58 protein-coding genes, 1 tRNA gene and 1 riboswitch (1 of these 60 running past the window's edge) are annotated in these 56045 nt (G+C 72.5%); of the genes, 41 read left to right on the forward strand and 18 right to left on the reverse strand.

Features of this window, described 5'->3' with window-relative positions:
- Positions 1-221 precede the first annotated feature (221 nt).
- Positions 222-590 carry a single-stranded DNA-binding protein gene (locus DAI17_RS18410; RefSeq protein WP_107774792.1) on the forward strand — a complete coding sequence of 123 codons (369 nt, stop codon included), beginning with the start codon at positions 222-224 and terminating at the stop codon, positions 588-590.
- Here the strand turns inward: DAI17_RS18410 and DAI17_RS18415 are convergent.
- Positions 550-1680 carry a DUF1015 family protein gene (locus DAI17_RS18415; protein WP_107774698.1) on the reverse strand — a complete coding sequence of 377 codons (1131 nt, stop codon included), beginning with the start codon at positions 1678-1680 and terminating at the stop codon, positions 550-552. The two genes, DAI17_RS18410 and DAI17_RS18415, sit on opposite strands and share 41 nt — an antisense overlap.
- Before the next feature lie 95 nt (positions 1681-1775).
- On the opposite strand from DAI17_RS18415, the gene DAI17_RS18420 reads away from it, so the two are divergent.
- The 8 genes from DAI17_RS18420 (at position 1776) to DAI17_RS18455 (ending at position 10508) form a co-directional block, all read left to right on the forward strand.
- A complete protein-coding gene (locus tag DAI17_RS18420) occupies positions 1776-2750 on the forward strand; it encodes an HAD-IIA family hydrolase (RefSeq protein WP_107774699.1) in 975 nt (324 codons plus the stop codon).
- A gap of 10 nt (positions 2751-2760) precedes the next feature.
- The gene (locus tag DAI17_RS18425) at positions 2761-3021 is read left to right on the forward strand and encodes a hypothetical protein (RefSeq protein WP_159081635.1); all 261 of its coding nucleotides are present in this window, start codon (positions 2761-2763) and stop codon (positions 3019-3021) included.
- Positions 3022-3027: 6 nt separating this feature from the next.
- Positions 3028-3867, forward strand: coding sequence for a TlyA family RNA methyltransferase (locus DAI17_RS18430; RefSeq protein WP_107774701.1), 840 nt, complete (start codon positions 3028-3030; stop codon positions 3865-3867).
- Positions 3864-4856 carry an NAD kinase gene (locus tag DAI17_RS18435; protein ID WP_234412594.1) on the forward strand — a complete coding sequence of 331 codons (993 nt, stop codon included), beginning with the start codon at positions 3864-3866 and terminating at the stop codon, positions 4854-4856. The genes DAI17_RS18430 and DAI17_RS18435 overlap by 4 nt, the downstream gene beginning before the upstream one ends.
- Positions 4849-6600 (forward strand): DNA repair protein RecN, encoded by a 1752-nt coding sequence (gene recN / locus DAI17_RS18440; RefSeq protein WP_107774702.1) that lies wholly within the window; start codon positions 4849-4851, stop codon positions 6598-6600. Before DAI17_RS18435 ends, recN begins: the two co-directional genes overlap by 8 nt.
- 115 nt (positions 6601-6715) lie before the next feature.
- The gene (gene steA / locus DAI17_RS18445) at positions 6716-7915 is read left to right on the forward strand and encodes a putative cytokinetic ring protein SteA (RefSeq protein ID WP_107774703.1); all 1200 of its coding nucleotides are present in this window, start codon (positions 6716-6718) and stop codon (positions 7913-7915) included.
- Positions 7915-8793 carry a copper transporter gene (locus tag DAI17_RS18450; protein ID WP_107774704.1) on the forward strand — a complete coding sequence of 293 codons (879 nt, stop codon included), beginning with the start codon at positions 7915-7917 and terminating at the stop codon, positions 8791-8793. Before steA ends, DAI17_RS18450 begins: the two co-directional genes overlap by 1 nt.
- 11 nt (positions 8794-8804) lie before the next feature.
- On the forward strand, positions 8805-10508 hold the full coding sequence (locus tag DAI17_RS18455) for a CTP synthase (protein ID WP_107774705.1): 1704 nt from the start codon (positions 8805-8807) through the stop codon (positions 10506-10508).
- 10 nt (positions 10509-10518) lie between these two features.
- Here DAI17_RS18455 and pepN read toward each other — a convergent pair whose 3' ends face one another.
- The gene (pepN, locus tag DAI17_RS18460; RefSeq protein ID WP_159081636.1) at positions 10519-12966 is read right to left on the reverse strand and encodes an aminopeptidase N; all 2448 of its coding nucleotides are present in this window, start codon (positions 12964-12966) and stop codon (positions 10519-10521) included.
- Positions 12967-12991: 25 nt separating this feature from the next.
- Between pepN and DAI17_RS18465 the strand changes: the two genes are divergently transcribed.
- The 4 genes from DAI17_RS18465 (at position 12992) to DAI17_RS18480 (ending at position 18403) form a co-directional block, all read left to right on the forward strand.
- Entirely contained in the window at positions 12992-13621 is a 630-nt protein-coding gene (locus DAI17_RS18465; RefSeq protein ID WP_107774707.1) for an NUDIX domain-containing protein, read from the forward strand.
- Positions 13622-13714: 93 nt separating this feature from the next.
- The gene (ald, locus tag DAI17_RS18470; protein ID WP_107774708.1) at positions 13715-14830 is read left to right on the forward strand and encodes an alanine dehydrogenase; all 1116 of its coding nucleotides are present in this window, start codon (positions 13715-13717) and stop codon (positions 14828-14830) included.
- Between the two features lie 41 nt (positions 14831-14871).
- Positions 14872-15774: a site-specific tyrosine recombinase XerD gene (gene xerD / locus DAI17_RS18475; protein ID WP_107774709.1), complete on the forward strand. Its 903-nt coding sequence runs from the start codon at positions 14872-14874 to the stop codon at positions 15772-15774.
- A 31-nt stretch (positions 15775-15805) separates the two neighbouring features.
- Positions 15806-18403 (forward strand): DEAD/DEAH box helicase, encoded by a 2598-nt coding sequence (locus DAI17_RS18480; protein ID WP_107774710.1) that lies wholly within the window; start codon positions 15806-15808, stop codon positions 18401-18403.
- 13 nt (positions 18404-18416) lie between these two features.
- Here the strand turns inward: DAI17_RS18480 and DAI17_RS18485 are convergent, their stop codons facing one another.
- A complete protein-coding gene (locus DAI17_RS18485; protein WP_107774794.1) occupies positions 18417-18902 on the reverse strand; it encodes a gluconokinase in 486 nt (161 codons plus the stop codon).
- A 69-nt stretch (positions 18903-18971) separates the two neighbouring features.
- Here DAI17_RS18485 and DAI17_RS18490 point away from each other — a divergent pair, with 69 nt between their 5' ends.
- Complete coding sequence (locus DAI17_RS18490) at positions 18972-19658, forward strand: FadR/GntR family transcriptional regulator (RefSeq protein WP_199905210.1); 687 nt, start codon at positions 18972-18974, stop codon at positions 19656-19658.
- Positions 19659-19699: 41 nt separating this feature from the next.
- Here DAI17_RS18490 and DAI17_RS18495 read toward each other — a convergent pair whose 3' ends face one another.
- Complete coding sequence (locus DAI17_RS18495) at positions 19700-21088, reverse strand: GntP family permease (protein WP_107774711.1); 1389 nt, start codon at positions 21086-21088, stop codon at positions 19700-19702.
- Positions 21089-21444: 356 nt separating this feature from the next.
- On the opposite strand from DAI17_RS18495, the gene DAI17_RS18500 reads away from it, so the two are divergent.
- The 12 genes from DAI17_RS18500 to der all read left to right on the forward strand — a co-directional run bounded on the left by DAI17_RS18500 (position 21445) and on the right by der (position 32362).
- A complete protein-coding gene (locus tag DAI17_RS18500) occupies positions 21445-22434 on the forward strand; it encodes a ParA family protein (protein WP_107774712.1) in 990 nt (329 codons plus the stop codon).
- The gene (locus DAI17_RS18505; protein ID WP_107774713.1) at positions 22419-22790 is read left to right on the forward strand and encodes a hypothetical protein; all 372 of its coding nucleotides are present in this window, start codon (positions 22419-22421) and stop codon (positions 22788-22790) included. Before DAI17_RS18500 ends, DAI17_RS18505 begins: the two co-directional genes overlap by 16 nt.
- Positions 22787-23710 carry a segregation and condensation protein A gene (locus DAI17_RS18510; protein WP_107774714.1) on the forward strand — a complete coding sequence of 308 codons (924 nt, stop codon included), beginning with the start codon at positions 22787-22789 and terminating at the stop codon, positions 23708-23710. The genes DAI17_RS18505 and DAI17_RS18510 overlap by 4 nt, the downstream gene beginning before the upstream one ends.
- A complete protein-coding gene (gene scpB / locus DAI17_RS18515; protein WP_107774715.1) occupies positions 23707-24429 on the forward strand; it encodes an SMC-Scp complex subunit ScpB in 723 nt (240 codons plus the stop codon). The genes DAI17_RS18510 and scpB overlap by 4 nt, the downstream gene beginning before the upstream one ends.
- Entirely contained in the window at positions 24426-25226 is an 801-nt protein-coding gene (locus tag DAI17_RS18520; RefSeq protein WP_107774716.1) for a pseudouridine synthase, read from the forward strand. Before scpB ends, DAI17_RS18520 begins: the two co-directional genes overlap by 4 nt.
- 54 nt (positions 25227-25280) lie before the next feature.
- Entirely contained in the window at positions 25281-25712 is a 432-nt protein-coding gene (locus DAI17_RS18525) for a Fur family transcriptional regulator (RefSeq protein WP_107774717.1), read from the forward strand.
- Between the two features lie 22 nt (positions 25713-25734).
- Positions 25735-28005 (forward strand): catalase/peroxidase HPI, encoded by a 2271-nt coding sequence (gene katG / locus DAI17_RS18530; RefSeq protein WP_107774718.1) that lies wholly within the window; start codon positions 25735-25737, stop codon positions 28003-28005.
- Between the two features lie 105 nt (positions 28006-28110).
- Positions 28111-28497 (forward strand): chorismate mutase, encoded by a 387-nt coding sequence (gene aroH, locus DAI17_RS18535; RefSeq protein WP_107774719.1) that lies wholly within the window; start codon positions 28111-28113, stop codon positions 28495-28497.
- The gene (locus DAI17_RS18540) at positions 28487-29560 is read left to right on the forward strand and encodes a prephenate dehydrogenase (RefSeq protein WP_107774720.1); all 1074 of its coding nucleotides are present in this window, start codon (positions 28487-28489) and stop codon (positions 29558-29560) included. Before aroH ends, DAI17_RS18540 begins: the two co-directional genes overlap by 11 nt.
- Before the next feature lie 11 nt (positions 29561-29571).
- Complete coding sequence (gene cmk, locus DAI17_RS18545) at positions 29572-30261, forward strand: (d)CMP kinase (RefSeq protein WP_234412595.1); 690 nt, start codon at positions 29572-29574, stop codon at positions 30259-30261.
- Positions 30258-31004: a lysophospholipid acyltransferase family protein gene (locus DAI17_RS18550; RefSeq protein WP_234412596.1), complete on the forward strand. Its 747-nt coding sequence runs from the start codon at positions 30258-30260 to the stop codon at positions 31002-31004. The genes cmk and DAI17_RS18550 overlap by 4 nt, the downstream gene beginning before the upstream one ends.
- A complete protein-coding gene (gene der, locus DAI17_RS18555) occupies positions 31001-32362 on the forward strand; it encodes a ribosome biogenesis GTPase Der (protein ID WP_107774722.1) in 1362 nt (453 codons plus the stop codon). Before DAI17_RS18550 ends, der begins: the two co-directional genes overlap by 4 nt.
- Before the next feature lie 24 nt (positions 32363-32386).
- On the opposite strand, the gene DAI17_RS18560 is transcribed toward der, so the two are convergent.
- Together DAI17_RS18560 and DAI17_RS18565 are read right to left on the reverse strand one after the other, a co-directional pair.
- Positions 32387-33112 (reverse strand): M23 family metallopeptidase, encoded by a 726-nt coding sequence (locus DAI17_RS18560; protein ID WP_107774723.1) that lies wholly within the window; start codon positions 33110-33112, stop codon positions 32387-32389.
- A gap of 115 nt (positions 33113-33227) precedes the next feature.
- Positions 33228-33443: a hypothetical protein gene (locus DAI17_RS18565; protein ID WP_107774724.1), complete on the reverse strand. Its 216-nt coding sequence runs from the start codon at positions 33441-33443 to the stop codon at positions 33228-33230.
- Between the two features lie 130 nt (positions 33444-33573).
- On the opposite strand from DAI17_RS18565, the gene DAI17_RS18570 reads away from it, so the two are divergent.
- Positions 33574-34401, forward strand: coding sequence for a universal stress protein (locus DAI17_RS18570; protein WP_107774725.1), 828 nt, complete (start codon positions 33574-33576; stop codon positions 34399-34401).
- 22 nt (positions 34402-34423) lie between these two features.
- Here the strand turns inward: DAI17_RS18570 and DAI17_RS18575 are convergent, their stop codons facing one another.
- The 3 genes from DAI17_RS18575 to DAI17_RS18585 all read right to left on the reverse strand — a co-directional run bounded on the left by DAI17_RS18575 (position 34424) and on the right by DAI17_RS18585 (position 35246).
- Positions 34424-34645, reverse strand: a complete 222-nt coding sequence (locus DAI17_RS18575; RefSeq protein WP_107774726.1) for an AbgT family transporter — start codon at positions 34643-34645, stop codon at positions 34424-34426.
- On the reverse strand, positions 34638-34838 hold the full coding sequence (locus DAI17_RS18580) for a hypothetical protein (protein ID WP_107774727.1): 201 nt from the start codon (positions 34836-34838) through the stop codon (positions 34638-34640). Before DAI17_RS18580 ends, DAI17_RS18575 begins: the two co-directional genes overlap by 8 nt.
- Before the next feature lie 90 nt (positions 34839-34928).
- A complete protein-coding gene (locus DAI17_RS18585) occupies positions 34929-35246 on the reverse strand; it encodes an STAS domain-containing protein (protein ID WP_107774728.1) in 318 nt (105 codons plus the stop codon).
- 259 nt (positions 35247-35505) lie between these two features.
- Here DAI17_RS18585 and DAI17_RS18590 point away from each other — a divergent pair, with 259 nt between their 5' ends.
- The gene (locus DAI17_RS18590; protein ID WP_159081637.1) at positions 35506-35886 is read left to right on the forward strand and encodes an ATP-binding protein; all 381 of its coding nucleotides are present in this window, start codon (positions 35506-35508) and stop codon (positions 35884-35886) included.
- A 175-nt stretch (positions 35887-36061) separates the two neighbouring features.
- Positions 36062-37198 (forward strand): site-2 protease family protein, encoded by a 1137-nt coding sequence (locus DAI17_RS18595; RefSeq protein ID WP_107774730.1) that lies wholly within the window; start codon positions 36062-36064, stop codon positions 37196-37198.
- Positions 37199-37210: 12 nt separating this feature from the next.
- Here DAI17_RS18595 and DAI17_RS18600 read toward each other — a convergent pair whose 3' ends face one another.
- The 8 genes from DAI17_RS18600 to DAI17_RS18630 form a co-directional block, all read right to left on the reverse strand.
- A complete protein-coding gene (locus DAI17_RS18600; RefSeq protein WP_107774731.1) occupies positions 37211-37471 on the reverse strand; it encodes a phosphopantetheine-binding protein in 261 nt (86 codons plus the stop codon).
- Positions 37468-38769 carry a 2-oxo acid dehydrogenase subunit E2 gene (locus tag DAI17_RS18605; RefSeq protein ID WP_107774732.1) on the reverse strand — a complete coding sequence of 434 codons (1302 nt, stop codon included), beginning with the start codon at positions 38767-38769 and terminating at the stop codon, positions 37468-37470. Before DAI17_RS18605 ends, DAI17_RS18600 begins: the two co-directional genes overlap by 4 nt.
- Before the next feature lie 3 nt (positions 38770-38772).
- Entirely contained in the window at positions 38773-39756 is a 984-nt protein-coding gene (locus DAI17_RS18610) for an alpha-ketoacid dehydrogenase subunit beta (protein ID WP_107774733.1), read from the reverse strand.
- Complete coding sequence (pdhA, locus tag DAI17_RS18615) at positions 39753-40757, reverse strand: pyruvate dehydrogenase (acetyl-transferring) E1 component subunit alpha (protein WP_107774734.1); 1005 nt, start codon at positions 40755-40757, stop codon at positions 39753-39755. The genes DAI17_RS18610 and pdhA overlap by 4 nt, the downstream gene beginning before the upstream one ends.
- Positions 40754-41710: an AMP-binding protein gene (locus tag DAI17_RS21685; protein WP_267894738.1), complete on the reverse strand. Its 957-nt coding sequence runs from the start codon at positions 41708-41710 to the stop codon at positions 40754-40756. Before DAI17_RS21685 ends, pdhA begins: the two co-directional genes overlap by 4 nt.
- The gene (locus DAI17_RS21690; protein WP_199905212.1) at positions 41695-42501 is read right to left on the reverse strand and encodes an AMP-binding protein; all 807 of its coding nucleotides are present in this window, start codon (positions 42499-42501) and stop codon (positions 41695-41697) included. The genes DAI17_RS21685 and DAI17_RS21690 overlap by 16 nt, the downstream gene beginning before the upstream one ends.
- 254 nt (positions 42502-42755) lie before the next feature.
- Positions 42756-42829: transfer RNA gene (locus DAI17_RS18625), tRNA-Pro, on the reverse strand.
- A gap of 102 nt (positions 42830-42931) precedes the next feature.
- Positions 42932-44419 (reverse strand): sulfatase family protein, encoded by a 1488-nt coding sequence (locus DAI17_RS18630; protein WP_159081638.1) that lies wholly within the window; start codon positions 44417-44419, stop codon positions 42932-42934.
- Between the two features lie 237 nt (positions 44420-44656).
- Here DAI17_RS18630 and DAI17_RS18635 point away from each other — a divergent pair, with 237 nt between their 5' ends.
- The 11 genes from DAI17_RS18635 to DAI17_RS18685 all read left to right on the forward strand — a co-directional run bounded on the left by DAI17_RS18635 (position 44657) and on the right by DAI17_RS18685 (position 52955).
- Positions 44657-46108 (forward strand): hemolysin family protein, encoded by a 1452-nt coding sequence (locus DAI17_RS18635; protein ID WP_107774736.1) that lies wholly within the window; start codon positions 44657-44659, stop codon positions 46106-46108.
- The gene (locus DAI17_RS18640; RefSeq protein ID WP_107774737.1) at positions 46101-47168 is read left to right on the forward strand and encodes a hemolysin family protein; all 1068 of its coding nucleotides are present in this window, start codon (positions 46101-46103) and stop codon (positions 47166-47168) included. The genes DAI17_RS18635 and DAI17_RS18640 overlap by 8 nt, the downstream gene beginning before the upstream one ends.
- Positions 47169-47223: 55 nt before the next feature.
- Positions 47224-47844 (forward strand): CDP-alcohol phosphatidyltransferase family protein, encoded by a 621-nt coding sequence (locus DAI17_RS18645; protein WP_107774738.1) that lies wholly within the window; start codon positions 47224-47226, stop codon positions 47842-47844.
- Positions 47837-48715: a DUF881 domain-containing protein gene (locus DAI17_RS18650; RefSeq protein WP_107774739.1), complete on the forward strand. Its 879-nt coding sequence runs from the start codon at positions 47837-47839 to the stop codon at positions 48713-48715. Before DAI17_RS18645 ends, DAI17_RS18650 begins: the two co-directional genes overlap by 8 nt.
- Positions 48712-49044, forward strand: a complete 333-nt coding sequence (locus DAI17_RS18655) for a small basic family protein (RefSeq protein WP_107774740.1) — start codon at positions 48712-48714, stop codon at positions 49042-49044. The genes DAI17_RS18650 and DAI17_RS18655 overlap by 4 nt, the downstream gene beginning before the upstream one ends.
- The gene (locus DAI17_RS18660; RefSeq protein ID WP_107774741.1) at positions 49037-49807 is read left to right on the forward strand and encodes a DUF881 domain-containing protein; all 771 of its coding nucleotides are present in this window, start codon (positions 49037-49039) and stop codon (positions 49805-49807) included. Before DAI17_RS18655 ends, DAI17_RS18660 begins: the two co-directional genes overlap by 8 nt.
- A 36-nt stretch (positions 49808-49843) precedes the next feature.
- Positions 49844-50230, forward strand: coding sequence for a glycine cleavage system protein GcvH (gcvH, locus tag DAI17_RS18665; RefSeq protein WP_107774742.1), 387 nt, complete (start codon positions 49844-49846; stop codon positions 50228-50230).
- Positions 50231-50401: 171 nt separating this feature from the next.
- Complete coding sequence (locus DAI17_RS18670) at positions 50402-50914, forward strand: FHA domain-containing protein (protein WP_107774743.1); 513 nt, start codon at positions 50402-50404, stop codon at positions 50912-50914.
- A gap of 66 nt (positions 50915-50980) precedes the next feature.
- Positions 50981-51679: a transcriptional regulator FtsR gene (gene ftsR, locus DAI17_RS18675; protein ID WP_107774744.1), complete on the forward strand. Its 699-nt coding sequence runs from the start codon at positions 50981-50983 to the stop codon at positions 51677-51679.
- A gap of 43 nt (positions 51680-51722) precedes the next feature.
- Positions 51723-52190 (forward strand): bifunctional nuclease family protein, encoded by a 468-nt coding sequence (locus tag DAI17_RS18680; protein ID WP_107774745.1) that lies wholly within the window; start codon positions 51723-51725, stop codon positions 52188-52190.
- A 183-nt stretch (positions 52191-52373) separates the two neighbouring features.
- The gene (locus DAI17_RS18685; RefSeq protein WP_107774746.1) at positions 52374-52955 is read left to right on the forward strand and encodes a MerR family transcriptional regulator; all 582 of its coding nucleotides are present in this window, start codon (positions 52374-52376) and stop codon (positions 52953-52955) included.
- 247 nt (positions 52956-53202) lie between these two features.
- Here the strand turns inward: DAI17_RS18685 and DAI17_RS18690 are convergent, their stop codons facing one another.
- A complete protein-coding gene (locus tag DAI17_RS18690; protein WP_107774747.1) occupies positions 53203-54051 on the reverse strand; it encodes a carbohydrate kinase family protein in 849 nt (282 codons plus the stop codon).
- A gap of 96 nt (positions 54052-54147) precedes the next feature.
- Positions 54148-54249, forward strand: a riboswitch (glycine riboswitch).
- A gap of 79 nt (positions 54250-54328) precedes the next feature.
- On the opposite strand from DAI17_RS18690, the gene gcvP reads away from it, so the two are divergent.
- Positions 54329-56045, forward strand: partial view of an aminomethyl-transferring glycine dehydrogenase gene (gcvP, locus tag DAI17_RS18695; protein ID WP_107774748.1) — the 5' portion only. The gene runs 1133 nt beyond the window's last position; 1717 of the gene's 2850 nt are visible here — the first part of the coding sequence; its start codon is at positions 54329-54331; its stop codon lies off the right edge, out of view.

Here is a 56045-nt window from a genome sequence, read left to right on the forward strand (position 1 = left end):
GCAACCGAGAGGCTGTGGGAGAGTAGGACGCCGCCGGACATACATTGGGAGAGGGGCCGCCACCAGGCGGCCCCTCTTTCCCATTTCCCCACCTGTGGCCCGTGATCGTGGACCACGTCGCGTCCACAGGGGTCGTGTGGGGGATTGGCCTCCACAACAGGCGGCCGCGTTCCGCCGTTTGTCGGTGGCTCCCTCCAGCCTGAGTGCTGGAGGTGATGTGCATGTCAGCACGTGCAGTGGCCGACCCCGATCCGGGTCGAGGGGACGACGTCAACGTCGTCCGGTTGGTGGGTCGCCTGTCGGCAGCGCCCATGGAGGTCGAGATGCCGAGCGGGGACGTGCTGTGCACGTTCCGGGTGGTGGTCGGACGTCCTGCTGGACACAGGTCGGCACAGCTGGTGGACGCGCTGGAGTGCTCGACGGCGTCGGCCCGCGTGCGACGCTCGGCGTCGTCGTGGCAGCCTGGCGACGTCGTCGAGGTGGAGGGCGCGATGCGGCGGCGCTTCTTCCGGACGCCCGCCGGAGCCGCGTCCCGGGTGGAGGTGGAGGTCAGCTCCGCTCGGCGGGTGCGGCGTGCAGCGACCGCATGAGCACGCCGAGACTGGGCTTGGGCTGGAACGAGGTGGCCTTCTCGGGGAGCAGCCGCCCTGCGTTCACCACCCGCACCACCTCGTCGAAGTCCGGGGCGGGCAGCAGCACCGCGCAGCTGGTCGGGTCGGCCAGGGTGAGCGCCTCCTCCACGCTGTGGTGGAAGGCGACCTGCGCGCTCTCCAGCACGGGCAGGAGCTCACGGTGCAACCACTCGACCGGCAACGATCCGTGGTCCGGGACGTCGATGGCCGCCCAGGAAGCCCCGTCGGTCGCCGTCAGGGTGCCGGGGGAGAGGGCGCCGAGTGCGGCCTCCGGCCCCAGCGCACGAGTGGGGGCGCCGGCCTCGCGTGCGGCGACCAGCAGGGCGTCCAGCGGCACGGTGCGCAGCGTCCGGTGGATCGCGCCGAGGAAGAGACCCGTGTCGCCCTGGTCCACCAGCATCGCGAGCCCGGTGTCCCACGCCGTGCCGGGATGCTCCTGCTGGAGCCGGAGGTAGGCGGCGTAGCGATGGTGCCCGTCGGCGATCAGCGCCGAGGAGCCGGCCAGGTGGTCGTCGATCATGTCGACGTGACCGGCGTCGGCGATCCGCCACAGTCGGTGCTGCTGCCCGGCCCGGTCGGTGAACTCACGGTCGGGTGGGGTGGTGGCGAGGCGGCGTACGAACGTCCGGACCGGTGCCGGGCCGTCGTGGACCAGGAGGATCGGCGCGGGGTTCATCGCCATCTCGAGCATCCGGTCCGCCAGCTCGTCGACCTGCACGGGGTGGATTCCCTCGTGCGGCCACACCGCGCGGTCCTCGAGGCCGGTCGCGCGGTGGGACAGGTCGAGGGCCCCGACGATGCCGCGGACGGTGAGGCCGCCGGCGGTGTACTCGTGGAGGTACAGGGCAGGTGTCTCGTCGGTCTCCACGTGCCCACGCCGCTGCCACTCGCGAAGACGACCCGCGACCGAGCGATAGGGTCGCGCGAAGGCTCGCGCCGAGGCCGGGTCGCCGACCCGTGCCGGGGAGAGCGTCATCCCGCAGAAGGGGACGAGCCTCAGCGGCTTCGCGGCATACGGCGGCGTGACCACAGTGGCGGCGAAGTCCATCGAAGCATCGTAGGGGCCGAGGACGATCGGCCGGTGGGAGGGTGAGAGTGCTCAAGGCGTGTCCGGGACCCCTGCTGGGGTCATACGACCTGGCGATGTTCGACCTCGACGGGGTGGTCTACGTCAGCGGTGCCGCCATCGACGGCGTCGCCGACCGGCTCCGGAGGGTGCGAGCGGCCGGTGTCCACCTCGCCTTCGTCACCAACAACGCGTCCCGCACGCCCGAGAAGGTCGCCGCCAACCTCGTCCGGTTGGGCATCGACGCCGACGCGGCCGACGTCGTGACCTCGGCGCAGGCCGCCGCCCGGGTGGTGCGCGAGCGCTTCGGGCCCGGTGCCCACGTGCTGCTCCTGGGCGGGCCGGGGCTCGAGTCGGCTCTCGCCGAGGAGGACCTGGTGGCCGTGCTCGAGCCCACGGCCGACGTGGTCGCGGTGGTGAGCGGCTACGGCCCCGACGTCCTGTGGAAGGACATCATGCGCGCGGCCACGCTCGTCCGCGACGGCCTTCCCTACATCGCGAGCAACGGCGACCTGACCATCCCGACCGACTACGGGCTGGCGCCCGGCCACGGGATGCTGGTGAAGGCGATCACCGACTTCGCGGGGGTCGAGCCGGTGGTGGCCGGGAAGCCGGAGCGGCCGCTCCTCGACGAGACCGTCCGCCGCATCGGAGGTGAGCGTCCGCTGATGGTGGGCGACCGCCTCGACACCGACATCGAGGGCGCGAACGCCGTCGGCATGGACTCGCTCCTCGTGATGACCGGGGTCACCCACCTGCGCGAGCTCGTCGCGGCGCCACCCGACCTCCGGCCGACCTTCGTCGCCGCCGACACCGAGGGGCTGTTCGAGGCCCACGAGGTCCCGGGGACGAGCGACGGCACCGTGTCCCTGGGCGGATGGAGCGGACGCGTCGTCGATGGTCGCCTGGCGGTGGAGGGCGCGGGGGAGGCCTCCGACTTCTGGCGGGTGGTGGCGGTCACCGGCTGGACCCACCTCGACCAGACCGGGCTACCGGTCTCGACCGAGGGCGTGTCGGTGCCGGACGCCCACCGCGCCGGCCGGCACGGGTAGCGTGCGCGGCATGGACCAGCAACACTCCGACGAGCCCGGATCGGCAGACCCCGGGCGTCACGACCTGGAGGGTCAGGACCTCGATCGCAGCGACCTCGAGGGCACCGAGGCCGAGGGCGGTCCGGACGAGGTGGCGACCGGGGTGGGCGAGGTCGACGCCGTGCTCGCCACGTTGGACCGCCTCGCCGACCGACCCGTCGCCGAGCACGTCGAGGTCTTCGAGAAGGCCCACGAGCGACTCCGGCGTGCCCTCGACACGCCGGCGGACTAGAGGACGATGCCTCCCCGTCGACTTCGGCTCGACGCCGAGCTCGTCCGACGCGGCCTCGCGCGCTCGCGCGAGCATGCCAGCGAGCTCGTCGCCGAGCGCCGTGTCACCGTCAGCGGCGTGGTCGCGACCAAGCCGGCGACCGGCGTCACCACCGACGTCGCCATCGTCGTGCGCGAGGACCCCGACCGGCCGGAGTACGTGTCGCGTGGCGGGCACAAGCTGGCGGGTGCGCTGGCGGCCTTCGCCGAGCACGGCCTCGTCGTCGAGGGAGCACGCTGTCTCGACGCCGGAGCGTCGACCGGCGGCTTCACCGACGTCCTGCTCCGCAACGGCGCCCGCGAGGTGGTGGCCGTCGACGTCGGGTACGGCCAGCTGGCCTGGTCGTTGCAGAGCGACGACCGCGTCGTCGTGCACGACCGCACGAACATCCGTGAGCTGACGCCCGAGCTCGTGGGCGAGCCCGTCGATCTGGTGGTGGGCGACCTCTCGTTCATCAGCCTCGAGCTCGTGCTGGACCCGTTGATCGGTGTGACCGCGCCCGACGGCGCCCTGGCGTTGATGGTCAAGCCCCAGTTCGAGGTCGGCAAGGAGCGGGTCGGCAAGGGTGGAGTGGTGCGCGACCTCGGACTGCGCGCCGAGGCCGTCACGTCGGTCGCCGCGGCGTCCGAGCGCCGGGGGTGGGGAGCGGTCGCGGTGACGACCAGTCCGCTGCCGGGTCCCTCGGGCAACGTCGAGTTCTTCCTCCTGCTGCGCCGGGGGCCGGCCGCTATCGGAGCAGCGGAGATCGAGGCCGAGGTCCGGCGCTCCGGGTCGCTGGGGGTGCCTGGTGAGAGGGTGGACCCGTGACCGAGCCGACTCCCCCCGACCCGACCCCGGACGGCGTGCGCCGTGTCCTGGTGCTGGCCCACACCGGTCGTGAGGATGCCCGCGAGGTCGCCCGCGCCTGCGCCCGCGCCCTGACCGACCACGGCATCGTGGTGCGGCTGCTCGCCGAGGAGGCGGAGGACCTCGAGCTGTCCACGGGCTCCTTCGATCCGGCCATCGAGCTCGCGGACGCCGCCGACCACGCCGGCCGCGGGTGCGAGCTGGCCCTGGTGATCGGCGGCGACGGGTCGATCCTGCGTGCCGCCGAGACCACGCACGCGAGCGGCACCCCGCTCCTGGGGGTCAACCTCGGGCACGTCGGGTTCCTGGCCGAGGCCGAGCAGGACGACGTCGAGTCCACGATCGAGGCGATCGTGGCCCGGCGCTACGTCACCGAGGAGCGGCTCACGCTCGACGTGAGCGTCTACCGCGACAAGGAGCTCGTCGCCGAGACCTTCGCCCTCAACGAGGCCAGTGTGGAGAAGGCGGCCCGGGAGCGGATGCTCGAGGTCGTCGTGGAGATCGACGGTCGCCCCCTGTCCCGGTGGGGCTGCGACGGCGTGGTGTGCGCGACCCCGACGGGCTCCACGGCCTACAACTTCAGCGCCGGCGGACCGGTCGTCTGGCCGGACGTCGAGGCGCTGCTCATGGTGCCGATCAGCGCCCACGCGCTCTTCGCCCGCCCGATGGTCGTCTCGCCCACGAGCCTCCTGGCCATCGAGGTGCTGGCCAACACCGAGGGCTCCGGCGTGCTCTGGTGCGACGGGCGCCGCACCGTCGACCTGCCACCCGGCGCCCGCATCGAGGTCCGGCGCGGGGCGCGGCCGGTGCGCCTCGTGCGACTGCACGAGGCGCCCTTCACCGGTCGTCTGGTGGCCAAGTTCGACCTGCCCGTCGAGGGCTGGCGCGGCGCCTCCGAGCGCCGTCGCCGGGAGGTGCCCCCGCTCGAGGAGGTGGGCAGCGATGCTTGAGGAGATCCGGATCAGCTCGCTGGGGGTCATCGAGTCCTCCACCCTCGAGCTCGGGCCTGGCCTGACCGTCATCACCGGTGAGACCGGTGCGGGCAAGACGATGGTCGTCACCGCCCTGGGCCTCCTCCTCGGCGGCCGTGCCGACACCGGCGCCGTCCGCTCGGGTTCCCCCCGCGCCCGGGTGGAGGGGGTCGTCGACGCGCGATCGCTCGTGCCGTTCCGCGAGGCCGTCGACGAGCTCGGGGGCGACACCGAGGACGGCCAGGTGGTCATCGCCCGCAACATCGCGGCCGAGGGACGGTCACGGTCATGGGTCGGCGGGGCCGCCGTGCCCGTGTCCCGGTTGGCCGAGGTGACCGGCTCGCTCGTCGCGGTGCACGGCCAGTCCGACCAGCACCGGCTGCTGCAGGCGGGTGCCCAGCGCGAGGCCCTGGACCGGTTCGCCGCCGGCGCGGTCGACGACCTGCTCGCCGAGTGGCAGCGGCTGCACGCCGAGCTGGTCGCGGTCGAGCGAGAGCTCGACGACGTGGTCGGCCACGCACGGGAGCGGGCCCAAGAGGCCGACCTGCTCCGCTTCGGCCTCGAGGAGATCGAGGCCGTCTCCCCGGAGCCGGGGGAGGACACCGCCCTCGCGGCCGAGGAGTCCCGCCTGGGCTACGCCGACACGCTGCGCACCGCGGCCGAGCAGGCCCGCGAGGCGCTCTCCAGCGACCAGGACGCGCCCGACGCGCTGGGCACCACGGCCGCGGCCCGCACCCTGCTCGAGGGCGTCCGCGACCACGACCCCGAGGCGGGCGAGCTGGCCGACCGGCTGGCCGAGCTGACCTACCTGCTGTCCGACCTCGCCGCCGACGTGGCGTCGTACGCCTCGCGCCTGGACACCGACCCCGCCCGGCTCGCCGCCGTCAGCGAGCGGCGGGCGGCGCTTACCGCGCTGACCCGCAAGTACGGCGACACCGTCGAGGACGTGCTGGCCTGGGCCGAGCTGGGATCGCGACGCCTGCTCGACCTCGACGACACCGACGGCCGCATCGAGCAGCTGCGCACCGAGCAGGCACGGGTCCGCGGCGAGCTGGCCGACGTCGGGCTCCGGCTGTCCGCGGCCCGGCAGGCGGCGGCCACCGAGCTGGGGAGCCGTGTGGGCGAGGAGCTCGGCCAGCTCGCCATGCCGCACGCCGTGGTCACCGTCTCGGTGACCCAGCACGAGGTGGCCGAGCCGGCACATCCCACGCCGGGCGTGCTCCGCGTGGCTGACCGCTGGCTGCGGGCGACCTCGAGCGGCCTCGACGAGGTCGAGCTGCTCCTGGCCGCCAACACCGGCAGCGACCCCCGGCCGCTCCACAAGGGCGCGTCCGGCGGCGAGCTCTCCCGGGTCATGCTGGCGATCGAGGTGAGCCTGGCCGACACCAACCCGGTGCCCACGTTCGTCTTCGACGAGGTCGACGCCGGGGTCGGTGGCAAGGCGGCGATCGAGATCGGCCGCCGACTTGCGCAGCTCGCCCACCGGGCGCAGGTGCTGGTGGTCACCCACCTCCCGCAGGTGGCGGCCTTCGCGGACCGCCACGTCGTGGTGCACAAGGAGAGCGACGGCTCGGTCACCACCTCTGGTCTCGTGGTGCTCGACGACGCGGCACGGGAGAGGGAGCTCTCCCGGATGCTGGCCGGTGTGGAGGAGTCCGACGCCGCCCGGGCCCACGCCCGCGAGCTGCTCGAGACCGCCGCGCCGGCGCGGGCAGGTCGCTGACCGACGCCGTCACGGCGGCGCCCGCGCGAACCCGCCCGCGCGGGCCGGCGGCGGCTGACACGCCGCGCCCGGCGTCCCGCGAGCGGCCCCGTCCGGCTGACACCATGAGTCGGTCATGAGGATCTCCACGCGCCAGCGCCCCGCGCCAGCCCTGCCGGGCCTGACCGGCACCGCCCGCGTCGACCGCCGTACCGTCCACCTCCTCTCCCGCGTGCGCCCGGGTGACATCGCGGTCGTGGACCACCAGGACATGGACCGCTCGACCGCGCAGGCGCTCGTCGACGCGGGGGTCGGGGCCGTCCTCAACGTGTCGCCGATGATCTCGGGCCGCTATCCCAACCTCGGTCCGGAGGTGCTCGTCTCCGCCGGGGTCGTCGTGGTCGACATGTGCGGCCCCGAGGCGCTGGCCGCGGTCAAGGACGGCAGCACCGTCCGCCTGCACGAGGGGACCCTCCACGTCGACGACCGCCAGGTCGCCGCGGGACGCGAGGTCGACGCCGCGCTCGTCGAGCAGGAGATGGAGTCGGCCCGGCTGGGGCTGCGCGCCCAGCTGGAGAGCTTCACCCACAACAGCACCGAGTTCCTCCGGCGCGAGCAGGACCTGCTCCTGCACGGCCGGGGCGTCCCGCGCACCGCCACCGACCTCACCGACCGACCGGTCGTCGTGGTCGTGCGCGGTCACGACTGGGAACGCGAGCTGGCCGGCATCAAGCCGTTCATCAAGGAGCAGGGACCGGTCCTCGTCGGTGTCGACGGAGGTGCCGACGCGCTCCGCGAGGCCGGCCACCACCCCGACATCGTGGTGGTCCATGCCGCTGCCGACGAGCTGCCCTCCCTGGCGGTCCTGCGCCGCGCCACCGACGTCGTCGCCCTGGTCGAGCGCGGCGCCACCCGCGCCGCGACCGAGCGGCTCGACCGCTCGGGCATCCGGCCGGTGCGCTTCGAGACGGGCGCCACCGCCGAGGACGCCGCCCTGGTGCTGGCCGACGCCGGCCGCGCCAGCCTGATCGTCGGGGTGGGGATGCACGCCACGCTCGACGAGTTCCTCGACCGGCGGCGCACGGGCCTGGCCAGCACCTACCTGACCCGCCTCAAGGTGGGCCCGCGCCTCGTCGACGCGGCCGCCGTGCCGCAGCTCTACGACGGCGCCGTTCGCCCCCGTCACCTCCTCGCCCTCGCCGTGGCCGGTCTCGTGGCCCTCGGAGCGGCGATCGGGGTGACCCCCGTGGGCCAGGAGTGGGCCGACTCGCTGGCCGCCACCGTGGGGCCCACCACGACCGACCTGATCGACACCCTGCAAGGACTGTTCCGTTGATGACGTTCCGCCAGCACCTGACGACCCTCGTCGCCGTCTTCGTCGCCCTCGCCGTGGGCATCGTCCTCGGCGGCGGGCTGCTCTCCGACGTGACCGACGCCGCGCCCGCCGAGGTGGACGCCGCGGCCGAGGAGGCCGCGCCGCAGGCGGCGTACACCGACAGCTTCACGGGTGCCGTGGCGCCCACGCTGGTCTCCGGCAAGCTCGCCGAGCGATCGGTGGCGCTGGTGACCGCACCGGGAGCGGACGAGCAGGTGGTGACCGCCCTGACCGAGCGGGTCACCGCGGCGGGCGGCGGGGTGACCGCGCGCTACGACCTGACCGAGACGATGGTCGGCCCCGACCAGAAGGCGCTGGTCGACACCCTGGGCAGCCAGCTGATGACCCAGCAGGGCGACGCGATCGCCGCCGAGGCGACGACGTACGACCGGATCGGGCAGCTCCTCGGCCTCGCCGTCGCCACCACCACGCCCGAAGGTGAGGGCACCAACGGCAAGGGCCGGGCGATCCTGGAGAGCCTCTCGGGGGCCGACCTGGTGAGCGCCCCGGCAGGGGTCGAGCGGCGCGCCCCTCTGGTCCTCGTCGTGCTCGGCGACGAGCCGGCCGCCGAGGGCGGCGACGCGATCCTGGCGGGCCTCGTCACGGGGCTGGCGCGTGCCGCCGCGGGCGTCGTGGTCACCGGCGACACGGCCGACGGCGGCGAGGGGCAGCTCGGGCGGCTGCGCGCCGAGCCCGTCTCCGCCGAGGTCGCCACGGTCGACGGGGTGGAGTCCACCGCCGGCCAGGTGACGTCGGTGCTGGCGCTGGCCCGGGCGCTGACGACCAAGGGCGGCGCGTTCGGTGCGTCGGGTGCCGACGGTCCGGTCCCTCTCGGGTAGGCTAGAACCCCGTGAAGAACCCGACGCCGACCAAGCACGTATTCGTCACCGGAGGCGTCGCCTCCTCGCTCGGCAAGGGGCTCACCGCCTCCAGCCTCGGAGCGCTGCTGAAGTCCCGCGGGCTGCGGGTGACCATGCAGAAGCTGGATCCCTACCTGAACGTGGACCCGGGGACGATGAACCCCTTCCAGCACGGCGAGGTCTTCGTGACCGACGACGGCGCGGAGACCGACCTGGACATCGGCCACTACGAGCGCTTCCTGGACACCAACCTCAACCAGATCGCCAACGTGACGACCGGTCAGGTCTACTCGACCGTGATCGCCAAGGAGCGTCGCGGCGACTACCTCGGGGACACCGTCCAGGTGATCCCGCACATCACCAACGAGATCAAGGACCGCATCCTCGCGATGGGCGGCCCGGACATCGACGTGGTGATCACCGAGGTCGGGGGCACGGTCGGTGACATCGAGTCCCTGCCGTTCCTCGAGGCGGCCCGCCAGACCCGGCACGAGATCGGTCGGGACAACTGCTTCTTCATCCACGTCTCGCTGGTGCCCTACATCGGCCCGTCGGGCGAGCTGAAGACCAAGCCCACCCAGCACTCGGTCGCCGCGCTGCGCTCGATCGGCATCCAGCCCGACGCCATCGTGTGCCGCGCCGACCGCGAGCTGCCCGAGGGCATCAAGCGCAAGATCGCTCTCATGTGCGACGTCGACGACGAGGCCGTCGTCACCGCCGCCGACGCCCCCTCCATCTACGACATCCCCAAGGTCCTGCACCGCGAGGGCCTGGACGCCTACGTCGTACGACGCCTCGACCTGCCCTTCCGCGACGTCGACTGGACCGTGTGGGACGACCTGCTCCGCCGCGTGCACCACCCGAAGGAGGAGGTGACGATCGCGCTGGTCGGCAAGTACATCGACCTCCCCGACGCCTACCTCTCAGTCGGCGAGGCCCTGCGGGCGGGCGGCTTCGCCCACGAGGCCAAGGTGCACATCCGCTGGATCGCCTCGGACGAGTGCCAGACCCACGAGGGCGCCCACAAGCACCTGCACGACGTCGACGCCGTCTGCGTGCCCGGCGGCTTCGGCATCCGGGGCCTCGAGGGCAAGCTCGGCGCGCTGACCTACGCCCGCACCAACGGCATCCCGACCCTGGGGCTGTGCCTGGGCCTGCAGTCCATGGTCATCGAGTACGCCCGCAACGTCGCCGGCATCGAGGGCGCCGGGTCGACGGAGTTCGAGCCCGACGCCGCCGCGCCGGTGATCTCCACCATCGAGGAGCAGAAGCAGTACGTCGAGGGCGCCGGCGACCTGGGCGGCACCATGCGCCTGGGCCTCCAGCCCGCCGTGCTGACGCCCGGCAGCGTCGTCGCCGCGACGTACGGCGCCGAACGGGTCGAGGAGCGCCACCGCCACCGCTACGAGTTCAACGGGGCCTACCGCGAGCAGCTCGAGGACGCCGGGCTGGTGTTCTCCGGGACCAACCCCGACAACGGCCTGGTGGAGTTTGTCGAGCTGCCCGCCGCCGTGCACCCCTACTACGTCGCCACGCAGGCGCACCCCGAGCTGCGCTCGCGGCCGACCCGCCCGCACCCGCTCTTCGCGGGGCTGGTCGGGGCGGCCATCGAGCGGCAGAAGGAGCTGCGGTTCCCCATCGACGAGGAGCTGCGCCGGATCGACGCCGACGACGAGGTCGTCGCCACCTCCTAGAGGCCGACTCCTAGAGGCGGCGGGCCTGCAGGATCCGGGCCTGGACGTACGAGTTGGACGCCAGCTGGTTGCGGGCGTAGGCGCTCAGCGACTCGTCGGCGGCCGCCTCCCGCGCGGCGGCGAGGAAGGTCTCGTCGCCGACGCCGAGGGGGTACATCGCGCGGATGACCAACCCCTGGTTGAGCAGGCCGCCCTTGAGGGTGCGCAGCTCCTCGAGGTAGCGCATCGCGAACGGTGCCAGGAGCTCGCTCTGCCCGGGGCGCCAGAAGGTCGAGCCCAGCACCAGCGTCTCGCGGCTGGCCGGGACGCTGTAGTCGACGAAGAACGCGTCCCAGACCTCCTGCTTGGACGCCAGGTCGGGTCGCGCGGCGAGCACGGCGAGCCGACGCGTGTGGGCGTCGGGGTCGGGGTCGGAGTCGAGGAGGCGCTGCACGGCCGCGGCGTCGTACTCGCCGAGCTGGGCGCGGCGGGTGGCGATGCGCCAGGCGAGGTCGGTGTCGGCGGCCTCGGACGCCGCCTGCTCGAGCACCCGCCAGTGCGCGTCGGTCGACGCGGTCGCGGCCAGCGCACGCAGCGCGGGCTGGCGGTGCTCGCCCGCTCCGGCCAGCTCCATCGCGGCGTCGGCGAACGCCTCCTGGAGCGCGGGCGCCTCGTCCTGGGGGGCCCACCGGTCGGCGAACTGCATGCCCATGGCCAGCAGCGCCTCGACCAGCGCCGGGCTGGTCTCGGTCGCCAGCGCCCGCGTCACCGCGCCGGCGGCCTCCCGCGGCGCGAGCTCGCCGAGCAGCAGGAGCTGGGAGGCGGTGCCGACCACGAGGGCCCGGGACAGCGGGTCCGGGAGCTCGGCGATGTGCTCGAACATGAGGCGGCGCGACTGCTCGTCGGGCCGCACCGCGGCGAACGTCAGGTCGCCCGCGTTGACCAGCCGCAGGTCGCCCTCCGGCAGGTCGAGGGCGGTCTCGGAGCCCGTGAGCAGGACCGGGGTGGTGCCGGTCGACTTCAGGCCACCGCCGACCACGGCGTACGACGCCACGTCGACCCGGTGGGGCCGCGGCGGCTCGGCGTCCGGCGACGCCGCCGCCAGGACGCCGTCGCCGAGGGTGAGCACGTCGGTGCCGGCCCGGTCGAGCCAGGCCCGCGTCCAGTCGTCGAGGTCGCGGCCGGCGGCCTCGCCGAAGGCCGTCATCAGGTCGGTGAGCACGGTGTTGCCCCACGAGTGGCGCGAGAAGTAGGTCTGCAGCCCGGCGACGAACGCGTCCTCGCCGATGAAGGCCACCAGCTGGTGGAGCACGCTCTGGCCCTTGATGTAGGTGATGGCGTCGAAGTTGGCCATCGCCTGGGACACGTCGTGGACCTCGCCGCGGATCGGGTGGGAGGCGGGCCCCATGTCCATCTCGTAGGCGGTGCGCTTGAACAGCGCCAGGAAGCTCGCCCAGATCTCGGTGAACTCGCTGGCGTTGGCCAGCCCCCAGTTGGCCGCCCACGAGGCGAAGGCCTCGTTGAGCCACAGGTCGTCCCACCAGCGCATCGTCACCAGGTCGCCGAACCACATGTGCGCCATCTCGTGGAAGACGAACTCCGCGCGCACCTGGCGCTGCTGGTGGGTCGGTGGCGTGCGGAAGAGCTGCGCGTCGCCGTAGGTGACGCAGCCCCAGTTCTCCATCGCGCCGCCGAGGTTGGGCACGAACACCTGGTCGTAGCGCTCCTGCGGGAACGGCACGCCGAACTTCTCGCCGAAGAAGGCGAGCCCCTGACGGGTGAGGGTGACCAGCTCGTCGAGGTCGCGCTCGAGGTGGGGGCGCAGCGACTGGCGGCAGTAGAAGCCGAGGTCGTAGCCGTCGTGCTGCTGCCGGACCTCGTGGAACGGGCCGGCGTTGACGACCACGACGTAGGTCGACAGCGGGGGAGTGTCGGGGAAGCGCCAGACCCGCACGTCGTCCTGCTCGGTCGCCTCGACGGCGTCGGGGCCGGAGTTGGACGTCACGGTCCAGGCGGCCGGGGCGAGGACGGTGAACCGGTGCGGGGCCTTGAGGTCGGGCTGGTCGAAGCAGGCCCAGAGACGGCGGGCCTCGTCGGTCTCCAGGCTGGTCCAGACGTAGACGAGCTTGTCGGTGGGGTCGACCGTGCGCAGGATGCCCTCGCCCGCGGCCGTGTTGGTCGTCTCCGCCTCGACTACGAGCACGTTGTGCCCGGCCAGGTCCGGCAGCGGGAGGCGCCCACCGGCGGCGGCGGTCACGTCGAGGTCGACCCCGTTGAGGGTCGCCGAGAGGACGTCGGCGGCGATGTCGACGAAGGTCGAGGATCCCGGCGTCGTGCAGGTGAAGGTCACGGTGCTCGTGGAGGCGAACCGGTCGCCCTCCAGCAGGCCGGTCATGTCGACGTCGATGTCGTAGCGCTCGACGGAGATCAGCGCGGACCGGGTCGCGGCCTCGTCGCGGGTCAGGCTCAGCAGGGTCATGGACGCGACCGTATAGCGTCGTGGCATGACCTCGGACGAAGCACCGGTCCCCGCGCCCGAGCCGCCGCTCGCCGACCGTCCTGCCTCGTGGCCGGTCCACGAGTCCCGCGACCTGCACCGCGACGAGTGGATCGTGGCGCTGCGCGAGGACGTCGTCGGACGGCCGGGCCGGCCCGACGACCGGTTCCGCAGGCTCTCCCTGGAGCACCCGGGCGCGGTGGTCGTGCTGGCGGTCGACGAGGACGAGCGAGTGCTGTGCCTGCGCCAGTACCGCCACGCCAACCAGCAGGACTTCGTCGAGCTCCCCGCCGGGCTGCGCGACGCCGACGACGAGCCGTCCGTGGAGACCGCCAAGCGCGAGCTGCGCGAGGAGGCCGAGCTCGCCGCGACGTCGTGGCAACGGCTGCTGGCGACGTACGCGAGCGCCGGCATCACCGAGGAGGTCCACGAGATCTTCCTGGCGCGCGGGCTGTCCGAGGCCTCCCGCGGCGACTTCGAGATGCACGCCGAGGAGGCCGAGATGGAGGTTTTCTGGGTGCCGATGGCCGACCTGCTCGACGCCGTCCTCGACGGTCGTGTGCGGCAGGGACCGCTGGTGCAGGCGGTGCTGGCCTACGACGTGCTCAAGCGGCGCGGGGGGTTGGAGGCGTTGTGACCGGGACGGGCGATATCGTTCGTCCGCTGTCACGAACTGTGACCCGCATCACCGTGTGCAGAACCCTGCAGAGACTGGTCGAGGAGTTGTGACGTGAAGGTCGGCGTACCCAAGGAAGTCAAGAACCACGAGTACCGGGTGGCGCTCACGCCGGTCGGCGCCCACGAGCTGGTGGAGCACGGCCACGAGGTCTTCGTCGAGGCCGGTGCCGGCCTCGGGTCCAACATCCCCGACGAGGAGTACGTCGCCGCCGGCGCGCGCATGCTCGACGCCGCGGACGACGTGTGGGGCACCGCCGAGATGGTGCTCAAGGTCAAGGAGCCCGTCGCCGAGGAGTACCACCGCCTCCGTGACGACCTGACCCTGTTCACCTACCTCCACCTCGCCGCCGACAAGCCGCTCACCGACGAGCTGCTGGCGCGCGGCACCACCGCCATCGCCTACGAGACCGTCCAGCTGCCCTCGGGCGGCCTGCCGCTGCTCTACCCGATGTCCGAGGTCGCGGGCTGCCTGGCGCCCCAGGTGGGCGCCCACTCGCTGATGCGCGCCCAGGGCGGACGCGGCGTCCTCATGGGTGGCGTCGGCGGGGTCGCCAACGCCAAGGTCGTCATCATCGGCGCCGGCGTCTCGGGCCAGAACGCCGCCAACATCGCCCTGGGCATGGGCGCCGACGTCACGCTGCTCGACACCGACCTGGACAAGCTGCGGATGTCGTTCTGGCGCTACAACAACCGTGTCCACGGACTCGCGTCGTCGGCGCTCGCGATCCGCCAGCAGGTCATGGAGGCCGACATGGTGATCGGCGCCGTGCTGATCCCCGGCGCCGCCGCCCCCAAGCTCGTCAGCAACGAGCTCGTCTCGCAGATGAAGCCCGGCTCGGTGCTCGTCGACATCGCCGTCGACCAGGGCGGCTGCTTCGAGGACACCCGCCCCACCACCCACGCCGACCCGACGTACACCGTCCACGAGTCGGTCTTCTACTGCGTGGCCAACATGCCCGGCGCCGTCCCCAACACCTCGACCTACGCGCTGACCAACGCGACGATGCCCTACGCCGTGGCGCTGGCCGACAAGGGCTGGGCGCAGGCCTGCCGCGACGACGCCAGCCTGCTCAAGGGCCTCAACACCCACGCCGGCACCCTGACCAACGTGCCGGTCGGTCAGGCCGTCGGGGTCGAGGCCGTCGAGCCGGAGTCGGTGCTGCCCTGAACGCATCCCGGCCCGGCGCGCCCGGGGGGGTGACCCGGGCGATGCGCACCTACCTCGACCACCTCTCGGTCGAGCGAGGGCTGGCCGCCAACACCCTCTCGTCGTACCGGCGCGACCTGCGGCGCTACGCCGCCCACCTGGCGGAGCAGGGCATCGACGACCTCGACCAGGTGAGCGAGGCGACGGTGTCGGGATTCCTCGTCCGGCTGCGGGAGGGTGACGCCGAGCACGCGCCGCTGAGCTCGACCTCGGCGGCGCGCACGGTGGTGGCCGTCCGCGGCTTCCACAAGTTCGCGGTGAGCGACGGGCTCGCGACCGCCGACCCGGCGAGCGCCGTCAAGCCGCCCACCCCGGCCAAGAGGCTGCCCAAGGCGCTGCCGCTCTCGGACGTCGAGGCGATCCTCGAGTCCGCCGGGTCCGCGGGCACGCCGCTGGCCCTGCGCGACCGGGCCCTGCTGGAGGTCCTCTACGGCACCGGGGCGCGGATCTCCGAGGCGGTCGGGCTCGACGTCGACGACCTCGACACGGTGGACGGGACGGTGCTGCTGCGTGGCAAGGGCTCCAAGGAGCGCCTCGTGCCGGTCGGCGGGTACGCCCTCGAGGCGGTGGCCGCCTACCTGACCCGGGCCCGGCCCGAGCTGGTCGCCGCCCGGACCCCCGGCGGCGCGCTCTTCCTCAACTCCCGGGGTGGACGGCTGTCGCGGCAGAGCGCGTGGGCGGTGCTCGTGAAGGCGGCCGACCGCGCCGGCGTGACCCGTGACGTGTCCCCGCACACCCTGCGGCACTCCTTCGCCACGCACCTGCTCGACGGCGGCGCCGACGTGCGGGTCGTGCAGGAGCTGCTGGGGCACGCCTCGGTGACGACCACGCAGGTCTACACGCTGGTCACGGTCGACAACCTCCGCGAGGTCTTCGCCACGGCGCACCCCCGGGCCCGTGACTGACGCGGCACCGGCGTGATGGTTTGATCGGGGCATGCGCCTCGACACCCGCGTGCCGACCGGCGCCGACCCCGACAGCGTGTACGACGCGTTCGCCGGGTGGGTGGGGGAGCAGGGCCTCGAGCTCTACCCCCACCAGGACGAGGCCGTCATCGAGCTGCTGGGCGGCAACCACGTCATCCTGGCCACCCCGACCGGGTCCGGGAAGTCCATGGTCGCCCTCGGCGCCCACGTCGCGGCGCTGGCCCGGGACCAGGTCAGCTTCTACACGGCGCCCATCAAGGCGCTGGTGAGCGAGAAGTTCTTCGCACTCATCGAGGTCTTCGGCGCCGACAACGTCGGGATGCTGACCGGTGACGCGGCGGTCAACCCGGACGCGCCGATCATCTGCTGCACCGCCGAGGTGCTGGCCAACATCGCGCTGCGCGAGGGCCGCACCGCCGACGTCGGCCTGGTGGTGATGGACGAGTTCCACTTCTACGCCGAGCCCGACCGCGGCTGGGCGTGGCAGGTGCCGCTGCTCGAGCTCGTCGACGCCCAGTTCCTGCTGATGTCGGCGACCCTCGGCGACGTCTCCTTCTTCGTCGACGACCTCACGCGTCGTACGGGTCGCGACGTCGCCGTCGTCGACGACGCCGAGCGCCCGGTCCCGCTGCACTTCTCCTGGTCGATGGAGCACCTCGACGAGACGCTGAAGGAGCTGGTCGAGACGGGCCAGGCACCGGTCTACGTCGTGCACTTCACCCAGGCGGCCGCGGTCGAGCACGCCACGTCCCTCCTGAAGGGCACCAAGGTCACGGTCGACAAGGAGGCGATCGCGGCGCGCATCGGGGCGTTCCGCTTCGGCGCCGGGTTCGGCAAGACGCTCTCGAGGCTGGTCCGCAACGGGATCGGCGTCCACCACGCGGGGATGCTGCCCAAGTACCGCCGCCTCGTCGAGCAGCTCGCCCAGTCGGGGCTGCTCACCGTCATCTGCGGCACCGACACCCTCGGGGTCGGCATCAACGTGCCGATCCGCACCGTGCTCTTCACCGGCCTCGCGAAGTTCGACGGCAACCGGCAGCGGGTGCTGCGGACGCGAGAGTTCCAGCAGATCGCCGGGCGCGCCGGACGGGCGGGCTACGACACCGCCGGGTACGTCGTCGTGCAGGCCCCCGAGCACGTCATCGACAACGAGCGCGCCAAGAAGAAGGCGGAGGCCAAGAACGCCGCCCCGGGCGCCAACGCCAAGCGCAAGTCCAAGGCGCAGCTCAAGAAGCCGCCCGAGGGCACCGTGGTGTGGACCGAGCAGACCTACGACAAGCTCGTGGCCGGCGTCCCCGAGCAGCTGTCGTCGCGGATGAAGGTCGACAACGCCATGCTCATCAACGTGGCCTCCCGCGAGGAGGACGCCTTCGCGGTCATGCGGCGGTTGCTCACCGACAACCACGAGGACCGCCGCCAGCAGCTGCGGCTGTGCCGACGGGCCCTGCGCCTGGCCCGCTCCCTGGTCCGCACCGGCGTCCTCACCCGGCTCGACGAGGTCGACGAGCACGGCCGGCGCTACGTGCTCACCGTCGACCTGCCCGCCGACTTCGCCCTCAACCAGCCGCTCGCGCACTTCGCGCTGGCCGCCCTCGACGTGCTCGACCCGGAGTCGGACACCTACACCCTCGACATCGTCTCCGTCGTGGAGTCGGTGCTCGAGGCGCCCCGCCAGATCCTGATGGCCCAGCAGTTCACCGCCCGCGGCGAGGCCGTGGCGGAGATGAAGGCCGACGGCATCGAGTACGAGGAGCGGATGGCGCTCCTGGACGAGGTCACGTGGCCCCAGCCGCTGGCCGAGCTGCTCGGGGCGCTCTACGAGACCTACCGCGAGCGGCACCCGTGGCTCCCCGAGGACGCCCTGGGGCCCAAGGCCGTCGTGCGTGAGCTGTGGGAGCAGGGGATGGGGTTCACCGACTTCGTGGGCCGATACCAGCTGGCGCGCTCCGAGGGTCTGGTGCTGCGCTACCTCACCGACGCCTACCGGACCCTGCGGCAAACCGTCCCGGACGTGCACCGGACGCCCGAGCTGGACGATCTCGTGGAGTGGCTCGGCGAGACCATCCGCCAGACCGACTCCTCGCTGCTCGACGAGTGGGAGGCACTGGCCGACCCCGCGCACGTGCCGGGCCGCGTCGCGGCGCACGAGCCGCCGCCCCCGCCGCGCCCGGTCAGCAAGCAGGCCCGCGCGTTCACCGTGATGGTCCGCAACGCCATGTGGGCCCGCGTCGACCTGGTCTCCCGCGACGACCTGGACGGGCTGGTGCGCCTCGAGCGCGCGGCCGCCGACCGGCTCGACCCGCCGCGCCAGGTGGTGGTCGGCCGCTCCGTGTGGGACGCCGCGATCGAGGCCTACTACGCCGACCACGACTCCGTGGTCGTCGACGCCGACGCCCGGGGGCCCGACCTGCTGGTCATCGGCGACGAGCGCACGGGCGAGCCCGTCGGCGCGGAGGAGGGCACGAGCGCCCGGCTGCGCGACGTACGGCAGACGATCCACGACCCCGCCGGCGACCACGACTGGGTGATCGACGCCGTCGTGGACTGCGACGCCTCGGACGAGGCCGGCGAGCTGGTGCTCGCCACCGTGGCGATGCACCGGCTCTGACCGGCCGGACCGGCTAGGAGCCCCGGACGCCCGACTCCGCGGCACGCACCACCGCGTCCAGTGGCTGGGAGACGTCCACCACGGTGCCGAGCTCGTCCGCACCGAGGGGCTCGAGGGCGTCGAACTGGGACTGGAGCAGCGAGGCGGGCATGAAGTGCTCGCGCGACTCCATGCGCCCGCGCAGCACCTCGAACGGCGCGTCCAGGTGGACGAAGTAGACGGACCCCTCCGGCACGCCGCGACGCAGCACGTCGCGGTAGCGCCGCCTGAGCGCCGAGCAGGTGAGCACCGTCGAGACGCCGTCGGCGTGGTGGAAGGCCTGCAGGGACGCCAGGGCCTCCAGCCACGGACGCCGGTCGTCGTCGTCGAGGGGGATGCCGGCCGACATCTTCTCGATGTTGGCCGGGGGGTGGAGGCTGTCGCCCTCGATGAAGGTCCAGCCGAGGCGGTCGGCCAGCTCGGCGGCCACGGTCGTCTTGCCGGTGCCGGAGACGCCCATCACCACGAGGTGACGAGGGCCTGGCCCGTCACCCGCGGGTCGCCCGGCCTCGCGGCTAGTCTGCTGCTCGTGTCGACCGCCCACAGCTCCGTCCTGGCCGAGGTCGGCCCCCGGATCGTGCGGGGTGACCTGCCCGTGGGCTCCGTCATCACGCTGGAGTGGCTCGGGGAGACGTACGGCGTCTCGCGCACCGTCGCCCGCGAGGTGGTCCAGGTGCTCGTCTCGATGGGCCTCGTGGAGAGTCGTCGCCGGACGGGCATCCGGATCCTGGCCCGCGACCGGTGGGACGACTTCGACCCCGCGGTGATCAGGTGGCGGCTGGAGGGTGAGGACCGGGTCCTGCACCTGCACCAGCTCGCCGAGCTCCGCGCCGCCATCGAGCCGGCGTCCGCCGCCCTCGCGGCCGGTCACGCCGACGACGCCCAGCGCGCGGAGATCGTCCGGATCGCCGAGCAGATGGATGCCTCGGGGGCCGCGGGCGACCTGCGGACCTTCCTCGAGCAGGACGTCGCGTTCCACCGGCTGCTGCTGCGCGCGTCGGGCAACGTCATGTTCGCCGGTCTCGGCGACGTCGTGGAGGAGGTCCTGCGCGGCCGGACCGACCACGACCTGATGCCGCCCGAGCCCAAGCCGGAGGCCCGCCGGCTGCACCAGGTCGTCGCCGAGGCGGTCGCCGGGGGAGAGGCCGAGGTGGCCCGGTTCGCCATGACGGCGATCTGCGCCGAGGTGGTCTCCGACCTCGGCCACCCGCACTGACCCGGGCCCCGCCGGGCCCGGCCCCGCCGACCGCCACGGGGTCACAGCAGTCCCGCCACCGGCCAGAGCAGGACGGCGACCAGGAAGGCACTGACGCCCAGGGTGGTCTCCATGACCGTCCACGTCTTCAGTGTCGTCTTCTCGTCCATCCCGAAGAAGCGGCTCACCAGCCAGAAGCCGGAGTCGTTGACGTGGGAGAGCACGGTGGCCCCGGCCGCGATGGCGACCACGAGGAGGGCGATGCTGAAGTCGTCCAGGCCCGCGGCCTGCGAGGCGATCAGGCCGGCGGTCGTGGTCAGCGCGACGGTGGCCGAGCCCTGGGCGACGCGCAGCGCGGTGGCGATGAGGAAGGCCTGCAGGAGGAGCGGCAGCCCCAGGTCGGAGAGCGAGGAGGTGAGCGCCTCGCCGATGCCGCTGATGCGCAGGACGCCGCCGAACATGCCGCCGGCACCGGTGATGAGGATGATCGAGCAGATCGGGCCGAGGGACTGGTCGAGGATCTGCATGGTCCGCTCGAACGACCCGGTGCGGCGACCGAGGACCAGGATGGCGGCCAGCAGGCTGACCAGCAGGGCCACCGGGGTGTTGCCGAGGAGCTGGAGGAGCTCGACCCAGGTCTGTCCCTCCTCGAGGGTGCCGTTGGTGACCAGCGTGGTGAGCACGGTGTTGAACGAGATGAGCACCAGGGGGATGAGGAGCAGGCCGAGCACGGTGCCGAAGGCCGGGGGAGCGAGGTCGGGACGGTCGTCCCCGCCGTTGACCTCGCCGAAGAGCAGGTCGGGGACCGGGACGTCGAAGCGCTTGCCGAGGACCTTGGAGACGAGGTAGACGCCGACGTACCAGGACACGATGGCGACGGGCAGGCCCACGAGGAGGATCACGCCGATGTCGCCGCCCAGCGCCGTCCCGGCAGCGACCGGACCCGGGTGCGGGGGCACCAGGGCGTGCATCGCCGCGAAGGCACCGGCCGCCGGAAGCGCGTAGAGGAGCACCGAGCCGCCGAAGCGGCGGGCGACGGTGAGGATGATCGGCAGGAAGACGACCAGGCCGGCATCGAAGAAGATCGGGAAGCCGAAGATCAGCGCGGCGATGCCGAGGGCGAGGGGAGCCCGCTTCTCACCGAAGCGGTTGATGAGGCTGTCGGCGAGCACCTGCGCGCCACCGGTCACCTCCAGCAACCGGCCCAGCATCACGCCGAAGCCGACGAGCAGGGCCACCGACCCGAGCGTGGCGCCGAAGCCGGTGAGCAGCGCCGCGGGCACGTCGGCCAGTGGGATGCCGGCCGCGATCGCGGTGAGCAGGCTGACCAGCACCAGCGCGATGAACGCGTGCAGCCGCACCTTGATGATGAGGAAGAGGAGGAGCGCGACCGCGCCGGCCGCGATGAGCAGCAGGACGGACGTGCCGTACGCCGGTTCGAGATTTTCCATGGGGGAGAGCTCCGTTGTGAGGGCGGTCACAGGACGCCGAGCATGGTGCCCGAAAGGTAGTACCTTTGCAACTTGCGATGTGCACAGGTTCGTCCACAGCGCCCGGCGACCTGTGCACGTGACCGGGCGGTCGTGCACAGATTCCGCCCGGGGCTGGGGGTTTACCGACCACGTGTTGTCGTGGCTCCCCGCCGGTCCTAGAGTCGCCCGGAACTCTCGGGGGGATGTCGCCGTGTCGACAAAGTCCGCGGGGGTGCGGCGTGGTCCAATCGAGGTGAGTCGACAAGAGGAGATGTCCAGTGAGTGGTGGCGGTTTCGCAGGTCTCCCCGGCCAGGCCGGCAGCAGTGCGTCCGAGATGCCACCCCTCGTGCGACCTCCCGTTCCAGCACCACACACCGAGGACAGTCATCCCGTGAGCGACCCCCTCCCGTTCGAGCGTCCCGCGTCCCCGCAGGCCGCCCCCCAGACGGCCGCCACCGGCGTCCTCGACCAGGAGCCGCCGGTCGAGCTCGGCCCCACCGGCCGGCCGATGCCGGTGATCCCGGAGCCCCGACCCGTCAGCGGCACCACCCGCGCGCGGGTGGTGTCGATGTGCAACCAGAAGGGCGGCGTCGGCAAGACCACGACGACCATCAACCTGGGGGCCTCGCTCGCGGAGTACGGCCGCAAGGTGCTCCTCGTCGACTTCGACCCGCAGGGGTCGCTCTCGGTCGGCCTGGGCCTCAACCCGCACGAGATGGACCTGAGCATCTACAACCTGCTCATGCAGCGCGACGTCACCCTCGACGAGGTCGTGGTGCCCTCGGGCGTGCCGGGCATGGACCTGCTGCCTTCCAACATCGACCTGTCGGCCGCCGAGGTGCAGCTGGTGCACGAGGTCGCCCGGGAGCAGACCCTGCAGCGGGTGCTGGCGCCGGCCCTCGACCAGTACGACGTCATCCTCATCGACTGCCAGCCCTCGCTGGGCCTGCTCACGGTCAACGCGCTGACCGCCTCCGACGGCGTCATCGTGCCGCTGGAGTGCGAGTACTTCGCGCTGCGCGGCGTGGCCCTGCTCAAGCAGACCATCGACAAGGTCCGTGAGCGGCTCAACCCCAAGCTCGAGGTCGACGGCGTGCTGGGCACGATGTTCGACGGCCGCACCCTCCACAGCCGCGAGGTGATGGAGCGCCTGGTGCAGGCCTGGGGCGACACGGTCTTCCACACCGTGATCCGTCGTACGGTCAAGTTCTCCGACTCGACCGTGGCCGGCGAGCCGATCACGTCCTACGCGTCGTCCTCGGCCGGGGCCGGGTCCTACCGCCAGCTCGCCAAGGAGGTGCTCAGCCGGTGGCCCGCCGAGTGAGCCTCCCGGCCGCCGACGACCTGTTCCGCCCCACCTCGGCGGACGGCGGCCAGGCTGCCGAGCCACAGCAGCGCGCGGTGCGCGCCGTCAGCGACACCCCCGAGCCGGCCGAGGCGCGTCAGGACGCGGGACCCCGCAAGCCGAGCGGTCGGGTGCGTCACGACGAGAAGATGACGGTCTACGTCACCTCCGACGAGCTGCTGGACATCGAGCACGCCCGGCTGATGCTCCGGCGCGGCCACGGCCTGGCGGTGGACCGCGGCCGCGTGGTCCGCGAGGCCGTTGCCCTGGTGCTCGCCGACTTCGAGGCCCACGGGCCCGACAGCGCGCTCGTGCGACGGCTGAGCGAGGAGTGAGCGGGACCGCCGCGAACCCCGAGGTCACCGGTGGCGAGGCGTCGCCGGCGTTCGCGGTCCGGCTCGAGAACTTCGAGGGACCGTTCGACCTCCTGCTGTCCCTGATCGCCAAGCACAAGCTCGACATCACCGAGGTGGCCCTGTCCCGGGTCACCGACGAGTTCATCGCGCACGTGAAGGCCGGCGGCAAGGTCTGGGACCTCGAGCAGACGACGTCGTTCCTGCTGGTCGCCTCCACCCTGCTCGACCTCAAGGCCGCCCGGCTGCTGCCGCAGGGCGACGTGGAGGACGAGGAGGACCTCGCCCTCCTCGAGGCGCGGGACCTGCTCTTCGCCCGACTGGTGCAGTACCGCGCGTTCAAGCAGGTGGCGGGCGTCCTCGAGCAGCGGCTGGCCGCCGAGTCGACGCGCCACCCCCGCCAGGTGGGCCTCGAGGAGCGCTTCGCCACGCTGCTGCCCGAGGTGCTCATCGGCATCGGCCTCGAGCAGTTCGCCCGGCTCGCGGCCCGGGCGCTGGAGCCCAAGCCGGTGCTCGAGGTGTCCCTCCAGCACATCCACGCAGCCAAGGTCAGCGTCCGCGAGCAGGCCGCTCTGGTGGTCGACCGGTTGCGCCGCAGTGGGACGATGACCTTCCGTGCACTGTGCGGTGACTCTCCCGACAAGATCACCACGGTGGCCCGGTTCCTCTCGCTGCTGGAGCTGTTCCGCGAGGGCGCCGTCGGCTTCGACCAGGTGACCCCGCTGGGGGAGCTCACCATCCGGTGGACGGGAGCCGAGGACGGCGAGGTGGAGATCACCGACGAGTTCGACGGCACCGCGCCCGAGGTGGCCGACGTCGGCACCACCGACACCAGCGAGACCAGCGACACCGACTCCGATACCGACGCCAGCGACCAGAACGACCCGCAGGAGACCCCGTGACCGACACCGACCCGTCCCAGGAGGCGCTGGACGTCCCGGTGGCGGCGCTGCACCCGTCGCTCGAGGCGATCCTGATGGTGGCCGACCAGCCGCTGGACACGGTGCAGCTCGCCTCCGTCGTGGGCCACCCCGTCGCCGACGTCGAGGCCGCCCTCGGCGAGCTCGCGGCGTCGTACACCGAGCAGGGCCGCGGCTTCGAGCTGCGCAACGTGGCGGGCGGGTGGCGCTACTACACGCGCGAGGAGTACGCGCCGGTCGTCGAGGGCTTCGTCCTCGAGGGCCAGCAGGCGCGCTTGACGCAGGCCGCGCTCGAGACCCTCGCCGTGGTCGCCTACAAGCAGCCGGTGTCGCGCGCCCGCGTCTCGGCCGTCCGCGGCGTCAACGTCGACGGGGTCATGCGGACACTGCTCACGCGCGGGCTCGTGGAGGAGGCCGGCCAGGACGGGGAGACCGGGGCCAACCTCTACCGGACCACCTCCTACTTCCTGGAGCGGATCGGCATCGGCTCCCTGGACGAGCTGCCCGAGCTCGCGCCGTTCCTGCCCGACATGGAGGACCTCGAGGACGAGCTGGCGAGCGTGGCCGGCACGTCGCGCGAGCCCGAGCCCGAGCCCGAGCCCGCCCCTGAACCTGCCGCGCCGGCGCCCGCACCTGCTCGCCACCACTCACCGCACAGCGGTGACGGCACCGAGCCCGACGGGGGGACCGAGCCCGCATGAAGCCGCACGACGAGAAGGACACCCACCCCGCCTCCCAACGGCCGGAGACCGACGAGGACGGGCTGATCAGGCTGCAGAAGCTGCTCGCCCAGTCGGGCGTGGCCAGCCGCCGCAAGTGCGAGGAGCTGATGCTCGAGGGCGCGGTGGAGGTCGACGGCGAGGTCGTCACCCGGCTGGGCACCAAGGTGGACCCGCGCACCGCCGTGATCCGGGTGGAGGGACGCCGGCTGCCGCCGATCTCGCCCCACGTCCACCTCGTCCTCAACAAGCCGCGCGGCGTGGTGTCGACCATGTCGGACCCCGAGGGTCGGCGCTGCCTGGGCGACCTGGTCGCGGACCGGCCCGAGCGGCTCTTCCACGTCGGCCGGCTCGACACCGACACGTCCGGCCTGATCATCCTCACCAACGACGGCGACTTCGCCCAGCGCCTCGCGCACCCGTCGTACGAGATCGAGAAGACCTACGTCGCGGAGGTCGAGGGCCAGCTGCACCGGGGGATCATCAAGCAGCTCCTGGCCGGCGTGACGCTCGACGACGGTCCCGTCGCCGTGTCGCGGGCCCGCATCGTCGAGGGCAGCCACGGGCGCACCTCCCGCGACCGCACGATCGTGGAGCTGGTCATCCACGAGGGGCGCAACCGCATCGTCCGGCGCCTCCTCGAGCACGTCGGGCATCCGGTGACCCGCCTGACCCGGACGTCGATCGGACCGGTGCAGCTCGGCACCCTGGGCTCGGGCCAGATGCGCGAGCTCAGCGTCTCCGAGCTCGGCGAGCTGATGGACAGCGCGCAGCTGTAGGGATTCCCGGCGAGTCAATCTTGACTCGCTCCAGATCAGTGGCAGACTCGGGACATGCCCGTCGACCACGACCTCACCGCGCTCCTGCGCGGGGCCCGGCTGCGGGTCACCCGACCCCGGCTCGCGGTCCTCGAGGCCGTGCACACCCACCCGCACGCCGACACCGACGCGATCATCCGCGCCGCACGCGGCGCCCTGCCGGACGTCTCGCACCAAGCGGTGTACGACGTCCTGCGGGCGCTGACCGACGCCGGGATCGTGCGGCGCATCCAGCCCGCCGGCTCGGTGGCGAGGTACGAGGCGCGGGTGGGGGACAACCACCACCACGTCGTCTGCCGCTCGTGCGGCGCGATCGCCGACGTGGACTGCGCCGTCGGGCACGCTCCCTGCCTCACCGCCTCGCACGACCACGGCTTCACCGTCGACGAGGCAGAGGTCGTCTACTGGGGCACCTGCCCCGGCTGCGCGACCGCACGCATCCAGTGACCACCACCTCGGAAGGAAACCGATGAGCGACAACCAGGACAACGCACCCACGAGCCCACAGGGCGTGGACGAGAAGGCGGCCGCCGGCTGCCCTGTCGCGCACGACTCGGTCACGGCGGAGGGCAGCGAGAGCGAGAACCCGGCGATCGACTCGCCGACCCCCAAGACGGGTGGCCGTCCGCGCACCCTCAAGGACTGGTGGCCCAACTCGCTGGACCTCTCTGTGCTGCACACGCACTCCTCCAAGGGCAACCCGCTGGGCGACGACTTCCGCTACGACCGTGCCCTCGCCGGCCTCGACGTCGAGGCCCTCAAGCGGGACATCGTCGAGGTGCTGCACACCTCGCAGGACTGGTGGCCGGCCGACTTCGGCCACTACGGCGGCCTGATGATCCGGATGAGCTGGCACTCCGCGGGCACCTACCGCATCTACGACGGCCGTGGCGGTGCCGGCGACGGCGGGCAGCGGTTCGCGCCCCTCAACAGCTGGCCCGACAACGCCAACCTCGACAAGGCCCGGCGCCTGCTGTGGCCGGTCAAGCAGAAGTACGGTCAGGCCATCTCCTGGGCCGACCTGCTCGTCCTGGCGGGCAACGTGGCGCTCGAGGACATGGGCTTCGAGACGTTCGGCTTCGGGTTCGGCCGCGAGGACGTCTGGGAGCCGGAGGAGATCTTCTGGGGTCCGGAGGACACCTGGCTGGGTGACGAGCGGTACGCCGGGGAGCGCGAGCTCCACGAGTCGCTCGGTGCGGTCCAGATGGGGCTCATCTACGTCAACCCCGAGGGCCCCAACGGCAACCCCGACCCGCTGGCCTCGGCGCGCGACATCCGCGAGACCTTCGCCCGGATGGCGATGAACGACGAGGAGACCGTCGCGCTGATCGCCGGCGGCCACACGTTCGGCAAGACCCACGGCGCGGGCGACGCCGCCCTCGTGGGCCCCGAGCCCGAGGCCGCCCCGCTGGAGGAGCAGGGTCTGGGCTGGAAGAGCTCCTTCGGCTCCGGCAAGGGGGCCGACACCATCACCAGCGGGCTCGAGGTCACCTGGACCGACAAGCCCACCCAGTGGAGCAACCGCTACTTCGAGATCCTGTTCGGCTACGAGTGGGAGCTCAGCGAGAGTCCCGCCGGGGCCAAGCAGTGGGTCGCCAAGGACGCCGAGGACATCATTCCCGGCCCGACCGCCGACTCGCCGAAGCGCAAGCCGACCATGCTCACCAGCGACCTCGCGCTGCGCGTCGACCCGGCGTACGAGAAGATCTCGCGCCGTTTCCTGGAGAACCCCGAGGAGTTCCGCCTCGCCTTCGCCAAGGCCTGGTACAAGCTGCTGCACCGCGACATGGGCCCGGTCAGCCGGTTCCTCGGACCGTGGGTCGCCGAGCCGCAGCTGTGGCAGGACCCGGTGCCGGCCGTCGACCACGAGCTCGTCTCGGACGACGATGTCGCCGCCCTCAAGGCCACCGTCCTCGAGTCCGGGCTCACCACCGCACAGCTGGTGTCGACCGCCTGGGCGTCGGCGGCGACCTACCGCCACACCGACAAGCGCGGCGGGGCCAACGGCGCCCGCATCCGCCTGGAGCCCCAGCGTGGGTGGGAGGTCAACCAGCCCGAGCAGCTCGCGACCGTCCTGGAGACCCTCGAGGGCATCCAGCGCGACTTCAACGCCCGGGGCGGGGCGCAGGTCTCGCTGGCCGACCTGATCGTGCTGGCCGGCTCGGCCGCGGTGGAGAAGGCGGCGCGGGACGCCGGCGTCGACGTCACGGTGCCGTTCCACGCCGGTCGCACCGACGCCAGCCAGGAGCAGACCGACACCGACTCGTTCCGGGTCCTCGAGCCCCGGGCCGACGGCTTCCGCAACTACCTGCGCCCCGGCGAGAAGACCCAGCCCGAGGTCCTGCTGGTCGACCGCGCCTACATGCTCAACCTGACGGCGCCGGAGATGACCGTGCTCGTCGGCGGCCTGCGGTCCCTGGGCGCCAACGTCGGCGGGGCTCAGCACGGCGTGCTTACCGACCGCCCCGGCGTGCTCAGCAACGACTTCTTCGCCAACCTGCTGTCGCCGGGCAGCCGGTGGAAGGCGGCGGACGCGGAGCACGTCTACGAGATCCGCGACCTGGCCACCGACGAGGTGAGGTGGACCGCCACGGCGGTCGACCTCATCTTCGGGTCCAACTCCCAGCTGCGCGCCCTCGCCGAGGTCTACGCCAGCAGCGACGCGGTGGAGAAGTTCGTGCAGGACTTCGTCGCGGCCTGGGTGAAGGTCATGGAGCTGGACCGCTTCGACCTGCGCTGACGCTCTCGGCCCTCGACGGCCCCCGCACCGGTGAGACACGGTGCGGGGGCCGTCGCGCGTCTCGCTAGCCTTGCCGGGTCGAGGCGGACGAGGAAGGGCAGGGACATGGCCGTGCGAGCGGTGCGAGGGGCGACCCAGCTCGAGGAGGACTCCCGGGAGCACATGCTCGAGCGGGTGGCCGAGATGGTGCTGGACGTGATGGCCGCCAACGAGCTGGAGGTCGACGACTTCATCTCGGTCATCTTCACCGCCACCAGCGACCTGGTGAGCGAGTTCCCGGCGTACGCCGCCCGCCGGCTCGGCTTCGGCGACGTCCCGCTCATCTGCGCCCGCGAGCTCGAGATCGCGGGCTCCATGCCGCGGGTGGTGCGGATGATGGCGCACGTGGAGACCGACCTCGCCAAGAGCGAGGTCACGCACGTCTACCTGCACGGCGCGGCCAACCTGCGCCGTGACCTCACCAACGCCCGCGCCGTCCCCGATGAGCGGTGAGCTGACCGGCCCGGTCGAGGTCGTCGGCACCGGGCTGCTCGGCACCTCGATCGCCCTGGCCTGCCGGCGGGCCGGGATCGAGGTGCTCCTCACCGACGTCGCGCCCGAGCACGTGCGCACCGCGTCGGGCCTGGGGGCCGGACGCGCGCGGCGGCCCGACGACCGTCCCCAGCTGGTCGTGGTCGCCGTGCCGCCCGACCACCTCGCCGTCGCGATCGTGGCGGCCCTCACCGCGGGTGACGCGGTGGTCACCGACGTCGGGTCCGTCAAGGCGGCCCCGCTGGCCGACGTCGCCCCGCGGGTCGACACGGCGACGTTGTCGCGGTACGTCGGGTCGCACCCGATGGCGGGCAGCGAGCGGTCCGGTCCGCTCGCGGCCTCCGCGGCCCTCTTCGACGGCCGGCCGTGGGCGGTGACCCCGCACGCGGGCGCCGACCCGCGTGCCGTGGCCCTCGTCGCCGACCTCGTGCGGGTGTGCGGGGGAGTGGAGGCGCGACTGGCCCCCGAGGAGCACGACCGCGCCGTCGCCCGCACCTCCCACCTGCCCCACCTGGCGGCCGTGCTGGTCGCCGCCAGGCTCGGCGGCGCCCCGCCCGAGCACCTTGCACTGTCGGGTCAGGGGGTCCGGGACGTGACCCGCGTCGCCGGCAGCGACCCCGCCCTGTGGCAGCAGATCCTGCGGGCCAACGCCGGCGCCGTCACGGACCTGCTCGGCGAGGTGCGCGACCAGCTCGACGTGCTCATCGCCGCGGTGCGCGACGGCGACCGCGAGGCGCTCGACGCGATCCTCGGTGCCGGCGTCGCCGGCACCCGGGCCATCCCCGGCAAGCACGGTGGCCCGGTGCGCCCGATGCGCTCGGTGTTCGTCTCGGTCCCCGACCACCCGGGCGAGCTGGCCCGCCTGTTCGGCGACGCCGGAAAGATCGGCGTCAACATCGAGGACGTCCACATCGACCACGACCCGGGCCGTCCGGTCGGCCTCACCGAGCTCCTCGTCCTCGAGGACGAGGCCGAGCACCTCCTGGGTGCTCTGGAATCTCGCGGCTGGACCACCCACCGGTAGTCTCAGCGCTCGTGAGCCACCTGCCTTCGAGTCCGCTGGTCGTCGCCATCGACGGACCGTCCGGCTCCGGCAAGTCCAGCACCTCCCGTGGCGTCGCCGCCCGGCTCGGGCTGGCCTACCTGGACACCGGCGCCATGTTCCGCGCGATCACCTGGTGGATGCTCCGCGAGGGCGTCGACGTGCACGACCCGGCGGCCGTCGCCGCGCGGGTGCACGAGCCGGTGATCCGGTCGGGCACCGACCCCCTGGGTCCCACTATCACGGTCGACGACGTGGACGTCGCGGTGGGCATCCGCTCGGACGAGGTCAACGCCGCGGTCAGCCCCGTCAGCGCCGTCCCCGAGGTGCGCGCCCGCCTCCTCGACCTCCAGCGTCGGATCATCGCGGACGCAGGCTCGCACGGAGGCATCGTGGTCGAGGGCCGCGACATCGGGTCGGTCGTCGCGCCCGACGCACCCGTCAAGGTCTACCTGTCCGCCGACCCCGAGGCCCGGGCCGCCCGTCGGGCTGCCGAGGCCGGCGGCGACGTCACCGCCACCCAGCAGTCGCTGCTCGCCCGCGACCGCATCGACTCCGGCCGTGCCACCGCGCCGCTGGTGATGGCGGACGGCGCCGCCCACATCGACACCACGCCGTACACCCTGGACGAGGTCGTCTCGCAGGTCGTGGCGCTGGTGGAGGCGGTCGAGGCGGACGCGTGACCGCCCTTCCCCCACCCAGCGAGGAGCATCCCCGCCGGGCCATGCTCCACGGACTCCGCCCGGTGTTCCGCGCCGGCGTCGGCCTCTGGTGGGACCTGCACGTGCACGGCGCGGACCGCGCGCCGGCCGACGGGCCGGTCGTCTTCGCCTCCAACCACATCGGCTGGCTCGACGGGCCGCTCCTGGCCATCTGCGCGCCGCGGCCGGTGCACGCGCTGACCAAGACCGAGATGTTCGCCGGCCGGATGGGCGCCTTCCTGCGTGGCGCCGGGCAGATCCCGCTCGACCGCTTCGGCGCCGACCCGAGCGCCCTGAAGTCCTGCGTGCGGGTGCTCGGCGACGGGGGAGCGGTCGGCATCTTCCCCGAGGGCACCCGCGGGCCCGGGACCCATGACGTCTTCCACCACGGCGCGACGTACCTCGCGATGGTCTCCGGCGCCCCCGTCGTGCCCGTGACCATGATCGGCACCCGTGTGCCCGGCGGCGGCACCAGCTCGCTGCCACCACGGGGCAGCCGCATCGACGTCGTCGTCGGTGAGGCGTGGCGAACCACACAGACCCCGTGGCCCCGCACGCGGGAACACACCCTGGCGACGTCCGCGTTGCTCTGGCAGCACCTGCGCGACGAGCTGTCGCGCGCGCTCTCCCTCACCGGGCGAGCCCTCCCCGGCCCCCTGCCGGCCGGAGACGTCGAGGACGACCCCGACACCGGGTTCGTCGAGCAGCACCGAGGAGCATCATGACCGAGTACGACGACGCCAGCGTCCCCGACGAGCAGGTGACCGGCCCGACGCCGGTCCTGGCCGTGGTGGGGCGTCCCAACGTCGGCAAGTCGACGCTGGTCAACCGCATCATCGGCCGCCGCGAGGCCGTCGTGGAGGACCGTCCGGGCGTGACCCGCGACCGCGTCTCCTACGACGCCACGTGGAACGGCCGCGCCTTCACCGTGGTCGACACGGGTGGGTGGGACCCCGACGCCCGGGGCCTGGCCGAGCGCATCGCTGCCCAGGCGGAGGTGGCCGTCTCGCTGGCCGACGCGGTGCTCTTCGTCGTCGACGCCACGGTCGGCATCACCGACGCCGACGAGGCCGTGGTCAGGATCCTGCGCAAGAGCGGCAAGCCCGTGGTGCTGGCCGCCAACAAGACCGACGACCAGCGCACCGAGGCGGAGGCCTACGGCCTGTGGAACCTCGGGCTGGGCGAGCCCTACCCGGTCTCCGCGCTCCACGGCCGCGGCTCGGGCGACATGCTCGACGCGATCCTCGAGGCGCTGCCGGAGTCCCCGGAGGAGTCCTTCGGGGAGGTCGGCGGGCCGCGGCGCATCGCCATCGTGGGCAAGCCCAACGTCGGCAAGTCGTCGCTGCTCAACAAGCTGGCCGGCGAGGACCGCGTGGTCGTCGACAACGTCGCCGGCACCACCGTCGACCCCGTCGACGAGCTGATCGAGCTCGGCGGGCGCACCTGGCGGTTCATCGACACCGCGGGCATCCGCAAGCGCGTCAAGGAGGCCTCGGGCCACGAGTACTACGCGTCCCTGCGCACCTCGACCGCCATCGACCGGGCCGAGGTCGCGGTGCTGGTGCTCGACGCCGAGCAGACGATCTCCGAGCAGGACATGCGCATCATCCAGACCGTCCGCGACGCCGGCCGGGCGATGATCATCGCCTTCAACAAGTGGGACCTGGTCGACGAGGAGCGCCGCTACTACCTCGAGCGCGAGATCGAGCGCGACCTCGTGCAGGTGCAGTGGGCGCCGCGGATCAACATCACCGCCCGCACCGGCTGGCACGTCGACCGCCTCGTCCCGGCGCTGGACAAGGCGCTCGAGGGGTGGGAGACGCGGGTGCCCACCGGTGCCCTCAACACCTTCCTCGGGCGGCTCGTGGGCGAGCACCCGCACCCGGTGCGCAGCGGCAAGCAGCCCAAGATCCTCTTCGCCACCCAGCCGTCGATCGCGCCGCCGACCTTCATCCTGTTCACGAGCGGCAAGCTGGACGCGTCCTACGAGCGGTTCGTCGAGCGCCGGCTGCGCGAGCAGTTCGGGTTCGTGGGCACGCCGATCGTGATCCAGCAGCGGCCGCGGGAGAAGCGGAAGCGCTGAGCCGTCGGGCGGGAGCGGAGATCATCACGGGGTCATCCCCGCCGACGACAGCCATGCCGCCGGGTCGGTGGCGCCGCCACCGGCCGGGTGGACCTCGAGGTGGAGGTGCGGGCCGGTGCTGTTGCCGGTCGAACCGACGAGCCCGACGACCTCGCCGATCTCCACGGCCTCGCCGGGGGACACGAGCGACACCAGCTGGTGGCAGTACCAGACGTCGGTGCCGTCCTCGAGGGTCAGGATCGTGCGCAGGCCGTAAGGTCCGGCGTCCGCGACCTCCGACACGGTCGCGTCCGCGACGGCGACCAGGTCGGTGCCCGAGGGCGCGCTGAAGTCGAGGCCCGTGTGGGTGCTCTCCCACAACGGGCCGGCCAGGCCGAACCCGGCCGAGAGGCGGTAGCCCCGCAGCGGCAGGATCGTCTCGAGAGCCGTCAGGTCGCCGGTGTAGCCCAGCGCCCGCAGCCGGTCCGAGCGGACCTGCTCGATGCGGGCGTGCCGCTCGGCGACGGCGAACATCGCCGACAGCGCGCGCTCGCGGCGCTCCACGCTCCGCTCGACGCGTCGCTCCGCGGCGGTCAGCCGTGAGGTCCGACCGGACTGCTCCTGGGCGGACGTCGTGGTGCTCGCCAGCTCGGTCGCGCTCTCGGGAACAGCATGGGCCGGAGCAGCCGTCAGCGGTCCGAGGACGGACAGCAGCACCCCGACGAGCAGGCTTGCACCTGCTGCGGGGCGCGCGACAGCGACGTACGACATGAGAGATCCCCCCGGACCCTGGACGAGCGTCCATGGTGCGCGGGAGGGGCCCTGCCCCTCAGGGAAACGGGCAGATCAGGAGCCGCTGGTCTGGACCTCGGCGGCCCCCGGTCGTCTACTCGGAGGGCTCGGGGACGTCCACGTCGACGTCCTCGCAGTCGACCTCGGGGTTGACGCCCATGTAGTTGAGGGGACCGGCCACGATGGTGAGCGCGATGCTGCCCGCCTCCGCGCAGTTGGTCTCGGTGTCGGCGAAGTAGTCGCGCTGGTAGGCGGCGAGCGCCCCGATGACGAGCCACACGACGACGAGCAGCGACAGGATCCTGGACATCCCCGGAACCTAGGGGGCGGCGGTCCCCACTGTCCAGACCCTCCGGGGTGGGGAGGGACGTGCCCTACGCCCGAACCGGGCGGGACCATCGGCCCTGCACCGGTCGCACGTCGGGGCTGACAGTGGGGGCATGAGCGACCGAACCATCCTGGTGGCGTACGACGCCTCGCCCGACGCCGAGCGAGCCCTGCGGTGGGCGGTGGACGAGGCCGTCCGCGACGACATGCGACTGGTGGTGGCGACGATCGACGACGCGTCGACGTCGCTGTGGGGCGGCGACATCTGGCTGCGCGACCCCGAGCAGGTGACGCACGCGGAGAGGCTCCTCGGCGAGCTCGGCGTGGAGGCGACCATCGAGCGTCGCTCGGGCAACGTCACGGGCACCCTGCTCGAGCTCGCCGAGTCGGCCTCCATGGTCGTGGTCGGCAGCCGGGGCCACAGTGGGGTCGCCGAGGCGGCGATCGGATCGGTGAGCCAGCACGTGGCGCGCCACGCGCCCTGCACGGTGGTCGTGGTGCGGGCTCCGAAGAGGCGCGACGCCGGCCGGATCGTCGTGGGGCTCGACGGCTCGCCGACGAGCGCGGCCGCGCTCGATTTCGCCTGCCTGCGGGCGGAGCGGACCGGTGAGCTGGTGGTCGGGGTGCACGGCTGGCGGGTGCACACTCCCTCGACCGACGTGTGGCGCGGCGAGGCGCGCGAGATCAGCACCGCGGTCGAGGACAAGGAGGTGCTGGTCGCCGAGAGCGTCGCCGGCGTGCGCGAGGCGCACCCCGACGTGGTCCTGGTGACCGAGGCGATCCCGGTGCCCCCGGGTGACGTCCTGGTCGACGCCTCCGCCGGTGCCTCGCTCGTCGTGGTCGGCTCGCGAGGACGCGGCTTCTTCACGGGCATGCTGCTGGGCTCGGTGAGCCAGGACGTGCTGCGCCGCGCGCAGTGTCCGGTCGCCGTCGTGCGGTGACGCCGTTGCGGTCGCTCGAGTCCTAGTCGAGCTGCACCGGCGAGCCCGGTCCCCAGGGGATCTCCAGGAGGTACCACCCGGTGAAGAGGAGCGTCCAGGACACGAGCACGACCGCGGTGTAGGGGATCATCATCGAGATGACGGTCCCCATCCCGGCCGAGGCGCGGTAGCGCTGGCAGACCAGGATGATGAGGGGCAGGTAGACCATCAGCGGCGTGATGACGTTGACCGGCCCGTCACCCACGCGGTACGCCGCGAGATGAGACGACGCCGATCCCGAGCAGCCCCGGGTCGGCGGTGGCCAGGGCGGGGCAGACCGCGGAGAGGGAGCCGCCGCGAACCTCGCGGAAGCGCTCGTGGGCCTCCTCGACCCGCGCCCTGACCGTGGGCGTGGCGGGCAGCCGGCCGGCCGACACGAACCTCTCGCTGTACGTCATGCGCCGGCTCCGTCGGTCATGGGCGGAGAGTCACCGAGGGGGCCCGCGACGGGCACCCCTGAAACGGGTGAGCGAGCCGACGCGATCCCCTCAGACGAGCCGCAGATGTCCGGGGCGGAGATACCGGAGGACGAGCGTGAGCGCGTGCGGTGCGTGCTCGACCGACACCGCGACGCCTTCCCGGTCGGCGCGGACTGCGAAGTCGACCAGTGCCCGGACGCAGCCCAGGTCGATGAACGTGAGCCCGGAGGCGTCGATGCGGACATCGGTGACCACGTGGAGGTCGATCGCCTCGAGGGCTGTCTCCAGGTTCTCCAGGACGGCGAGGTCGGCCTCACCCTCGAGGTGGAGGCGGTACTGCCGGCCGGAGACGGCGGCACGATGCTGGAGCACGGTGGTGGATGACATGTGAACCCGGTCTCGGGAGCAGAGGACCCGGTCTGCTCCGTTCGTCGTTCGCCGGGAACGACAACACCTCGACTGGCACCGTACGGAAAGCTCTCGGTCCCTCCACGGTACGCCGCGGTACCCCGGTGCGCCAGACCCGTGGCAGTGCCGGCCGTCGCGGTCCGACGAGGCCCTATGTCGCGAGGACGATGACTGGCACAATCGAGTGGGGGGACTCCCGAGGTTCCCCCGGCCAGCGGAGTTCGGGGTTGGTGCACGGGTGGAGTGGCAGGACGAACAGACGTGGGTGTTGCCGCGGGAGACCGCGTCCGCGGGCCTGGCGCGACGGCACGTCGAGGCGACCTGTCCCGACCTGTCGCCCGAGCAGCTGGACACCGCCCGCCTCCTGGTCACCGAGCTGGTCTCCAACGCCCTGCGTCACGGCGAGGGATCGGTGGTGCTCGTCGTCTCCCGCGCGGACGACGTCGTCCGCATCGGCGTCGAGGACGACGGACCGAGCATGCCCGCGGTCACGCACCATCCCGTCCTCGCCCAGCAGGGCCGGGGACTCCAGCTCGTGGCGGGCCTGGCCGGCACGTGGGGCGTGGTCCGGAGGGTCGACGGCCAGCCCGGCAAGCAGGTCTGGTTCGACCTGGGCTGATCGTCCAGCGGATCGGACGACGTCCCGCGTGGGGAGCGGGTGGCCGAGCCCGCGCGGTGACGGGTCGCTGGGCCTCCCGGCACCGGGGCGAAGTGCCCTAGCGAGCCGCGGAGCAGGGCTGGATGCTGGGCGACGGGACGTCAGGTGACGCCACCTGCAAGGAGGAGGGTCAGGGGTGCGTGACGAGGTGCGGCTGGGCACCGTCGCCGGCTTTCCGGTGGCGCTCAACTGGAGCGTCCTGGTGATCGTCCTCCTCCTGGCCTGGGGGCTGGCCGAGGGCGTGCTGCCCGAGACGGCCGCCGGGCACGCGGCTGCGACCTACTGGGCGGCCGGCGTGGTCGGAGCCCTGCTCCTCATCTGCTCCCTGCTCGCCCACGAGCTCGCGCACGCGATCGTCGCCCGACGCGCGGGAGTGGAGGTCGAGGGGCTCACCCTGTGGGTCTTCGGCGGGGTGGCCAGGTTGCGCGGGGAGCCGCCGACACCTCGCGCGGACTTCATGATCGCCGTGGTCGGGCCGGCCACGAGCCTGGTGCTGGCCCTGGTGTTCGGGACGGCGAGCCTGCTGGCGGCGGTCGCCGGGCTGCCGGACCTCCTGATCGGTGTCGCCGCCTGGCTGGCCTACGTCAACGTCGTCCTGGCCGTGTTCAACCTCGTCCCCGGTGCCCCCCTCGACGGTGGGCGCATCCTGCGGGCTGCGTTGTGGAGACGCTCGGGGGACCGTGACAAGGCGGGTGCCACAGCGACGTCGGTCGGGCAGGCGGTGGCCTACGGCCTGGTGATGCTCGGGCTGATGGCCTTCCTCCTCGGCGACGCCGTCGGTGGGCTGTGGCTGATCTTCATCGGGTGGTTCCTGCTGACCGCCGCGCGCGCCGAGCACGCCGTCAGCACCGCCGAGCACGTCCTGCGAGGGATATCGGTGGCCGAGGTCATGAGCACGCCGGTGCAGGTGGGGGACGCGGACCTGCGCGTCACCGACTTCATCGACCGGCACGTGCTCTCCGGTCGCCACTCCGCCTACCCGGTGGTCGACGCCGGCGGTGCGGTGGTCGGCCTGGTGACCCTCGCCCGGCTGCGCACGCTCGCGCCGGCGCAACGCGGCACGACCCGGGCCCGAGACGTCGCGCTGCCGCTCGAGCACCTGGTGACGGCCAGCCCCGGCGAGCCGCTGGCGGGCGTGCTGGCTCGCCTCGACCGCGAGTCCGGCGGCCGCGCCCTCGTGTTCGACCAGGGGCGCCTCGTCGGCATCGTCACTCCCGTCGACGTGGCGAGGGCGCTGGAGACCAGGGCGCTGGTCGCCCAGGACGGCGGGTAGCCGGGACGAGGGTCAGTGCGGCCGAGTGAGGAACGCGATGCTGGTCGCCATCGAGACCAGGTCGGGGTAGTCGGACTCGTCGATCCGCGCGCCGGGCGCCGTGCTGAGCAGCTCGACGAAGGTGAGGAAGTCGAGCGAGTCGAGCTCCAGCTCCGACCGGAACGTCGCGTCGTCGCCGAGGCTGTCGAAGTCGGCGTCCGGGACGATCTTCCTGATCGCCCCTTGCACCGCGGCACGGGCCTCGTCAGGGGACAGGGTGGTGTGGTCGGTCATAGCTCCTCCGGTTGCTGCAGCCGTTGATCGATGGCGGCCAGGAAGCGTGATCCGGTGAATCCGTCCGTGGCCCGGTGGTCCCCGGCCAACGTCACCGACGTGACCGGTCGAACGCCGATGAGCCCGTCGACGGCCCACGGGCGTTCCACGACGCGACCGAAGCCGACCAGGGCCACCTGGGGCGGGTAGATCACGCCGTGCACGACCTCGACGCCCTGCTCGCCGAGGTTCGTCACGGTGAGGGTGGGGTCGCTGAGCTCGGATCCACGCAGCCGACCGTTGCGCGACCGGGTCACCAGGTCGCGCATCTGCGCCATCAGGTCGGCGACGCTCAGGTTGGCGGCGTCGTGGAGAGCAGGGGCCACCAGGCCGCCGCCACGCAGGGAGATCGCGATCCCGAGATGCACCTCCTTGGACGGCACGAACGAACCGTCGATCCAGAGACCGTTCAGGGTGGGGTTGGCCTGGGCGGCGAGCGCGGTCGCCTTGAGCAGCAGCGCCGCCGGCACGAGCCGCTCGGTCACCGGGAGCGTGCGGTTGCGGTCGTGCATCCAGTCCAGTGCTCGGGTGAGGTCGACGGTGGTGGCCAGGTAGTAGTGCGGGATCTCCCGCTTGGAGCGCGTCATCAGGGCGGCGATCGCCGCGCGCATGGCGTCGGGTCGGAACACGTGCGCCACCTCGGGCTCGGGCGTGGGCGGGACGGCCGCGGCCCCCGACGCGGCAGTCCGCACGTCCTCGGCCCGGATCGGCTCACCGTCCGAGCGGACGAGCGTCGCGAGATCCACGCCGAGCTCCTCGGCCAGCCGTCGTGCGTACGGCGTGGCGCTGATCCGGGTCGGTCGCGCGACCGGCCGTGGGTGGGTGGGCAGTGCGGAGGCCGCCTCGGCGGCCCGCGTCACGTCATCCCGGGTGATGGTGCCGCCGGGGCCGGTTCCGACGACCTGGGCCAGGTCGACCCCGCGCCGCTCTGCCTCTCGGCGTACCAGGGGAGAGTGCACCGGCGGGGCCGGGTGCCGCTCGACCGGCACCACAGCCGGAGCGGGCGCGCCGCCCGGGGCCGGGCCGGTCTCCCCGAACGTGGCCATCACCTCCCCGACGGGCACGGTGGTGCCCGGTTCGACCAGGAGGTGCTGGACGACCCCCTCGACGAACGACTCGACCTCGACCGCGGCCTTCGCGGTGTCGACGACGGCGACGATGTCACCTTTGTGGACGGCGTCGCCTGGCTTGACCAACCACTCGAGCAGGGTGCCTTCGTCCATGTCGGCGCCGAGAGACGGCATCGTGAAGTCCGCCATGACCTACCCCAGCGTCCGGAGAGCAGCGGCGGCGATGCCCGGCGGCTGCGGCAGTGCGGCCTCCTCGAGGTGCTTGGCGTAGGGGAGGGGCACCTCGGCGGTGCAGACGCGCTCCACCGGGGCGTCGAGGTCGTAGAGGGCCTCCTCCATGATCCTGGCGCTGATCTCGGCGGAGATGCCGCCGCTGCGCCAGCCCTCGTCCACGATGACCGCGTGATGGGTGCGTCGTACGGACTCCACGATCGCGGTGTCGTCGAGCGGGCGCAGGGTGCGCAGGTCGATCACGTCGGCGGAGACCCCGTCCTGGTCCAGCAGGGCGGCAGCCGCCAGGGCCTTGCCGAGCGACCCGCCGTAGGTGATCAGGGAGACGTCGGTCCCCGGCCGGCGCACGGCTGCGTGGTCGATGTCGACCGCGCCGGCATCCGTGGCCAGGGTTCCCTTCATCGGGTAGAGCGAGCCGTGCTCGAACATCAGCACCGGGTCCGGGTCGCGGAGCGCCGTGGCGAGCATGCCGCGCGCGTCCTCGAGCGTTGCGGGGGTCACGACCCGCAGGCCCGGGATGTGGGCGTACCAGCCCTCCAGGCTGTGTGAGTGCTGGGCCGCCAGCTGTCGGCCGGCGCCTGTGGTCATCCTGATCACCAGCGGCACGTTGAACTGACCGCCCGACATGTGCAGCAGGGATGCGGCGTTGTTCATGATCTGGTCCAGGGCCAGCAGGCTGAAGTTGACGGTCATGATCTCGACGATCGGGCGCATACCGCCGATGGCGGCACCGATGTCGGCACCGACGAACGCGGACTCGGACAGCGGGGTGTCGCGGACGCGTTCGGGGCCGAACTCCTCGAGCAGGCCCAGGCTGACCGCGAAGCAGCCGCCGTAGTCGCCCACGTCCTCGCCCATCAGGAAGACGCGGTCGTCGGCCCGCATCGCCTCGCGGATCGCGTCCCGGAGGGCGTCGCGGTAGGTCGTCTCGAGCGTCTCGCTCATGCCTCGACCTCCTCGGAGCAGACGAACCGGGTCAGGTCCTCGACCGGCTCCAGCGGTGCGGCCTCGGCGGCGGCGACGGCACGAGCGATCTGCTCCCCGATGTCGCTCTCGAGATGGGCCAGGGACTCCTCGGTCAGGTGGCCCTCGGCACGGAGCGCCGTGACCAGCGCGTCGATCGGGTCGCGCTCCTTCCATGTGCTGATCTCGGCCTTGTTCCGGTAGCGGTCGGAGTCGTACATCGAGTGCGCCCGGAACCGATAGGTGTCCAGCTCCAGGAACCGCGGACCACCGCCCGCACGAATTCCCCTGACGGCCTCGCGGGCCGCCTCCTCGACCGCGAGGACGTCCATGCCGTCGACCGCCGCCGACTCGATCCCGTACGACGAGGCGCGCGCCGCCAGGTTCGTCCGGGCGTGCTCCTTGGCGATCGCCGTACCCATCGCGTAGAGGTTGTTCTCGCAGCAGAAGAGCACCGGGAGCCGCCAGAGGCTGGCCAGGTTCAGCGACTCGTGGAACTCGCCCTCGGCTGCCGCGCCGTCGCCGAAGAAGCACGCGGTGACGCGGCCGCGGTCCTGCATCCGGTCGGCCAGGGCCAGCCCGACGGCCAGCGGGATGCCGCCGCCGACGATCGCGTTGCCCCCGATGAGTCCGACCGACTTGTCGAAGAGGTGCATCGACCCGCCGCGACCCCGGCTGCAGCCGGTCTGCTTGCCGAACATCTCGGCCATCACCGCGTCCATCGGCACTCCTCGGGCCAGCGCGTGGCCGTGCTCGCGGTACGTCGACACCACCGCGTCGTCCGGGCCCAGCGCCGCGAGCACGCCGGTGGCCACGGCCTCCTCCCCGACGTACAGGTGCAGGAAGCCGCGGATCCTGGTCGCGCTGTAGAGCTCCACGCACGCCTCCTCGAAGCGCCGGATCGTCGTCATCGTCCGGAGCAGGCCGAGCCGGTGCTCCTCGCGAGTGGCGCGGCGCTTGTGCGCGGCTGGCTTCGTGGTCATGACTGTCCCTCCAGGGTGGACAGGTCTCCCTCGGGCAGCCCGAGCTCGCGTGCCTTGAGCAGGCGGCGCATCACCTTGCCGCTGCTGGTGTGCGGGAGGTGCTGGTCGAAGGTGATCTCTCTCGGGGCGAGTCCACCGAGGCGGCGACGGCCGAAGGCCAGCAGCTCCAGGCGCAGCTCCTCGGTCGCGTCGAACCCGGGCTTGAGCGTCACGAACGCCTTGACGGTCTCCCCGGCCACCGGATCAGGCTTGCCGATGACCCCCGCCTCCAGGACCGACGGGTGCTCCATCAACGTGGTCTCGACCTCGAAGGGTCCGATGAGGTGCCCGGCGGACTTGATCACGTCGTCTGCACGGCCGACGAACCAGAAGTAGCCGTCGGCGTCGACCCGGGCCAGGTCCCCGGTGAGGTACCACCCGCCCTTGAAGCACGCGTGATAGCGCTCCTCGTCGCCGAGGTAGCCCCGGAACATCGACGGCCAACCGGGGCGGAGGGCGATCTCTCCGACCTCGTCGGTGGCCGCGGGCTGGGCGGGTCCGTGGTCGAAGCCGGCACGACCGTCCTCGCCGCGCACCAGGACCCCCGCGTCGATGCCGGGCATCGGCCGTCCCATCGATCCGGGACGGACCTCCATGTCCGGGTAGTTGCTGATCATGATCGCGCCGGTCTCGGTCTGCCACCAGTTGTCGTGGATGGTCAGGCCGTAGGCCTCCCGACCCCACAGCACCACCTCCGGGTTGAGGGCCTCGCCCACGCTCGCGATGTGGCGCAGCGCCGACAGGTCGTACCCCCGGGGCAGGTCTGTGCCGTACTTGACGAGCATCCGGAGTGCGGTCGGTGCGGTGTACCAGACATTGACGCGCTGCTCGGCGAGCAGTCGGTACCACGCTTCGGCGTCGAACTCGCCGGCGTAGCTGATCAGCGTCGCCCCGTGGGTCAGCGGCGCGATGATGCCGTACGACGTCCCGGTGACCCAGCCGGGGTCGGCGGTGCACCAGAGATGTCGTCCTGGTGCAGGTCGAGGGCGAACGCCGACGTCGCGTGATGCGCGACGACCGCCTCGTGAACGTGCACCGCGCCCTTCGGCTTGCCGGTCGTTCCGCTGGTGAAGTGGAGCAGCGCCATGTCCTGCGGGTCGGTGACCGGGATGGTGTACGCCGGCGACGCGGCCGCCAGCTCGGCGCCGAGGTCGAGGGTCCCGGGCGTCGGTGAACCTCCTACGACCAGCACGTGCTGCAAGGCGGGGAGGTCAGGGAGCAGCTGGGCCACCTTCCGGGTGTAGAGCCGCGGCGTGGTGACCAGGACCCGAGCGCCGCTGAGCAGGAGCCTCTCGCGGATCGGCTCCGGACCGAAGGACGAGAACAACGGCGAGAACACCGCAGTGCGCTTGAGCGTCCCGAGCGCCGCGACGTACTGCTCCGGCTGCCGGCCGAGCAGCGACACGACCCGATCGCCCTTCCCGACGCCCAGCCCGGCGAGCACGTTGGCGAAACGGTTGGTCATGATCGCCAGGTCGGCGTACGACGTGTCGGTGACCGTCCCGTTCTCGTCGATGCACCGCAGGGCGACGGAGGCCCCGCGCCCCTCTGCCACGTGGTGGTCGACAGCGACGTGGGCGATGTTGAACCCACGGCCTCCGGGGACCTCGGGCAGCGTGGCCCGCGCCGCATCCCAGGAGAACTCGCGTCGAGCGCGCTCGTAGTCCTCGAAGAGCGGCGTACCGACGTGTGCGGATGCCTGCATGTCCGGGCCTCCTCACGACGAGCCGGCTTCCTGCGCTGACAACTCTCGCGCCCGCGGGTCGGGTGCGGCAGGGCCCAACGGGGCAGGAGCCGGGGACCTTCGACCGGGCCGAACGACCGCTGGCTACGCGACTCCCACGACCGGGTCCGGCGCGACATCGTCGACCGCCGAGGACGGCCAGCCCCGCAAATGACAAGAGCCCGAACCCACATCCGTGGGTTCGGGCCTTGCAGATGTCCTGAGACATCACACGGTCGGGCTGACAGGATTTGAACCTGCGACCCCCTGACCCCCAGTCAGGTGCGCTACCAAGCTGCGCTACAGCCCGAACACCCATCACCTGCGTGATGGGCGAGCGAAACCTTACCCCAGCACTCGCGGCGATCGACAATCAGGTCTGACCCGGTCGACGGCGCCGGCAGGTGAGGCGTCAGCCCGGCTCCGGCAGGGCGCCGAAGGTCTGGTTGCAGGCCCACCCGCGGCAGGTGATCAGCTGGCCGCGCCGCTCCTCGAGGGCCGCTCGCACGGCGGCGTACGCGGGGTCGTCGATGCGGTTGACCAGCTGGTGCGGGTCGAGCTCGTCGTCATAGAGGAACGCGTCCGCGCCGTTGACGCCGTAGAGGTAGCGGTCGGTGCGCACCCCTCGGTAGGCCCAGCCGTCCCCGCCGTCGTCGCCGGTCTGGACGAGGGTGGTGTCGCGGAACGGCTGGTCCAGCCCGCGGAGCGTCGGGACGACCGAGGCGCCGTCGACCGTCCAGCCGGGCGTGGCGCCGGAGATCGCGGCGAAGGTGGCGGGCAGGTCGACCAGCGTGACGGACAGGTCCGACGACGAGCCGGGCGCGATGCCGGGTCCGCGCACGAGCAGTGGCACCTGCAGGACCGGGTCGGTGAGCACGTTCTTGCCGAGGAACCGGTGCTCGCCGAGGGAGTAGCCGTTGTCGGAGGTGAACACGATGACGGTGCGCTCGAGCTCGCCGGTCTCGCGCAAGGTGTCCACGAGGGAGGCCACGGCCCGGTCGACCGACTGCAGCGCGCGCAGCCGGGCCCGGTGCTCGCGGACGACGACCTGGGGGTCGGCGTCGCGACGGTTGCGGAACGGTCGCGGCTGGTCGAGCACGGTCCGCTCGTTGAAGGAGGGGTCGTCGAAGGAGGGCGGCACCGCGTCGGCGAACTTGTCCGCGTCGCGCGGCGCGCTCGGCGGCGGCACGGGGCGTCCGTCGTCGAGCCGGTAGTGCGGCGCGAGGTGCCACGAGAAGAGGAGGAACGGCTCGTCGTGCCGGGCGAAGCGACGCACGGTGTCGTTGGTGCGCTCGGCGATCACGTCGGTCACGTAGCTGTTGCGGTACTTCGCGGGGCTCTCGTCGTCGTCGGCGAGGGCGAAGTCGAGGTAGTCGTAGACGCCGGCCACCAGCGGGTCCCAGTGTGTCCAGCCCGACGGACGGACGTCCTCGGCGGTGTAGCCGTTGAGGAACTTGCCCACGAAGCCGGTCCGGTAGCCGGCGCGCGAGAACCACGAGCTGATCTCGTGCGTCGGGTCGAGCGCCTGGAAGCCGCCGAAGGGGCCGGCGTTGTGCTGGACGCCGTTGTTCTGGGCGTACTGCCCGGTGACCAGCTCGGCCCGGGCCGGGCAGCAGAGGGGGTGGGGCGAGGTCGCGTCGGTGAAGTCCAGGCCCCGGTCGGCGATCAGGCGGCGGGTGAGGGGCATCGCCCTCAGGTCGTCGGCGCGCATGTCGTCGGTCATCACGAGGACCACGTTGGGCCGAGCGTCACGGTTGCCGGCGCGGGAGACGGGGGAGTCGTCCGTCGGGACGGGCAGCCGGTCGGTCCCGGACGCGACGGGTACGACGGACGGTGCCGGCTCGGAGCTCCCGGCCAGGCCCGCCGCGGCCGAGCAGACCACCAGTGCGGCGGCCGCCACGGCCGTCCCCCTACGCATCCACGCCTGCATGGTGTCCCTCGGTCGCCCCGGATCGAGTGGCCAAGGCTAGGGGGCGACCGGCACCTCGCCCAAAGCGACGCGGCGTTCTGGCCACACGTCCCTTACGCTTGACGACGAACATCTCAGCACCCGAGTGGAAGGGCCTTCGCAGACCCCCATGGACGGCTATCAAAGTCGCCGCACGACCGTTTCCCTGATCGATCGAGGAGGCGTGTCGTGACCCCGTGGCTCCTCCTGCTCGTCGCGCTCGCGCTCATCGCGATCTGTGGTCTCTTCGTCGCCGCCGAGTTCTCCTTCGTCACCGTCGACCGGGCCACCGTCGAACGCGCGGCCAGCGGCGGCGACGCCGCCGCCGAAGGCGTCCAGCGAGCGCTCAAGACGCTCTCCACCCAGCTGTCCGGCGCCCAGGTGGGCATCACGGTGACCAACCTGGCCGTCGGGTTCCTCGCCGAGCCGGCCATCGCCACCCTGGTGCGGGACCCGCTCACGGCGGCGGGCCTCCCGGACGGCGCGGTCTCACCGGTCTCGGTGGCGATCGGCCTGACGCTCGGCACGATCCTGACGATGCTCTTCGGGGAGATGGTCCCCAAGAACCTCGCCCTGGCCAAGCCCCTCGAGACCGCTCGCGCCACGCAGGGCTTCATGCGCGGCTTCACCGCCGCGACCCGCTGGCCGATCCGCGTCCTCAACAACTCCGCCAACACCCTGGTGCGCCGGATGGGAATCGAGCCCCAGGAGGAGCTGCGCTCCGCACGCAGCTCCGAGGAGCTCGCCTCCCTCGTGCAGCGCTCGGCCGACCAGGGCACCCTCGACCCCGAGACCGCCGAGCTGATGGAGCGCAGCGTGGAGTTCGGTACCCGGACCGCGGGGGAGATCATGACGCCGCGGGTGCGCACCACCACCGTGGAGGAGGGCGACCGCGCCAGCACCGTCATCGAGCTGGCCCGGCAGACCGGCCTCTCGCGCTTCCCCGTGCTGGACTCGGAGGACTCGGTCGTGGGCACCGTGCACGTCAAGCACGCAGTGGCCCTCCCCGTCCACGAGCGCGGCACGACGCGCATCAAGCACATCATGGTCAAGCCGACCGTGGTCCCCGACAGCCTCCGGCTCGACCCCCTCCTGGCCCTGCTGCGCGGCGACGGCTTCCAGATGGCCATCGTCCTGGACGAGTACGGCGGCCACGCGGGCATCGTGACGCTCGAGGACGTCGTCGAGGAGATCGTCGGCGACATCTCCGACGAGCACGACCGCCTCGGCTCCCGCGCCCGCCAACGTCGTGACGGCGCGTGGAGCCTCTCCGGGCTGCTGCGCCCCGACGAGGTCGAGGACGTGACCGGCATCGAGCTGCCCGACCACGAGGACTACGACACGATCGGCGGCCTCGTCATGCAGCGCCTGGGCAAGATCCCGGTGTCCGGCGACCGGGTGGAGGTCCCGGTGCCCGACCGGTCCGACCCGGACGAGCCGCGCGAGGACCTCGCGACCCTCACCGTGGAGCGCATGGACGGCCTCCGCATCGACCGCATCGAGCTGCGCGTGGTCACCCTGGACGAGGCGCCCGGCGACGGTGCCCCGACCGGCGGGGTGCCCGCGGAGCAGGCTGCCCCCCACGGAGGCGCCCCGGCGGCGCCGTCCCCGGCCGGGACGGAGGTGACCCGCCGTGGGTGACGTCACCGCTGTCGTGGTCGCGGTCGTGCTGCTGGCCTTCAACGCCTTCTTCGTGGGCGCGGAGTTCGCCCTCCTGTCCGCCCGCCGCAGCCAGGTCGAGCCCTTGGCGCAGGCCGGCTCCCGCGCCGCCCGCACCGCGCTGCGCGCGATGGAGCAGGTGTCCCTGGTGATGGCCGGCGCCCAGCTGGGCATCACGGTCTGCTCGCTGGGACTCGGTGCCGTCGGCGAGCCGGCCGTGGCGCACCTGCTCGAGCCGGTGTTCCACGCCATGCGCGTCCCCGACGCGGCACTGCACCCGGTGTCCTTCGTCGTCGCGATGTCGATCGTGGTCTACCTGCACGTCGTGCTCGGCGAGATGGTCCCCAAGAACATCGCGCTGGCCGGCCCCACGCGCTCCGCGCTCCTGCTCGGCCCGCCGATGATGATCATCGTCACCGTGCTACGCCCCGTGATCATGCTGCTCAACCTGGCCGCCAACGGCATCCTGCGGCTCATGCGCATCGAGCCCAAGGACGAGGTCAGCTCGAGCTACACGCGCGAGGAGGTCGCGGCCCTGGTCGAGGAGTCCCGCGGCGAGGGCATGATCGAGGCCGACGAGTACGACCGCCTCGCCGGCGCCCTGGGCTTCACCGAGAAGACGGTCTCGACCGTCCTGATGCCCGTCGACGGCCTCGCCACCGTGCTGCGCGGCTCGACCGCCGCGGACGTGGAGACCCTGTGCGCCAGCACCGGCTTCAGCCGCTTCCCGGTCGCGGAGGCCGACGGCACGCTCGTCGGCTACCTGCACATCAAGGACGTCCTGGAGAGCGACGAGGAGCGGCGCCAGCGTCCCGTCGACGACAAGTGGGTGCGCCCGTTCGCGACCGTCGGACCCGACGACCTGCTCCACGAGGCGCTGGAGAGCCTGCAGCTGCGGGGCGCGCACATGGCACGCGTCGTACGCCGCGACGGCGAGGTGCTCGGCCTGGTGACCCTCGAGGACGTGCTGGAGGAGCTCGTGGGGGAGATCCGCGACGGATCCCACCACGAGGTCGGCGCGGGCACTGCCGTCGAGTCGTGACCTGCGTTGCTCCACCCCTCTATAGGGTGATCGTCAGTTGATCCCGACTCATCCGATGGCAGGCGATTCAGTGCAGGAGCAGACCCACCGCTCGCGCGTGTGGACGATCCCCAACCTGCTCAGCATGGTCCGGCTGGCCGGCGTGCCCGTCTTCCTGTGGCTCGTCCTCGGCCCGGAGGCCGACGCGCTGGCCCTGGTCCTGCTGATGCTGATGGGGCTCACCGACTGGCTCGACGGCTACCTCGCCCGACGGCTGGACCAGTACTCCGCCCTGGGGGAGATCCTCGACCCCGTGGCCGACCGGCTCTACATCCTCGCGGTCGTGGTCGGACTGGCGCTGCGCGACATCATCCCGTGGTGGGTGGCCATCATCCTGCCGTTGCGGGACCTCCTCCTGTGGGGGCTGGTGCCGTTCCTGCGCACCCGCGGCTACAGCGCGCTGCCGGTCCACTTCCTCGGCAAGGCGGCTACCTTCAACCTGCTCTACGCCTTCCCGCTGCTCCTGCTGGGCGAGGGCGAGGGCGCCGTGCCGATGCTGGCGCAGGTCTTCGGCTGGGCCTTCGCGTTCTGGGGGATCGGGCTCTACTGGTGGGCCGGCGTCCTCTACGCGTGGCAGGTCCGCAAGCTGCTGCGGGACACCGAGCGCCGACCACCGCGGGTGCGTCGCGATGGCTGAGCCTGCCACCCCCGAGCGTCCGCGTGAGCTGCCCGAGCACGTCACGACGCCGCTGCTGGCGCTGATCACCACCCGTTCGCTCGACGAGGACTACGCCCACGTCGCCCGCCGCAAGGCCGAGCGGGGGGAGCCCGTCCGGTCCCCGCGGCGGGGCTGGACCACCGCGGTCGTCGTCGGCGCCTTCGGCTTGCTCGTCGCCGTCGCCGGTGTCCAGACCTCCCAGGACGCCGACGTGGAGGAGCTCGGACGGGCGACCCTCATCTCGCAGATCGACGCGGGCCGTGCCGAGGTGGCCGGCCTCCAGCGCGAGATCAGCAGCCTCAGCGACGCCCGCAACACCGCCGAGGACCGCAACGAGATCCTCGACGCGCAGGTCGGCGACCTGGAGTCCCGCGTACGCCGCCTCGAGGTCCGCACCGGCTACGTCCCGGTCCGCGGCGAGGGCGTCCGCATCACCGTCACCAACCCGCAGAGCGACGACCCCAACGACGAGGTGCGCGACGAGGACCTCGCCACGCTGGTCGACGGGCTCTGGCACGCCGGCGCCGAGGCCATCGCCATCAACGGGATCCGGCTCACCGCGCTGAGCGGCATCCGCAACACCGGGCGCGCCATCCTGGTCAACAGCCGCCCCCTCACCCCGCCGTACGTCGTGGAGGCCATCGGGGACAACGCCACCCTGCAGGCACGACTCCTCGAGAGCAGCCAGGGACAGGAGTGGTTCAGCCTCGTCAACGGCCTCGGCTTCGGCTACACGGCGGAGAATGTCAGCATGGTCCGACTCCCGGCCAGCACGCTGCGTACCCTGCGTGACGTCACCGAGGGGACGTCAGGCAACCCGAGCAAGACGGAGGAGGAGGTCACGCCGTGATCGCAGCGATCGGACTCCTCCTCGGCGTGCTCGCCGGACTCGTCTTCGCCCCCGACGTCCCGCTCGGCCTCGAGCGCTACCTCCCCATCGCCGTGGTCGCCGCGCTCGACGCGGTCTTCGGCGGCCTGCGCGCCTTCCTCGACGGCATCTTCGACGACAAGGTCTTCGTCGTGTCGTTCATCAGCAACGTGGTGATCGCGGCCGCGATCGTCTACCTCGGCGACAAGCTCGGGGTCGGCAGCCAGCTGTCCACCGGGGTGGTCGTCGTGCTCGGCATCCGTATCTTCTCCAACGCCGCCGCGATCCGGCGCCACCTGTTCCATGCCTGAGCCCCAGCCCCGCCACGCCGACCACACCGACGCCGACGAGGACGCCGGCCGCCAGCGGCTGGCCTCGACCCTGCGGCACGGCTCGCGCGCGCAGGTCGTGGTCGCGGTGCTGCTGGCGGTGCTCGGTTTCGCCACCGTCGTGCAGGTCCGCGACACCGAGCAGGACAACACCTACGCCGGGCTCCGCGAGCAGGACCTCATCGAGATCCTCAACGCGCTGACGGGCACCGCCGAGCGCGCCCGGCGCGAGCGTGACCGGCTCGAGCAGGCCCGTGACGAGCTGCGGTCGGAGAACACCAGCCGCGAGGCCGCGCTGGCGCAGACCCAGGAGCGGGCCCGCACCCTCAACATCCTCGCCGGCCTCGTGCCCGTCACCGGGCCAGGCATCCGGATCACCATCCAGGAGGGCCCCGGGCCCGTGAGCGTGGGCTCGCTGCTCGACATCGTCCAGGAGATGCGCACCGCCGACGCCGAGGCCATCGAGTTCAACGACGAGGTCCGGGTGGTCGCCGAGAGCTCGTTCGAGTCCGGCGTGGGCGGGCTCGAGCTCGACGGCACGCTGCTCGAGCCGCCGTACGTCATCGAGGTCATCGGCGACCCGCACTCCCTGTCCGGGGGCCTCACCTTCGCGAGCGGGCCGATCGAGACGCTCGAGCAGTACGACGGCGCGACCGTCACCGTCGAGGAGCTGGAGGCGGTCGACATCGAGAGCGTCCGCGAGTCCGTCCGACCCGTCCAGGCCGAACCGGACCTCGACCAGTAACCTGCCCGTGCACCGACCACCTGACGAGGAGACGCCGTGTATCCCGAGGACCTGAAGTACACCAGCGAGCACGAGTGGGTGCGCATCCCCGGCGAGGCCGAGGGGTCGGTGCGCATCGGCATCACCCACTTCGCCCAGGACGCGCTCGGCGACATCGTCTACGTGTCGCTCCCCGAGGTGGGGGAGCAGGTGACCGGCGGCGAGACCTGCGGCGAGCTGGAGTCGACCAAGTCGGTCAGCGACATCTACGCCCCGCTCACCGGTGAGGTCGTGGCCCGCAACGACGCCCTCGACGCCACCCCGGAGCTGGTCAACAACGACCCGTACGCCGCCGGCTGGCTGTTCGAGGTCGTGCCCGCCGACGAGTCCCAGGTCGAGGGGCTCCTCGACGCCGCGACCTACCAGGCCGGCCTCGAGGGCTGACCGTCCGCCCGTCCGGGCCGGTCGCCGCGATCCGCCGTTGCGGCCACCGGCACGACTGGTAGGTTCGTCACAACCGTCAACCTCAGGCCCTGCCTGAGGGTTAGCGGCCCAGCACGTCCCAGACCATCGCGCTCCACACTTCCGAGCACGTTCCCGACGAGGAGGGGTTCCATGCCGTTCTGCACAGCCTGTGGCAAGCAGAACCCGGACGACGCGCGCTTCTGCGCGCAGTGCGGCACCCGCCTGGTGTCCGCCGAGGAGCCCGCCGCCACGCCTGCGGGCGACTCGACGGCGACCATCACCTTCGGCGTGCCCACCGCCGAGTCGTCGGACCGCCAGCTCAGCCCGGTCGACGCCGCCGCCGTGGACGCCTTGCCCGAGGGCCACGCCCTCCTCGTCGTGCAGCGCGGACCGAGCGCCGGCAGCCGGTTCCTGCTCGACACCGACCTGGTCGGTGCCGGGCGGCACCCCGACAGCGAGATCTTCCTCGACGACGTGACCGTGTCCCGCCGGCACGCGGAGTTCCGACGCAGCGGCACGGGCTACACCGTGAGCGACGTCGGCAGCCTCAACGGCACCTACGTCAACCGCGACCGCATCGACTCGGTGCAGCTCACCGACGGCGACGAGGTGCAGATCGGCAAGTACCGGCTGGTGTTCTTCTCCGGCGCCTCGGGCAGCTGATCGGTGTCCGTGCCCTCCACGCCGGCGTCCTCGGGCCCAGCGTCCGGGTCGGTCCAGCGTGCCCGGATGAACATCGGGCAGGTGCTCGAGCAGCTGCGCGGTGACTTCCCCGGCGTCACGATCCCCAAGATCCGGTTCCTCGAGGACAAGGGACTCATCAAGCCCGAGCGGACCCCGGCGGGCTACCGCAAGTTCTCCGCCGACGACGTCGAGCGGCTGCGCTACGTGCTGCGGATGCAGCGCGACCACTACCTCCCGCTGAAGGTCATCGGCGAGCACCTCGACGCCATCGACCGCGGCCTTGAGCCGCCGCCCATCGAGGGCGTGGTGCCCACCGTGCCCCAGGTCGCCCTGGCCGCCGACGGGATGCCCTCGCCGGAGTCGTTCTCCCGCACGAGCGACGTGCGGCTCTCCCGCATGGAGCTGCTCAAGATCGCCGAGGTGTCCGACGAGCTGCTGACCCAGCTGGAGCAGTTCGGCCTCATCGCTCCCCGCACCGGCACCCGGCACTACGACACCGACGCGCTGGTGGTGGCCCAGACCGCCCGCGAGCTCGCCGACTTCGGTTTCGAGCCCCGGCACCTGCGCGCCTTCAAGACCGCCGCGGACCGCGAGGTCGGCCTCGTCGAGCAGGTCGTGGCACCGCTCGAGCGCGGCCGCGACGCGGCGGCCCGGGGACGCGCGGCGGACGCCGTCAGCGAGATCGCGTCGCTCTCGGTGCGTCTGCACGCGACGCTCGTCAAGACCGGGCTGCGGCGTCGCTGACTGCCCGGCTCCGCGGGTCTTGCACCGGGAGTAGGCTGGCTGCGTGCGCGAAGTAGACGTCATCGGAGTCCGGGTGGAGATGCCCTCCAACCAGCCCATCGTGCTGCTCCGGGAAGCCTCCGGGGAGCGCTACCTGCCGATCTGGATCGGCGCGGTGGAGGCGACCGCGATCGCCTTCGCACAGCAGGGCGTGGTGCCGCCGCGCCCGCTCACCCACGACCTGATGAAGGACGTGCTGGAGGCCACCGGCCAGTCGCTGACCGAGGTCCGGGTCACCGACGTCAAGGACGGGGTGTTCTACGCCGAGCTGGTCTTCGCCAGCGGCCAGGTCGTCAGCGCCCGGCCGTCGGACTCCATCGCCCTCGCGCTGCGCACGGGGGCCCGGATCGTCTGCGCCGAGGGCGTCCTCGACGAGGCGGGCCTGGCCGTTCCCGCCGAGCAGGAGGACGAGGTGGAGGCCTTCCGCGAGTTCCTCGACCACGTGTCCCCGGAGGACTTCGAGGCGCCGTGAGCCTCACCCTCAACCTGAGGTTGAGGGTTTCGACACGCCGCGGGGACGTTTGACCACCCCGCGGCTCAGGCATACGGTGAAGGTCTCCGCTGTAACTCCACCCGTGTGGTTGCCCTTCCCCGCATCCGCCTTCCCCCGGAGCTACGCCCAGCGGTGATGAGACCGTGGAGGGTCGCCGTGGCTGTGAACGAGAACGAGCAGGACCGCGTGGGTGCCGAGGCAGCCCAGGCCGCAGACGAGCAGGGCCTGCTCTTCACCGACGACGTCTCGCCGCTCCCGAGCGACACCGGCTATCGCGGCCCGACGGCCTGCAACGCGGCCGGCATCACCTACCGCCAGCTCGACTACTGGGCCCGCACCGGACTCGTGGAGCCCACGGTCCGTGGAGCCTCCGGCTCCGGGTCGCAGCGGCTCTACTCCTTCCGGGACATCCTGATCCTCAAGGTCGTCAAGCGCCTCCTCGACGCCGGCATCTCCCTCCAGCAGATCCGCACGGCGGTCGCGCACCTGCGCGAGCGGGGCACCGACGACCTGACCCGCGTCACGCTGATGAGCGACGGCGCCAGCGTCTACGAGTGCACCAGCAACGACGAGGTCATCGACCTCCTCCAGGGCGGCCAGGGCGTCTTCGGCATCGCCATCGGGGGAGTGTGGCGCGAGATCGAGGGCACCCTCGCCGAGCTCCCCAGCGAGCGCACGGCCGAGGAGGCGCCCGCGCCGGGCGACGAGCTCGCCGCCCGTCGGGCCGCGCGCCAGACCGGCTGACGGCACCACCCACCCCACGCCTCGACGGGCCCGGAGCGACGCTCCGGGCCCGTCGTCCGTCTCGGGGCGCCGACGAGTCGGCGGCCACCTCGTCGGACGTCCGACGGGACGTCCGACGGACTGGCGGCCCGAGCAGCCACCTCGTCGGACGTGCCGGACGCCGTCCGACGACCCGGCTGCTGGTCGGTCGCGGGGCCCCGCCCTCCCGGAGACGCCCTTGTCGTACGCCGCCAGCTGCGGTGAGCGCTCAGGCCGGCGCGAGACCGGGGGAGCACAGGCACTCGGCCGCCTGCCGGTGGCCGGCCTCCATCGCCCCCGCCAGGCCGTGCCCGGCGTACGTCGCGAGCAGGAACCCGGACACGAAGGCGTCGCCGGCACCGTTGGTGTCGACCACGTCGTGCACGGGTGCCACCGGGACGTGCAGCTCCGCGGTCGCCGTGACGGCGGTGGCCCCGCGAGCGCCCCGGGTGCAGACGACGACCGTCGTACCGGCCGCGACCCTGCTCCGCATGAAGGGCAGCGGGTCCTCCATCCCGTCGTCGTTGAGGAAGAGCACGTCCGCCGCCTCGACCCAGTCGCGGTGGAACCTCGCGGTGCCGTCGTAGTCGTGCACGTCGCACCACACCGGCTTGCCGGCCGCGCGCGCCTGCGGGAGCAGCGGTCGGGTCCAGTCGGCGAGGTCGACGACCGCGACGTCGGCGCCGGCCAGGGCCTCGGTGAGCTCCCGGTCGTGGGGGTTGCTGGACGGTGGCTCGGGCAGCCGCAGGTAGATCGACACCCGGCCACCGCGGTCGTCCATCAGGTTGAGGTGCTGCTCGGTGCCGACGGGAGACGACCCCGCGAGGAGGGTGATGCCGTCCCGCGCCAGCGCCGTCCGGGCGAGGTCGCCCTCGCGGTCGCCGCCGAGCAGCGTGGCCAGGACGACCTCGGCACCGGCAGCAGCCAGGTTGAGCGCCTTGCCGGCCGAGGTGCCGCCGACCGTGTCCACGTGGTCCCGGGCGAAGACCGTGTGCGGACGTGGGGCGGGCAGGTCCTCGAGGTGGACGATGCGGTTCCAGGACACGGGGCCGGCGACCAGCACGCGGGGGGACGTCACTCGGCCATCATGGCCGCTCGGCACCGGGATCTGACGGTGGACGGCGCGGTCGACCGCGCGGTGCCACACGTGCGCTGGTAGATTCGACGGTGCTGGCGATCCCGCGCGGGAGAGTCTTGGTCCGGTCGCAGGCCGGGCAAGCGCCGAAGGGGCAATTCCTCCCCGGAACCTCTCAGGCACCCGGACCGCGCGGACCAGGCAGCTCTGGAGCCCCCGTCGCGGGACGACAGAGGGGGAGGCCCGCTGACTCATCGACCCGTTCGACCAGGGAGCCTCCATGACGGACCAGTCCGACCTCACGACCGCGCCGTTCGTCGAGCGCCACATCGGGCTGCGCGAGCCCGACATCGAGGCGATGCTCAAGCAGCTCGGCTTCGAGAGCCTCGACGCGCTGATGGAGGCCGCGGTCCCGGGCGGCATCCGCGTGGAGGCCGAGCTCGACCTGCCGCCGGCGCTCACCGAGGACGTCGCCGCGCGAGAGCTGCGGCGGATCGCGTCGCTCAACCGGCCGGCCGAGGCGATGATCGGGCTCGGCTACCACGGCACCATCACCCCGCCGGTGATCCGCCGCAACGTGCTGGAGGACCCCAGCTGGTACACCGCCTACACGCCGTACCAGCCGGAGATCTCCCAGGGCCGCCTCGAGGCCCTCATCAACTTCCAGACCGTCGTCGGGGACCTCACCGGTCTGCCGACCGCCAACGCGTCGCTGCTCGACGAGGGCACCGCGGCCGCCGAGGCGATGACGCTGGTGCGACGCGGCAACCGCAAGGCCAGCGGCCCGTTCGTCGTCGACGCCGACGCGCTCCCGCAGACGATCGACGTGGTCCGGACGCGTGCCGAGGCCATGGGCATCGAGGTCGTCGTCGCGGACCTCGCCGAGGGGCTGCCCGACGGCGAGCTGTCCGGCGTGCTGGTGCAGTACCCCGGCGCCTCGGGCCGCGTCCTGGACCCCCGTCCGGTCATCGAGGCCGCGCACGAGCGCAACGCGCTGGCCGTCGTCGCCGCCGACCTGCTCGCGCTCACCGTCCTCGAGGCCCCCGGCGAGATGGGGGCCGACGTCGTCGTCGGGTCGTCCCAGCGCTTCGGCGTCCCGCTCTTCTACGGCGGTCCGCACGCGGGCTACATGTCCGTCGCGGCCGGGCTGGAGCGGCACCTGCCGGGTCGCCTCGTGGGCGTCTCGGTCGACGCCGAGGGCCGTCCGGCCTACCGGCTGGCCCTCCAGACCCGCGAGCAGCACATCCGCCGCGACAAGGCGACCTCCAACATCTGCACCGCCCAGGTGCTGCTCGCCGTCGTCGCCTCGATGTACGCCGTCTACCACGGCCCCGAGGGCCTGCGGGAGATCGCCCAGCGGACCCACCGCTTCGCCGGCCGCATCGCCGCGGCCCTGCGGGCCGGGGGAGTGGAGCTGGAGAACGACACCTTCTTCGACACCCTCACCGCCGTCGTCCCCGGACGCGCCGCCGACGTGGTCGCCGGGGCCCGCAGCCTGGGCCTGCACCTGCGCCTCGTCGACGCCGACCGGGTCGGGATCAGCACCTCGGAGTGCACCACGCCGGCCACGGTGGCGAGCGTGCTGCGGGCCTTCGGCGTGGCCGCGCCCGAGGTCGGGCTGGAGTCCGCCGAGGGCCTGCCGGCCGACCTGCGCCGCGCGACGCCGTACCTCACCCACGAGGTCTTCCGGACCCACCACAGCGAGACGCAGATGCTGCGCTACCTGCGCCGTCTCTCGGCCCGCGACTACGCACTCGACCGCGGCATGATCCCGCTCGGGTCCTGCACGATGAAGCTCAACGCCACCACGGAGATGGAGCCGATCAGCCTGCCCGGCTTCGCCGACCTGCACCCCTTCGCGCCGGCCGAGGACGCGGCCGGCTACCGGCAGCTCGTCGACGAGCTGGAGGGCTGGCTGGCCGAGGTCACCGGCTACGACCGGGTCTCGATCCAGCCCAACGCCGGGTCGCAGGGCGAGCTGGCCGGCCTGCTGGCGA

Origin of the sequence: Nocardioides sediminis (assembly GCF_003047295.1) — a bacterium.
GTDB classification, from domain to species: domain Bacteria; phylum Actinomycetota; class Actinomycetes; order Propionibacteriales; family Nocardioidaceae; genus Nocardioides; species Nocardioides sediminis.

Bases quoted from the DNA above. Each gene is read 5' to 3' on its own strand.
- pdhA (WP_107774734.1), bottom strand. From the start codon at position 40,757: ATGACCACGAAGCCAGCCGCGCACAAGCGCCGCGCCACTCGCGAGGAG.
- DAI17_RS18525 (WP_107774717.1), top strand. From the start codon at position 25,281: ATGCCCGTCGACCACGACCTCACCGCGCTCCTGCGCGGGGCCCGGCTG.
- DAI17_RS18500 (WP_107774712.1), top strand. From the start codon at position 21,445: ATGCCACCCCTCGTGCGACCTCCCGTTCCAGCACCACACACCGAGGAC.
- DAI17_RS18645 (WP_107774738.1), top strand. From the start codon at position 47,224: ATGGCAGGCGATTCAGTGCAGGAGCAGACCCACCGCTCGCGCGTGTGG.
- DAI17_RS18410 (WP_107774792.1), top strand. From the start codon at position 222: ATGTCAGCACGTGCAGTGGCCGACCCCGATCCGGGTCGAGGGGACGAC.
- DAI17_RS18650 (WP_107774739.1), top strand. From the start codon at position 47,837: ATGGCTGAGCCTGCCACCCCCGAGCGTCCGCGTGAGCTGCCCGAGCAC.
- DAI17_RS18450 (WP_107774704.1), top strand. From the start codon at position 7,915: ATGACGTTCCGCCAGCACCTGACGACCCTCGTCGCCGTCTTCGTCGCC.
- recN (WP_107774702.1), top strand. From the start codon at position 4,849: ATGCTTGAGGAGATCCGGATCAGCTCGCTGGGGGTCATCGAGTCCTCC.
- steA (WP_107774703.1), top strand. From the start codon at position 6,716: ATGAGGATCTCCACGCGCCAGCGCCCCGCGCCAGCCCTGCCGGGCCTG.
- pepN (WP_159081636.1), bottom strand. From the start codon at position 12,966: ATGACCCTGCTGAGCCTGACCCGCGACGAGGCCGCGACCCGGTCCGCG.
- DAI17_RS18465 (WP_107774707.1), top strand. From the start codon at position 12,992: ATGACCTCGGACGAAGCACCGGTCCCCGCGCCCGAGCCGCCGCTCGCC.
- DAI17_RS18560 (WP_107774723.1), bottom strand. From the start codon at position 33,112: ATGTCGTACGTCGCTGTCGCGCGCCCCGCAGCAGGTGCAAGCCTGCTC.
- DAI17_RS18495 (WP_107774711.1), bottom strand. From the start codon at position 21,088: ATGGAAAATCTCGAACCGGCGTACGGCACGTCCGTCCTGCTGCTCATC.
- DAI17_RS18610 (WP_107774733.1), bottom strand. From the start codon at position 39,756: ATGAGCGAGACGCTCGAGACGACCTACCGCGACGCCCTCCGGGACGCG.
- xerD (WP_107774709.1), top strand. From the start codon at position 14,872: ATGCGCACCTACCTCGACCACCTCTCGGTCGAGCGAGGGCTGGCCGCC.
- DAI17_RS18415 (WP_107774698.1), bottom strand. From the start codon at position 1,680: ATGGACTTCGCCGCCACTGTGGTCACGCCGCCGTATGCCGCGAAGCCG.
- DAI17_RS18660 (WP_107774741.1), top strand. From the start codon at position 49,037: ATGCCTGAGCCCCAGCCCCGCCACGCCGACCACACCGACGCCGACGAG.
- DAI17_RS18565 (WP_107774724.1), bottom strand. From the start codon at position 33,443: ATGTCCAGGATCCTGTCGCTGCTCGTCGTCGTGTGGCTCGTCATCGGG.
- ftsR (WP_107774744.1), top strand. From the start codon at position 50,981: ATGAACATCGGGCAGGTGCTCGAGCAGCTGCGCGGTGACTTCCCCGGC.
- der (WP_107774722.1), top strand. From the start codon at position 31,001: ATGACCGAGTACGACGACGCCAGCGTCCCCGACGAGCAGGTGACCGGC.
- DAI17_RS18420 (WP_107774699.1), top strand. From the start codon at position 1,776: ATGTTCGACCTCGACGGGGTGGTCTACGTCAGCGGTGCCGCCATCGAC.
- DAI17_RS18480 (WP_107774710.1), top strand. From the start codon at position 15,806: ATGCGCCTCGACACCCGCGTGCCGACCGGCGCCGACCCCGACAGCGTG.
- DAI17_RS18485 (WP_107774794.1), bottom strand. From the start codon at position 18,902: ATGGGCGTCTCCGGCACCGGCAAGACGACCGTGGCCGCCGAGCTGGCC.
- DAI17_RS18605 (WP_107774732.1), bottom strand. From the start codon at position 38,769: ATGGCGGACTTCACGATGCCGTCTCTCGGCGCCGACATGGACGAAGGC.
- DAI17_RS18540 (WP_107774720.1), top strand. From the start codon at position 28,487: ATGAGCGGTGAGCTGACCGGCCCGGTCGAGGTCGTCGGCACCGGGCTG.
- DAI17_RS18430 (WP_107774701.1), top strand. From the start codon at position 3,028: ATGCCTCCCCGTCGACTTCGGCTCGACGCCGAGCTCGTCCGACGCGGC.
- DAI17_RS18580 (WP_107774727.1), bottom strand. From the start codon at position 34,838: ATGACGTACAGCGAGAGGTTCGTGTCGGCCGGCCGGCTGCCCGCCACG.
- DAI17_RS18670 (WP_107774743.1), top strand. From the start codon at position 50,402: ATGCCGTTCTGCACAGCCTGTGGCAAGCAGAACCCGGACGACGCGCGC.
- aroH (WP_107774719.1), top strand. From the start codon at position 28,111: ATGGCCGTGCGAGCGGTGCGAGGGGCGACCCAGCTCGAGGAGGACTCC.
- DAI17_RS18520 (WP_107774716.1), top strand. From the start codon at position 24,426: ATGAAGCCGCACGACGAGAAGGACACCCACCCCGCCTCCCAACGGCCG.
- DAI17_RS21690 (WP_199905212.1), bottom strand. From the start codon at position 42,501: ATGCAGGCATCCGCACACGTCGGTACGCCGCTCTTCGAGGACTACGAG.
- DAI17_RS18425 (WP_159081635.1), top strand. From the start codon at position 2,761: ATGGACCAGCAACACTCCGACGAGCCCGGATCGGCAGACCCCGGGCGT.
- DAI17_RS18570 (WP_107774725.1), top strand. From the start codon at position 33,574: ATGAGCGACCGAACCATCCTGGTGGCGTACGACGCCTCGCCCGACGCC.
- katG (WP_107774718.1), top strand. From the start codon at position 25,735: ATGAGCGACAACCAGGACAACGCACCCACGAGCCCACAGGGCGTGGAC.
- DAI17_RS18600 (WP_107774731.1), bottom strand. From the start codon at position 37,471: ATGACCGACCACACCACCCTGTCCCCTGACGAGGCCCGTGCCGCGGTG.
- DAI17_RS18585 (WP_107774728.1), bottom strand. From the start codon at position 35,246: ATGTCATCCACCACCGTGCTCCAGCATCGTGCCGCCGTCTCCGGCCGG.